The sequence below is a fragment of the Curtobacterium citri genome, from assembly GCF_030362955.1.
In the GTDB taxonomy this organism is placed as follows: Bacteria; Actinomycetota; Actinomycetes; order Actinomycetales; family Microbacteriaceae; genus Curtobacterium; species Curtobacterium citri.
Genome location: NZ_JAUCML010000002.1, coordinates 1 through 56,723 on the forward strand (window position 1 = coordinate 1; position 56,723 = coordinate 56,723).

The following is a 56,723-nucleotide window of genomic DNA, read 5'->3' on the forward strand; positions in this document are numbered from 1 at the left end:
CTCTCGATGCCCGCCGGGACACGTTCCCAGCGGTTGCTGTTCACGGATGAGACGGGGTGACACCGAGGTTCGTCACGTCCCCCGTTCCGCGTCCGGCGATTCCCCAGGAAACAGGCCTCAGGGGTCGATCTTGTCCCCCGATCGCGCCTCGTGCCCGTCGTTGTGGTGCGCAACCGGACAGCGTCGGTGCGTTCGGACCGGAAGGCGCGCGACGACGGACGGGAGGCGCCGCACCGGTCCGGTGCGGCGCCTCCCGTCCGTCAGGGGACTCAGTGCGCGGCGAGCTGCGCCGTGATCAGCGTCGCCACCTGGTCGACGTGCGGTTCCCGGAGGACCGAGCTGTGCTCGGCGTGCACGCGGACCTCGTCGACCTCGCCACGGAGGTAGCGGGCCCACCGCGCCGGACCCGACTCGTTGCCGTCGGCGATGACGAGCGTGACGGGGCCGTCGTACGGGCGGGGCTCGTAGCCGCGCGAGATGAGGAGCGCGTGGTCGAAGAAGGCGCGGAAGTGCCGCTGCCCCTCCCAGCGGAAGACCCCGGCGCCGTGGCCGCGCGCCCGGCGGGCGATGCGCGCGAACGGGGCGTCGAGCTTGCTCCGGAGCAGCGCCGTCCCGGACGCCACCCGTTGCAGCGCGCCGGGGAGCGCTCTCCTGGCCGGGCGCCCGAGGTCGAGCTCGCCGAACTCGACGACGTCGGCCTGCTCGGACGCCTGCTCGGGCAGGAACGTGTCGAGGAGGACGACCCGACGGACCTCGTGGCCGGCGTCGGTGAGCACCGCGGCCATCTCGAGCGCGACCAGGCCACCGAACGAGTGACCGACGAGCGTGTACGGACCCTGCGGCTGCACGACGCGCATGAGCTCGATGTAGCGGCGGGCCATCGCGCCGATGCTCCGGTCGGGCAGTGCGCGGCGCTCGAGCCCGTGCTGCTGGAACGCGAAGAGGGGGCGGTCGCCCAGGTGCCGGGCGAGCGGGACGTACGTCAGCGCGAGCGCCCCCGCGCCGGCCACGCAGAAGAGCGGCTCGACACCGTCGCCACCGCGTGCGGTGAGCGTCACGATGTCCGGGTGGCTCGGGACCGCCGCGGCGCCGAGGCGGATCCGCGCGGTGAAGGTGCGGAGCGTCGGGTGCTCGAGGAGCTCCGAGGACGGCACGTCGACACCGAGCCGGTCGGCGACGGCGGCGAGCATCTCCTCCGCGGACAGCGAGTCGCCGCCGAGTGCCGAGAAGTCGTTGTCGAGGCCGACGGCGGGGAGCTCGAGCGGGCCGACCGAGGGCAGGCCGAGGACCTCGGCCCAGATCTGCCCGACCGCGAGCTGCCACTGGTCGTAGGTGTCCTCGCCGAGCTCCTCGCCGTCCTCGCCGACGGTCGTGCCGAGCGCCGGGGCCTCGGGCAGCGCTGCCCGGTCGACCTTGCCGCGCTCGTTCCGCGGCAGGGCGGGCAGCGGCACGATCGACGTCGGCACCATGTAGTCCGGCAGGAGTTCGCGCAGGGCCTTGCGGATCGCTGCCGGTGACGGCGAGCGGCGTCCGGGTCGGCTCACCACGTACGCGACGAGCCGGGTCGGGGCCGGCGGTGCCTTGACGGCGATCACGACGGCCTCGAGCACGGCGTCGACCGTCCGGAGCGCCGCCTCGACCTCGCTGGGCTCCACGAGGTACCCGCGGACCTTCACGGCGTCGTCGGCGCGACCGAGCAGCGTGAGCACCCCGTGCTCGTCGAAGCGTCCGAGGTCGCCGATCGCCCACGTCGGGGTGCCGTCGGCGGTCGTCCCCGCACGGGTCGCCGTCACCTCGGGCGCACCCCAGTAGCCGCTCGTCATCGCGTCGGAGATGCAGACGACCTCGCCGCTCTCGCCCGGGTCGGCGAGGCTGCCGTCGGGACGGCGGACCTCGATGCGCTTGCCGGTGACGATCCGGCCGGAGGGCACGCTCCGCTCCGGGACGGGGTCGCTCGCGCGGATCTCGTGCACGGCGTACACGGCGGTCTCGCTCGATCCCGTCCAGTTGCAGAACGACGTCTCCGCTCCGAGCAGCGGGCGGATGCCGGCGATGTCCGTGCCGGTCACCGCCTCGCCGACGGTCGCCACGAGGCGCAGGCCGCGCAGTCGGTCGTCCGACGGGTCAAGGGCACCGGTCATCGAGCGGACGAGGTGCGGTGTGGTGTGCAGCGTCGTCAGGCCGGCGTCGTGCACCCACGTGACGAGGCGGTCGACACCGGTCTTCCGGGGGTCGGCGACGTGCAGGGACGCTCCGGCGAGCAGCGCGGACAGGACCAGCGTGAAGCCGGCCGCGAACCCGTGCGGCAGGACCGACGCGATGCGGTCCTCCGGCACGAACCGGAAGGACGCGCGCTGGGCGACGGTGTCGACGACGATCTGCCGGTGCGTCATCGTGACGCCCTTCGGCGCACCGGTCGAGCCGGAGGTGAAGATGATGTCCATCGGGTCGCGCCCGCCGCGGTCGCGGGCCCCGGGGACGACGGCGATGTCGCCGGGGGTCGCGGCGATCACGCGGGCCTCGCCGAGCAGGTCCTCGAAGGGCAGGACCCGACCGTGCGCGGGCACGAGCGTGGCCGCGCGGTCGGCGTGCTCGACGTCCGCGACGACGTCGACGATCCCGGCGAGCGCCATCACGTGCTGCAGACGGGCCTCGGGCAGGAACGGGTCGAGCGCGACGATGACCCGACCGGCGTGGAGCAGTCCGAGGAGCGCGACGACCGACGCGGCCCCGTGCCCGACCATCGTGCCGACGGGGACGGTCTCGCCACCCGCCTCGACGGTGACACCGCGACCGGAGTGGTCGTCGGGCGTCAGGCGCTCGTGGAGCAGCAGGCCGAGCGCGCGGGCGGTGCGGTCGAGCTCGCCGTGCGTGGTCTCGCCGTGCTCGTCGACGAGCGCGAGCGAGTCCGGTGCGCGCTCGGCGACGGCGGCGAGGCCGTCGAGGACGGAGGTCTCGGTGTCCGGTGCGGTGGTCGTGCTGCTCGCAGCCCCTGCCGGTGCCGACACGTCGCGCGCCGTGCTCCCGGCGCTCACGACCCGGGTGGTGCGGTCGTCGGGGTGCGGCGCCGATGCCGCCCCCGTGGTGTCGGTCGAGATGAGCATGCGGGCCCCTGTTCACCGTGCTGCGGACTGTGGTCGGCTGACGCTAACCCGGCGCCGTGCTCCTGCGGACGGGCTGTGCGGGAACCCGCGGAGACCTGCGACTTCCCGCAGGCGGGCGGGGCGGCGGGGTGCGCGGTGCCGCGGGTTCCCGCACCGAGGGGTCGCGGGGGCTCGGAACAACGACGAGCACGTCGCACCACGTGATCACGTGGTGCGACGTGCTCGTCGTTGTTCACAGACGCGTTGCGCCGACCGGTCCACCGGCGAGGGCGGGCTCCGACGCAGCGCGCGTCAGTGGATGCGGACGCAGCGCGCGTCAGTGGATGCGGACGCAGCGCGCGTCAGTGGATGCGGAGCTGCGTCACCATCGGGCAGGCGAAGGGGTCGCGGGCGGCGAGTCCGACGCGGTTGAGGTAGCGGACGACGATGCCGTAGGAGCGCAACAGCGTCGTCTCCGTGTAGGGCACGTCGAGGGTGTCGCAGTGGTCGCGGACGAGCAGTCGGGCCTGCTTGAGCGCGGGCCGCGGCATCGACGGGAAGAGGTGGTGCTCGACCTGGTAGTTCAGGCCGCCCATCAGGAACGACACCCACCAGCCCCCGCGGATGTTGCGGGAGGTGCGGACCTGGCGGGAGAAGAAGTCGACCTTCGCGTCGTGCGCGATCGTCGGCATGCCCTTGTGGTTTGGGGCGAACGAGGCGCCCATCATCACGCCGAACACGGCGAGCTGCACACCGAGGAACGCGCAGGCCATGCCGAACGGCAGGAACCAGAAGACGACCGTCAGGTAGATGCCGAACCGGGCGACGAGCATCGCGGCCTCGAGCAGGCGGTGCTTGCGGTCGGCCTTCGTCCCGTTGCCGGTGACGATCGAGACGACCGCGTACCGGTGCAGGTTGAGGCCCTCGAGGGTGAGGAGCGGGAAGAACAGCCAGCCCTGGAAGCGCATGAAGGTCCGTAAGATCGGCCCGCGGACCGCGGCGGCGTCCTCGGGCAGGAACCGGATGCCGTCCGGGCTGATGTCCGGGTCCTTGCCCACGGTGTTCGGGTTGCCGTGGTGGCGGGTGTGCTTGTTCATCCACCACGAGTAGCTCAGGCCCACCATGAACGTGCCGAGCCACCGACCCGCGTGGTCGTTCCACTTCTGCGAGGCGAACACCTGACGGTGGGAGGCCTCGTGCGACAGGAAGGCGAACTGGGTGAAGATCACGCCGAGCGCTCCGGCGACGATGAGCTGGAACCAGGAGTCGCCGAGGAAGGCGAACGCGACCCACGCCAGCGCGAGGCCGACGACGAGGCTGCCGAACACCGACCAGTAGAACCCGGTGCGGCGACGGAGCAGTCCCTGTTCCTTCACCTGCGCCAGCAACGCCGAGTAGGTCGAGGTGCCGTTGCGGCTGCCGGGGCCGGGTCGGGTGCGGGTGAAGCCGGGGGCGAGCGGGGTCGTGGTCATCGGGGACCGACCTTCCGTGGTGAGCGATCCTTCGACCGGTCCGAGGAGTTCACGCATCCGCGCTTCCGAGAACCGTAGGGTCGCGACCTGGGGAACCGCCTGGCGTTCCGCGGCGAGTCCGGAGAACGCGAGCGGGCCCGTCCGCGGGCGGGCGTGTTGCCCCGGATGACGCCGCGCGGGAATGCCCGACAGGTGATGTGCGATTGTACGGACCCGTGAGCACCGTCGAGCCCTCCCCCACGTCCGTCCCCGAGCCCGCCTCCTGGCACGCCTGGCGCGAGGCCCGTCGACAGCGGGTCACCGCACCGCAGGGCGACCTGGCGCTGGTGCAGACCACGTGGCTGCCGGACGGCGCGGAGCCGGACCTCGAGCAGGTCCTCGTCGGCCAGCCGGCCTCGGTGACCGCCACGGCCGTGCACCGGAAGGACATCGACACGGGCGCACCCGAGCACGGGTACCGCCTGTGGGACGCCGAGTCGCCCGCGAACCGCTCCTACGACGGCACCCCGGTCTTCCCGTACGACCCCGCGTGGCGCATCGAGGCCCGCTTCACCCCGGCCGAGCCCGGCCGCACGATCCCCTACGAGCACCTCCGCGACGCCGCCGGCAGCACGCGCGACCTCGTCGTCCCCGGTGACATCACCGCGACGATCGACGGCCGCGAGTACCGCCTCAGCGCGTTCGACGACGACGGCACGCTGCTGCTCGTGTTCGGCGACCCGACGAACCGCAGCACCGACGACGCCGAGCGCACCTACGGCACCGGACGCTTCCTGTTCGTCGAGCGGCCCGAGGGGACGTCGACCGGCGAGGAGTCCGCGGTCGTCCTCGACTTCAACCACGCATTCGTCCCGCCGTGCGGCTTCAGCGACCAGTACAACTGCCCGCTCCCGCCCGCGCAGAACCGACTGCACGTGCCCGTGCACGCCGGCGAGCGGTACGTCGCACACCGCGGCTGAGCCCGTCCCACCCTCCCCGACCCCCCGCTTCCCCACCAGGAGTCCCGTGAAGTCCCGCACCCTCCCCATCGTCGCCACCGGCGTCGCCCTCGCCCTCGCCCTCGCGGGCTGCTCGTCCGCGAACGGCGGGTCGTCGTCGGGCGCCGACGCGACCGTCGTCGTGGGCTCGCTCTACGAGCCGACGAACCTGTCGAACGTCGACGGCGGCGGCCAGGGCGTCAACGAGGCCTTCCAGGACAACGTGTACGAGGGGCTGTTCCGCCTCGGTGACGACGGCGACGTCACGCCGCTGCTCGCGTCGTCGTACGACACCTCGGAGGACGGGCTCACCTACACGTTCACGCTCCGCAAGGGCGTCCGCTTCCACGGCGGCGGCACCATGACGAGCGCCGACGTGAAGAGCAGCATCGAGCGAGTGACCGCCGAGGACTCGCAGTCCTCGCGCAAGTCGAGCCTCGCCGTCATCAAGGCGATCGACACCCCGGACGACGACACCGTCGTGGTGCACCTGTCGCAGCGGTCGATCTCGTTCGTCTACAACCTGTCGTACGTGTGGATCGTCCCCTCGGCCGAGAAGTCGCTCAAGACCGAGGAGGACGGCACCGGTCCGTACGAGCTCGCCGACCGGAAGCGCGGGTCCTCCCTGACCCTCGACCCGTTCTCCGGCTACTGGGGTGCGAAGCCGAAGAACGGCGGCGTCGAGTTCCAGTACTTCACGAGCGCCTCGACCCTGTCGAACGCCTTGGCCAGCGGCAGCGTCGACGTCGTCACGAGCATCCAGTCGCCGGACGCCCTGTCCCGCTTCACCGCGGACACGAGCAAGTACACCGTCAGCGAGGGGAAGTCCACGACCAAGGAGCTCCTCGCCTTCAACGACGCCGAGGGCCCCTTCACCGACGTGAAGCTCCGCCAGGCGATCTCGGCCGCCGTCGACCGTAAGGCCCTGCTCAAGGCGATCTGGGGCGACTACGGCACGGTCAACGGCTCGATGGTCCCGCCGACCGACCCCTGGTACGAGGACCTGACGAGCGTCAACGCGTACGACCCGGCGAAGGCCAAGCAGCTCCTCGCCGAGGCCGGCAAGGCGGACGGCTTCACCTTCACGCTCGACACCCCGACGTACGACCCGCACCCCGCCGTCGCGCAGTACCTGCAGAGCGCGCTCCGGAAGGTCGGCGTCACCGTGGAGGTCAACTCGATCAGCGCCGACGAGTGGTACACGAAGGTGTACCAGCAGCACGACTTCGAGGCGACGCTGCAGGAGCACGTCAACGACCGTGACGTCGTGTTCTACGGCAACCCGGACTTCTACTTCGGGTACGACAACGCCGACGTGCAGAAGGACATCAGCGACGCCGAGCAGGCGTCCTCGGAGGACCAGCAGACCGCGCTCCTGAAGCAGGCGAACGAGCAGATCGTGCGGGACGCGGCCAGCGACTGGCTGTACCTGTACCCGCAGATCGTCGTGTCCGACAAGGACGTCACGGGATACTGGAAGAACGGGCTGAACTCGCAGTTCCCCGTCTCCGGCATCACGGTCGGGTAAGCCCCGCCCAGCCGAACAGAACCGACAGCACCGATCAGCCCGACAGGATCCCGCTCCCCCGCATGACCCGCTACGTCCTCCGCCGCCTCGGCATCCTCGTGGTGTCCCTGCTCGTGGCACTCGTGGTGGTGTTCGCGCTCCTGCGGATCCTGCCGGGCGACCCGGCGAACGCGCTGCTCGCCGCCAACGCCACCCCGGACCAGGTCGAGGCGGCCCGGCGGGCGGTCGGCTCCGACCTCCCGCTGGCACAGCAGTTCGGCACGTGGCTCGGGCAGATGCTGCGGTTCGACCTCGGCACCTCGTTCACGAGCGGCCTGCCGGTGCTGCCGGACCTGGCGCAGCGGCTCGTCGTCACCGTGCCGCTGACCCTCATCGCCTTCGTCGTGGCCGTCGTGCTGGCGAGCGTGGTGGGCTTCGTCGCCGCGGCCCGGGCCGACCGCTGGTACGGCGTGCTGCTGTCCGGCATCACCCAGCTCGGCGTCGCCGTCCCGGTGTTCTGGATCGGCATCCTGCTCGTGCAGGTCGTGTCGCTGCAGTGGGGACTGCTGCCGTCGAGCGGGTTCCCCCGCGACGACTGGGCGTACCCGGGTGACGCACTCGAGTCCCTCGCCCTGCCGATCATCACCGTCGCGGTCGTCATGACCGCGTCCATTGCCCGCTACGTCCGGAGCGCCGTGCTCGACGTCCTCGGCGCCGACCACATCCGCACGGCCCGGGCCCTCGGGGCGTCGACCGCGTCGGCGTTCCTCCGGCACGGCGTCCGGTCCGCGGTCGTCCCCGTGATCGCCGTGCTCGGCATCGAGCTCGCGTCGACCTTCCTCGGCGCCGTCGTCGTCGAGAGCGTGTTCGCCCTGCCCGGCCTCGGCAGCATGCTCATCACCGGCATCGAGCAGCACGACTACCCGAGCATCCAGGGCGTGCTCCTCGTCTCCACCGTCGCGGTGCTCGTCATCGGCTTCGCCGCCGACGTCGTGCAGCGGATCGTCGACCCGCGCCTGCGCGCGACCGTCTCGGGGAACCGATGAGCGCCCGCCGGCCCGCCCGCCGCTCCGTGTCGCTCGTCGTCGGCGCCGTCTTCGTCGGCATCGTCCTCGCCACCGCCGTGGTGTCCCTGTTCTGGCTGCCGTACTCGCTGTACGACACGACCGGCGGTCGACTGACCCCACCGGGCGCAGCGCACTGGCTCGGCACGGACACCCTCGGCCGCGACCTCGCGTCACAACTGCTGGTGGGCGCGCGGATCGCCCTCGCGACCGGCCTCGGCGCGGTCCTGCTCGGCGGGCTCCTCGGCACGGCGATCGGCCTGGTCGCCGCCTTCGCCCGCCCGTGGCTCGACGACACCCTGTCCGCCGTGCTCGACATCGTCATCGCGTTCCCGACGCTGCTCGTCGCGATGCTGCTCGTGGCCGCCCGGGGCGCATCGCTCGGCACCGCGATCGTCGCGATCGGACTCGTGATGTCCGCCGTCGTCGCGCGCATCGTCCGCATCCTCTCCCGTCGCGTGCTGCGGCAGGACTACGTCACCGCGGCCCGCACGTCCGGCACGTCCTGGGCCGGCATCGTCGTGCAGCACGTGCTGCCGAACGCCTGGCCGACCCTCGCCGTGAACCTCGCGCTGCAGTTCGGGCTCGCCGTCCTCGCCGAGGCGAGCCTGTCGTACCTCGGCCTGGGCGCCCCGCCGCCGAACGCGTCCTGGGGACGCATGCTGCAGGACGCGCAGCAGACCGCGTTCGAGGCCCCCGCGGGCGTCCTCGCGCCCGGCATCGCCCTGGTGGTGCTCGTGATCGGCGCGAACCTGCTGGCGGACGGGCTGCGCGACGTCGCCGACCCGACCCGTCGCGGACGCGGCGCGACCCGGGGACGCGGGTCGCGCCTCCAGGCCGGACCGGCGGCCGCGGCCACCGAGACCGGAGCGACGGACGGGAGGTCCGCATGACCCCGGCAGTCCAGGTCACCGACCTGCGCATCACCAGCGCCGACGGCGCGGTCCTCGTGGACGGCGTCACCTTCGCCGTCGGCGACGGCGAGCGCCTCGGCATCGTCGGCGAGTCCGGCAGCGGCAAGTCGCTGACCGCCCTGGCGGTGCAGGGCCTGCTGCCCGCCGGTCTCACCGCGTCCGGCTCCGTCCGCGTCGGCGACGTCGAGGTGGTCGGCGCGTCCGAGCGCACGCTGCGCGGCGTGCGCGGCACGGCCGTCGCCCCGGTCTTCCAGGAGCCTATGACCGCCCTCGATCCGCTCATGCGCGCCGGCGACCAGATCGCCGAACCGCTGCGTCGGCACCGTGGACTCCGCGGTGCGGAGCTCCGCGCCGCGGTCCGGGAGGCCGTCACCGACGTCGCCCTGCCCGACCCGGACCGCGTGGTCCGGTCGTACCCGTGGGAGCTCTCCGGCGGGCAGCGGCAGCGGGTCGCGATCGCCATGGCGCTCGCCTGCCGGCCCCGTGTGCTCATCGCCGACGAGCCGACCACGGCCCTCGACGTGACCGTGCAGGCGCAGGTGCTCGACCTGCTCGACCGTGCCGTCGCCGACCGTGGCATGGGACTGCTCTTCATCAGCCACGACCTGCCCGTCGTCGCGCGGACCGTCGACCGGGTCCTCGTGCTCGAGCACGGTCGGACCGTCGAGGAGGGCCCCGTGCAGGACGTCGTCCGGTCCCCCGCCCAGCCGTACACGCAGCGGCTCGTCGGGAGCGCCCGGGCGCTGCAGGACGCGCTCGACGCCGGACGGAGGGGTGCCTGATGGACCCGTTGCTCGCACTCGACGCGGTCTCGTACCGGTACCCGGGCCGGAACACCGGCCTCGCACTCGACGACGTGTCGTTCGCCGTGCCGCCCGGCGGGCACGTCGGCATCGTCGGTGAGTCGGGGGCGGGCAAGTCGACCGTCCTCCGGCTCCTGCTCGGGCTGGCCGCGCCGCACACCGGGTCCGTGTCCTTCGACGGCGCACCGCTCGACCTGCGCGACCGGGCCGGCATGCGTCGCTTCCGTGCCGCCGTGCAGCCCGTCTTCCAGGACCCGTACTCGTCGCTCGACCCCCGGCAGCGCGTGGACCGCATCGTCGGCGAGCCGCTCCGGTCGCTCGCCGTGGCGTCCGGGGCCGAGGCGTCCGACCGGATCGAGGCCGCGCTCCGCGACGTCGGGCTCGACGGGGACGCCGGCCGGCGCTACCCGCACGAGTTCTCCGGCGGCCAGCGGCAGCGCATCGCGATCGCCCGGGCCGTCGTGTCCGGGCCGCGGGTGCTAATCGCCGACGAGCCGGTCAGCGCGCTCGACCTGACCACCCGCGTGGCGGTGCTCGAGCTGTTCGAGCGCCTCGCGGCGGAGCACGGGATGACGATCGTGCTCGTGTCACACGACCTGGCGGTCGTGGCACGGATGTGCGCGAGCACGGTGGTGCTGCGCGGCGGCCGGGTCGTCGAGTCGGGAACGACCGGGCGGGTGCTGGCGGAGCCGGAGTCGGCGTACACGCGGGCACTGCTGGACGCGGTGCCGCGGTTGCCGGTCTGACACCGGGTGCGGTGGGGCATCGTCAGGGACCGGGTCCGCCCGCTCCGCACCGTGCGGACCCGGTCCGGCCGCTCCGCACCGTGCGGACCCGGTGCGGAGCGGCCGGCGACCGTCAGGGGCGGAAGACCGCCCGGACGCACCCGTCGGTCTTCTCCTTGAACATCGCGTAGCCGTCGGGCCCGTCGTCGAGCGGCATGACGTGCGTCGCCAGGTGCTCGGTGACGATCTCGTCGCGCGCCATCCGTTCGAGGATCATCGGGATGTACCGCTGCCCGTGCTGCTGCGCGGACCGGAGCGTGAGTCCCTTGTTCATCACGGCCCCGAGCGGGAACTTGTCGACGAACCCGCCGAAGACGCCGAGGACGAAGAGGCTGCCGCCCTTGCGCGCCGCGAACACCGCCTCCCGCACCGCGGTGGGTCGGTCGGTCTGCAGCCGGAGCTGCTGCTTCAGCTGGTCGTACGCGAAGTCCGGTCCGTCCCGGTGCGCCTCCATCCCGACCGCTTCGATGCACACGTCGGGGCCGCGACCTCCCGTGAGCTCCCGGAGCTCGGCGGTCACCTCGCTGGTCTCGTAGTTCATCGTCTCCGCCCCGATGACCTGTTCGACCTGCGTGAGCCGCTCCTGGAAGCGGTCGATCACGATGACCCGCTCGGCACCCAGCAGCAACGATGCACGCGCTGCCATCTGCCCGACGCCACCGGCACCCCACACCGCGACGGTGTCACCGCGCCGGACGCCGCCGAGGTCCGCGCCCATCCACCCGGTCGGCGCGGCGTCCGACGCGAACAGCGCCCGCTCGTCGCTGACCCCCTCGGGGACGGCGAACGCTCCCTGGTCGGCGTACGGCACCCGGATGTACTCGGCGTGGCTGCCGGCCCAGCCCCCCAGCGCGTGGGAGTAGCCGTAGCAGCCACCGGGAGCCTGCCCCCACAGCATCTCCGGGATCCCCGCGTTCGGGTTGCCGTTGTCGCAGAGCGAGTAGAGCTCGTTGCGGCAGTACCAGCACCTCCCACAGCTGATGAACGAGCAGACCACGACACGGTCGCCGACCGCGTGCTTCCGCACCTCCGAGCCGACCTCGACGACCTCACCGATGAACTCGTGTCCGAGCACGTCACCGGCACGCATCGTCGGCACGTACCCGCCGAGCAGGTGCAGGTCCGACCCGCACGTCGTGCTCAGTGTCACCTTGACGATGACGTCCTGGGCATTGAGGATCCCGGGGTCGTCCACGGTCTCCACCGAGAGTTCGTTCACTCCGGTCCAGCACAGCGCCTTCACAGCACACCCTCGCCCTTCGCATCGTCCTCTGCCGCGTCCACCGCGCCGCCGAGCAGCGTGCGCGGTCGTTCGCCGTGCGGCCGCGGCGTCCCGCGCAGGACCTCGCCCGTCTCGAACACCTGCTTGGCGTCACGGAGTGCCGCACGCAGGGCCTTCCCCGGGTCGTCTCCCGAGCCTGTGTCCGCGTCGGCTCGGAGCCGGGCGTGGACCTCGAAGCCCTTGTCGCCCGGTGCGGGTTCGATCCGGACCTCGAGCGAGTCGGCGAGCCGTCGCAACGGCTCCGGGTACCCCCCGCTCCGGAACGCCTCGGCGTCGCCGAGCACGGTGACGGCCTTCCACCCCTCCGGGTGCGGGGCGTCCCCGTCGGAGGCGCGGCCCTTCCTGACCAGCGAGCGGGCGACGAGGCCCGCCGCCAGACCCGCGACACCGAGCCCGACCGCGGCAGCGGCCTTCCCGTCGGCCACGGTCAGGCCGCCTTGCCGGGCTTGAGCACGATCTTGGTCCAGCCGTCGTCCCGGTTGTCGAAGTGCTCGTAGGCGTCGGGAGCCTGGTCGAGCGGCAGCTCGTGGCTCACGATGAACGACGGTGACGCCTTCCCGGCGGCGACGAGGTCTCGGAGCCGACGGTTGTACTTCTTGACGGGTGCCTGTCCGGTGCCCATCGTCTGGCCCTTGAACCAGTGCAGGCCGATGTCGAACGCGACCTGTCCCTGCTTCGCCAGCTCGTCCGCCCCGCCGGGGTCCTGGGGGACGAACACGCCGACGGTGCCGATGCGCCCGGTGAACCGCACGGACTGGACCAGGCGGTTGAGCGTCAGGTTCGGCTGCTCGTCCCCACCCGGATCGTGTGCCTGGTAGCCGACGCACTCGCACCCGTTGTCGGCGCCGAGCCCCATCGTCTGCTCGAGGACGGCCTGGACCGGGTCGACCTTCGAGTCGTCGATCGCGATCGCGCCGATCGACTCCGCCAACCGGAGTCGGTCCGGGTGCCGGTCGACCACCATCACCTTGCTCGCGCCCTTGATGGTCGCCGACAGCGCCGCCATCAGACCGACGGGTCCGGCACCGTAGATCACGGTCTGGTCGCCCGGCTGCACGCCCGCCATCTCGGTCGCGTGGTACCCGGTCGGGAAGATGTCGGCCAGCATGACGTAGTCGGCCGACTTCTCCTCGGCGTCCTCGCCCAGCCGGAGGCAGTTGAAGTCACCCCACGGGACCCGCAGCAGCTCGGCCTGACCGCCGGCCCACGGACCCATGTCGGCGAACCCGTACGCGGCGCCGGCCCACTCCGGGACGGGCTGCGCGGTGAGGCAGTAGTTCGTCAGCCCGCGCTCGCAGTTCTTGCAGTGCCCGCACGCCACGTTGAACGGCAGCACGACGTGGTCGCCGACCCGGACCTCGTCGACGCCGGGGCCGACCTCGATCACCTCGCCCATGTTCTCGTGCCCGAACCACCGCCCGGTCTCGAAGCTGGTCCGACCCTCGTACATGTGGAGGTCGGATCCGCAGATGTTCGTCGTGGTGATGCGCACCAGCACGTCGGTCGGGCGCTCGATCCGCGCATCCGGGACGTCCTGCACCGCGACCTTCCGTGGCCCCTCGTAGACGACTGCTCTCATGGTGTCCTCCTTCCAGGTACGGCCCGTCCGGCGGTGGACGCGGCTCGGTCGGTCACCCGACGGCTCAGTGTCCGGTCGTCGGGAGCGGAGCCGCCATCGGCAGACCTGCCCACGCGAATGCGCGGCCGACGGGCACGCGCCAGCGCCCCGGTGGTAGGCCAGCACGCAACGGACAGCTCGCTCCGTACCCGTCACCGACCGTCCGAGGGGGCCGCCACCCGTGACACCGACACCAGCGCTCCGGCTCGTCGGGCCGGACGACATCGCACCCGAGGAGCGTCCCGACGCCGAGGTCGTCGAAGCGACCCGGGCCTCCTCGGCGGAGGACCGCCTCCTCCGCGGGCTCGGAGCCTCGGCGGCACTCGTCGACGGCGTCCGGGCGGGTGTCGCCCTGCTCTCCCGACGCCGCGTCGTCCCCCTCCCGGGCCTGCGCGTCGACGAACTCCTCGGCCCCGGCTCCGCGGTGGTCGCCGCCGCGGACGACGCGATCCGCGACGGGGCGGACCACGCCTCGTTCCTCTGGCCGCGCGGGTGCCGGCAGTCGCCCGACGGCTACGTCCGGGTGACGGTGCTCGCCTGTGACGGCGCACTCGGTCCGGCGGCCCGGGGCGTGGTCGTCCTGTCGCCCGCCCCGCGGCTGCGCGGCCTGACGCCGCGCGAACTCGAGGTGCTGGGGCACCTGGTCGAGGGCTGCTCGAACCTCGAGATCGCCCGAGCGCTCGCGGTGGCTCCGCGGACCGTCGCCGCGCACGTCGAGCACATCCTCTTCAAGCTCGACGCGACGTCGCGGACGCTGGCAGCCGTCCGCGCCGAGCGCGCCGGCCTCTACGTCCCCGTCGGGTAGCGCGAGCGCCGCGCACCGGGACCGCCGTCAGGACACCAGGAGGCACCGTCATGTCACACCTCTCGATGCAGGCCGGGATCGCCGCGCTCGTCGGGCTCGCGGTGGCGGTGGTCGCCGTGCTCACGGGCGTCCCCGACCTGGCGCCACTCCTGGGGTGGGTGGTGGCGTCGGCGGTGTTCCTCACCTGGGCATGGCGCCGCGCGTGGCCCGCTGACCCCGGCCGGACCCGGGCGCTCGCGCGGCACGAGGACCGGTCCAGGAGGCTCGTCGACGTGCTGATCATCACCTCCACGTTCCTCAGCCTGGTCCTGGTGGTGTTCGCACTCGTCCGCAGCCAGCAGCAGGACCTGGTCGGGTCGGTCGCCGCGATCCTCGCGGTCGTCGGGGTCGTGGCGGCCTGGGCGCTCGTCAACACGGTCTACGCGTTCAAGTACGCACGGATGTACTACCTCGACGACCACCACCGATTCGACTTCGACCAGGACGAGGAGCCGGCCTACAGCGACTTCGCCTTCACGGCGTTCTCGATCGGGATGGCCTACAGCGCGAGCAGCATCACGCAGTCGTCGACCCCGTCGCGCCGCATCGCCATGGGCCACGCGCTCCTGTCCTACTTCTTCGGCACCTTCGTGGTGGCGGTCGCGATCAACCTCATCACCGGGCTCACGCAGGGCGGATGAGGGGTTGCTCCTGCCGGAGACCGGTGACGAGGAGGGTCACCATCCGACGGGCGTCGTGGTCCGGGTCGCCCGGCGCGAACGCCACCAGGTCGCCGACCGCCCGGAGGAGTTGGTAGGGGGTCACCTCCGCGACGACGTCACCGGACCCGCGTGCGGCCGCGAGCAGGTCGGCCAGGACGGGGACGAGACGGTCGACGAACAGGGTGTGCAGCGCCGTGAACCCGGCTGCGTCGCCGTCCCACACGCGCGCCAGCCCGTGCTTCGTCCCGAGGAAGTCCACGAACTCGTGCACCCAGCGCAGGACGGCCGTGAACGGCGTCGGCTCCGACGCGAGCAGCGCGGGTCCGGACGCCGCCAGGCCGTCGATCTGGTGGCGGTAGACGGCCACGACGAGGTCCGACCGCGTCGGGAAGTGCCGGTACAGGGTGGCGACGCCGACCCCCGCGGCCGCTGCCACCTCGCGCACCGGAGCGCCCACGCCGGACCGCGCGAAGACCTCGGCCGCGGCGTCGAGGAGGGCCTGTCCGTTGCGCTGCACGTCTCTGCGTCGGGACGGCTCGGGAACGGGGGAAGGAGCGGGGACGGACGGCGGCACGCTCCGATCCTGCCATGTCCTGCGCCTCGGCGGAACCATGTTCCGTTTCCTCTTGCGAAACGGATCAACGTTCCGTATCGTTCGGCGGGTCCGACCCTTCCGCTCCGTTCGAGAGGCCCCCGTGTCCCGATCAACGCCACCGTCCCCCGTCCTCAGCATCCGCCCCGTCCTGCTCCCCGCGCCCGACCGCGGCACCGACCTCGCGGTGCGGGTCACCGCACCGACGACCGGGACCGACCGCCCCGTGATCGTCCTCGCCCACGGCTTCGGCGGATCCATGACCAGCTACGACCCGCTCGTCGACCACTGGAGCGCGAACGGCTTCGTCGTCGTCCAGCCGACGTTCCTCGACTCGTCGACGCTCGGCCTGACGCCCGCCGACCCGCGGTACCCGGTCATCTGGCAGCACCGGGTCGACGACCTCGTGCACGTGATCGACGAGGTGGACACGCTCGTCGCGTCCCTGCCCGGCCTCCGCGAGCGCGTCGACACCGACCGTCTCGCCGTCGTCGGGCACTCGTGGGGCGGGCAGTCGGTCGGGATGCTGCTCGGTGCCCGCGTCCTCGACGCCGAGGGACGTCCCGGCGCGGACCGCACGGACGACCGCGTGCGAGCGGGTGTGCTCCTGGCCACGACCGGCGTCGCACGGGGCGACCTCGTACCGTTCGCCCAGGAGCACTTCGCCTTCATGGACCCGGACTTCACCGGGCTCACCACCCCGTCCCTCGTCGTCGCCGGCGACCACGACCAGTCGGCGCTCTCGACGCGCGGACCCGACTGGTTCACCGACGTGTACCACCGGAGCCCCGGCGCACGGCACCTCGTGACGCTCCACGGCGGTGAGCACAGTCTCGGCGGCATCCAGGACTACGCGTCGACGGCCACCACCGACGAGAGCCCCGAACGCGTCGACCTCGTCCGTCGCGCGACGACCGCCTTCCTCCGCACCGCCCTCGACGTCGAACCGGACGCGTGGGCCGAGTTCGCGGCGACGACCACCGAACCCGTGGGTTCCCTCGACTCCGCCCCGACGACACCGCTCCGCTCCGGACTCCGCGGTGGGGACCTCACGGAAGGCTCCGCAGCGTGATCGACGACCAGCACCCGGTCCCCACCGGCTTCACCGCATCCTCGACGGCCGACGACGTCCTCCGCGGGGTCGACCTCACCGGACGCGACGTCATCGTGACCGGAGGGCACGGGCGCCTCGGACGCGAGGTCACCCGCTCGCTCGCCGCGGCCGGTGCGTCGGTGGTGGTGGCGGCACGCGACACCGAGCGGGCCGCTGCCGCGGTGGCCGGCATCCACGGGGTCGAGGTCCAGCAGCTCGACCTCACGGAGCCGACCTCGATCGACGCGTTCGCCCGCCGGTGGGTGATGTCCGGCCGCCCCCTGCACGCCCTGGTGAACAACGCCGCCCTGCTGTTCACCGCCGAGCGGCTCGTCGACGCCCGCGGCAACGAGCGGTCCTTCTCGACGTCGCACCTCGGGCACTTCCAGCTCACCCGGGCGCTCCTCCCAGCGCTCCGGCGAGCGCATGGGGCACGCGTGCTGACCGTGACGTCCGGCGCCGCACGGATCGGGCAGATCCACTGGGACGACCTCGCCTTCGCCCGCCGGTACGACGCCGGTGCCGCCTACGCCCAGTCGAAGCGTGCCAACGTGCTCTTCACGGTCGAGCTCGACCGTCGCCACGCCGAGGACGGCATCCGCGCCTTCGCGGCACACCCCGGCGTGGTCATCGGTCCGGGTCCGCACGCTCCGGACCGCATCGCGGCCTACCGCGAGCAGGGCCTCGTCGACGAGCACGGCGAGACGGTCGTCGACCCCGACAACGGGAAGAAGACCGTCGAGCAGGGCGCGGCCACCCTGGTCCTCGGCGCCGCGAGTCCGCTGCTCGACGGGCTGGGCGGCGTCTACCTCAAGGACGGCGACGTCGCGCGGATCGACGACGAGGTACGGCCGCTCACCGCCGACAGCATCCCCGCCGACGCATCCTCCGCGATGCTCGACCCCGACGACGCCCGTCGGCTGTGGGCGGTCAGCGAGCAGCTGACGGGTTGAGGTCGACGGCGGGGCGCGGAGCCCGGCCGGTGGCGTCGATGCCGCGCGATCAGCGCGTGATCTCGTCCACCTACACGGTTCGACCATCGCTCCGCGCCTGTCGTCCAGCGCCGACGGTCGCTCCGATCTGGGCCACGGCACGCGCCTGCCGACGAGTCGTTCGAGAAGGCTCCGCTGCTTCGTCTCGGTCACGAGCGCGAGGCCACCGCAGCCGTCCCGCCGGTGTCTCGTGCCCGCCGGACGGGAGGCGCGTGTCCGGCCCGACCCGCGCCTCCCGTCCGGCGGATGCCGTGGCAGGCTGACCGGCGCGCGGTGCGGGGTGTGCTCGGACCGTCCTGCGGCTCGTTCGGTTCCTCACAGGAACGGCGCCGAGATCGGACCCGGCCTTGTGCCAGCTGCGCAGCCGCGTAGCGTTGCTCCTGCTTGCAAGCGCATCAGGGGGCGTCCCGCTGCAGGAGATCGCCGCATCCTCGAATCGGGAGACGGATCCGACCCTGCGATCAACGAAACGGACCAGCGTGCGGGCGGCTGTGGCAGTCTGCGCGGTCATCGGCGGGATCTGCGGCCTCGGTACCACGGGCGCGGTCGCTGCAGCACCTGCACCGACCGCCACCAGCATGGCGACGCCGACACCGACACCGATGTCCCCACCGACTGCTCCTGCGTCAGCCGCGGCGGCGACCACAGCCCCGTCAGCCGCCCCGACCACGGACCCGACCGGGGCCGCTTCGGCTGCGCCTCCAGACGGGCACTGGGTGGCGCTCGACCCGATCGCAGCATCGCCTTCCGCAGCGCCCAGGCACGTCCTGACGAAGGGCTCGTGCCCTGCGGGTACAACGAACTACCCGGGCGCGAAGCACCCCTACAGCTGCCTGGCGGTGTTCCTGGACGGCGGTCACCACCAGGTCGGTCTCCGCATCGGACGGTCAGGTAGCGAGAACTCTGCGTTCGGCTACCTCCACGCACTCCAGGACCACAACGCCGAGGAGCAGACGATCGAACACGCCGTGCAGATCAACGCCGCCGGGGTCCTCCAGCCGAACAACCGTCGTCTGTACGGAGCTGAGTTCGTCGCCAAGGGCAAGGCGACGGAGGAGTTCGTCGCGTTCGAAGAGCGTGCGCCGTCCTCGGCTTCGCCGGACGAGTACGACCTGGGGATCGTGACTGCGTACTGCACTGCCGCGCCGAGCGGCCCCATCCCGAGGTGCCCGGACTGGGTGAACGACTCGCTGTGACACCTGAACAGGTCCGGCAGCTCGCGACGTTCCTCCCGGAAGACTGGGGACACGTCGGACCGTCGATCGTCCGCCCGAGCTCAGCCCCAGCCGAAGGGTTCGCCGGCGCTCGCGCGTTCAACCCGATCGGTGGCCCTGCGCCATCGGTGGAGACACCGCTTCGGATCCTCAGTGCCACGTCGATCGACACCGATCTGGTGCTTCGCCTGCACCTTCAGGACGCGGAGAGCGCCTCCGTGATCGTGTGGGTCGTGGCCCTGGCGGGCACGTCGGACGATGTGCCGCTCCGTGAGGTCTCGAGCGGTGTCTGGGGCATGCTGCTGCGGCGGGTCTCGGGTGACCTGCTCTCGCAGACGGTCGTGACGAGTACCGGCGTCCGCCTGCTGATCGACTAGCACCGATCGCTCACCCACCCCGGTAGGAGCCCCTACGGCGGCGAGGAGCGACCGATCGACCACCGTGCATGAGCGTGCGGAAGCCGGACGGACCGACGACGGCCGTCACGACCCACACGACCCCGGGGCGGCCCACACCCAGGCGATCGACGGCAGGAGCCTGCCGACGACTCGTTCGAGGAGGCTTCGCTGCTTCGGCTCGGTCATCCGGCGCGAGGACACCGCCGCCGTCCCGACGGCGGTCAGGCCGACGTGTCGAGACCCGTCGCACCGGCCTCGAGGAGCCGGAGCGCGCCGGGGAGGGCGTAGACGGCGCTCACCGTGCCGAGCCTGATGTCGAGGTCCGGTCGGACCGCCTGCTGCTCGAGCCCCCAGACCTTCGTCCCGTGTCGTCGGATCCAGCTCGTCACCCGCCGGACCCACTGCTCGTAGGCCGGCGCGACGGCCTGCATCGCCCGCGCCTGGGAACCGATGCTGTGCGGCCGCAACGCCCGATCGTGCACCTGACCCGGTTGCCAGAGGAGCACCGGGGAGCGATCGGGGTCCACGATCCCCAGGCCGGGCTCCGGGGCCACTCGTTCGAAGGTGATCGCCGCCAGCACCGCCGTCAGTGACCCGTCCTGCACCGCAGGGTCGTCGCGGTGCAGGACGACCGGCGGACCGAACGCTCCGGACAGGACCATGACGGCTCGCTCGGCACAGGCCTCCTCGCGCGTGAGGCTGACGGGCTCCGACTGCACGACGGGCCACGGCCAGATGGTGCTCGTCCGCCCTTCTCCGACGTGGTCGAGGAAAGCGTCGACGTCGTCGTGCGAGGCGTAGAACTCGATCCCGGCGACCACCCGGCCATCCTAGGAGCAGCTCGTGTGCCACCCAGCGACGAGGTCGTCCTGCCGTGTGGGCGTACGTCACGACGGCCGTGATCGCGGAGCAACGAAGCGAGGCCCGCAACCGTCCGGTTGCGGGCCTCGCTTCGTCACGGGGTGCTCGAGCACCCGCTTCGGTCGGGCTGACAGGATTTGAACCTGCGACCCCTTGACCCCCAGTCAAGTGCGCTACCAAGCTGCGCCACAGCCCGTGAGCCCCGAGGGGCTCGGAACCCCGTCGCCGGGGCTCCACCACCCGCGTCCGACCGGAGCGTGAGCAGCCCGTCAAGCATAGCGGACCCGGGACCGTGCTCGTGCCACGGCGCGTCGCCGCCCCACGGCTCAGCGCCGTGGCGGCCGCACGACCTCGCGGTCCTTCGCCAGCCACGGCAGTGCGAACCCGACGAGCAGCCCGCCGAGGCCGTCCGCCGCCAGGTCGCCGATCGTGTCGTCGTACCCGACGTAGATCCGCGAGTCGACGAAATTGTGCCCGAGCCACTCCCCCATCTCCCACACCGAGCCGATGGCCAGGCCGGCGCAGAACACCAGGACGGCGACCGAGACCCGACCGGCGTCGGGCGCGTGCGGCACCAGGCGCAGGTCAGCGGCGACGACCGCGAGCAGCGCCGCGAGCAGTCCGGTCAGCACGACGTGGATCAACTTGTCCCAGAGGAACACCGAGGTGTACCACTCGAGTGCGCTCGACCACCCGGCGACGAGCACGAGCACGCACACCGCCACGTCGAACACGGGTCGGAGTCCGAGCATCCGCGGCAGCACGACGCCGAACAGCGCGAGCGACATCACCGCGAACGAGGTCGCACCCCACCCGACGGTGGCGACGGGCACGCTCACGAGCGTGAGCAGCCGGACGACGTCTGCGGCCAGGAACCGCCGGCGCAGGAACGTGGTCCCCAGGGTCGCGATCACGAGGCCCACCGCACGACGGCGTGGACCGCGGCATGGTCGGACGGCCAGACACCGCCGGGCCGCCGGACCGACACCGCCACCCGGTCCACCACCGCGTCGGTGGTCACGAGCACGCCGTCGATGCGCCGGCCCCCGACACGGGGACGCCCGTAGTGCGGGTACGTCCCGTACGGCTCCCCCACCTGCCGGGAGGCACGGTCCCAGCTGTCGACGACACCCGCCTCCGCCAGTGCTCGCCAGGGCGCCGACCCGGCCGGGCAGTTCCAGTCGGCCATGACGACGGCGGGCAGGCCGCGTTCGCGGACGATCCTTCCGAGCAACTGGGCGCCGCGTGACCGCGCCCAGGGCGAGGCGACGTCGAGGTGCGTGGCGATCGCGGTGAAGTCCCGGCCGGTGGCGCGGTCGTGCACGACGGCACCCACGGCGTGCCGGGGGAACGCGGTCGCCCACGACCGCGAGCCGGGCCGGGAGGGCGTCCGCGAGAGTGCCCAGGTCCGCCGCTCGACCACGTCGAGCCGCTCGCGGTCGAGGAACAGCCCGACCGCCTCGCCACCGCCGCGTGCTCCGCGGCCGACGACCACGGGTTCCCAACGCGACCCCACGGCGGCGGTGAGGTCGGCGGTCTGGGTGGGCAGGGCCTCCTGGACGGCGAGCACGGTGGGTTCCTCGGAGGTGACGAGCGCAGCCACGGCGTCGCGTCGACGCTCCCACGCATCCGGGTGACCGGCGGGGCGCGGCACGCGACGCCGGAGGTTGAGGGTCGTGCAGTGCACCTCGGGTGCGACCACCCCCCCGATGATCGGGCGGTCGTCGTCCGGTGCTGCTGGCATGGTTCCTGTCTACGAGACGACACCCGTTGCGTTCACAGGGACTCGTCCGGCAGGTCCGTAGGGTGGCCCGATGCGTTCCGGCCCTCCCACCCGTGTCCTGCTCGCGCTCTCGGTCTCCGGGCTGCTGCTCGGTGCCGCCGGGTGCACGTCGTCGGAGCCCGCGCCGACCGTGGCGGAGCTCGCGGAGCAGCCGGCCGGGTCGGTGTCCGTCGCCGCGCAGCGCGACCCGTCGGCGCGGTCGGTGGCGACCAGCCGCGCGCTGTTCGCGTCGGCTCCGGGGGCCATCGTCGCGGCTGCTGACGACGCCGGTGCGGTGCGGGAGGCGGCGAGCGCCGCCCGTTCCGCGCACGTGCCCGTCCTGCTCACGGACGGCGACGGTGGCGGCGTCGCCCGTGAGCTGCGCCGGCTCGGCGCGGACTGGTACCAGGCCGAGGGCGACGTGACGGTCGACACCGACGTCCCGGAGCGGGACGCGCCGGACCGGGGTGACGCGCCGGAGACGGGTGGTGCCTCCCGGCCGGCGACCGTGGTGGTGGCGGACCGTGCCCCGGACGCGGCTGCCGTGGCGACGGCGCAGGCGGCCGGTGCCCGCGTGGTCGTCATGCCGGACGGTGTCACGGACCCCGCCGCGGCGCCCGACGTCGTGACGGCCCTGCACGAGCGAGCCGGGCACCCGACGGTCCTGGTCGGGACCGCGTTCGGCGACCTGCCGGACCCGGGGTGGACGGTGCGCGCCGCGGCGAGCGGGTGGCAGCTGCCGCACGGCGGACAGCGGCCCTTCGACGGGCACCGGTACGTCGCGCTGTACGGCGCGCCCGGAGCGCCGGTCCTCGGCGTCCTCGGCGAGCAGGACCCCGCGGCCACGGTCCGTCGCGCGGAGGCCACGGCGGAGCAGTACGACGGCCTCGGCGACGAACCCGTGACGCCCGCGATGGAGGTCATCGCGACCGTCGCGGCCGGCGACGCCGGAGCGGACGGCGACTACTCCACCGAACTCCCGGTGTCGACGCTCGAACCGTACGTCGAGGCGGCGCACGACGCGGGGATGCCGGTGATCCTCGACCTGCAGCCCGGCCGCTCCGACTTCCTGTCGCAGGCGAAGCGGTACGAGTCGCTGCTCAGGAAGCCGGGCGTGTGGCTCGCGCTCGACCCGGAGTGGCGGTTGACCGCGGACCAGGTGCCGCTGCGGCAGATCGGGAGCGTGTCGGCGTCCGAGGTGAACGAGGTGTCGTCGTGGCTCGCCGACCTCGTGCGGAGCGAGGGGCTGCCGCCGAAGGCGCTCGTGCTGCACCAGTTCCGGCTGTCGATGATCCAGGACCGGGCCTCGCTGGCGTCCCACCCGGAGCTCGACCTGCTCGTCCACGTGGACGGCCAGGGATCGCAGCCCGACAAGCAGGCGACGTGGGAGGCCCTGCACCAGGACGCACCGGCGGGCGTGCACTGGGGCTGGAAGAACTTCTACGACGAGGACACGCCCATGCTGTCGCCGGAGCAGACGATGGACCAGGTGTCGCCGACGCCGTCGCTGATCACGTACCAGTAGCGGGTCGCTCGTCCACAGCCTGGAGGGACGGGGCCGGTTCCGTCGGTCGGTGCTGACAGCATGGGGGCATGTCTGGTCTCGGTGTCGGTTCGTCCGTCGGCTCGCCTGTTCCCGCGACGGCTCCGCCGTCCGCCGAGATCGCCGCGGAGGCGCAGGAGGCCCTCGCCGCCCTGACCGGGCGGCCGGACGCGGTCTTCCACCCCGGGCAGCTCGAGGCGATCTCGGCGCTCGTCGAGCACCGGCAGCGCGCGCTCGTCGTGCAGCGGACCGGATGGGGCAAGTCGGCGGTGTACTTCCTCGCGACGCTGCTCCTCCGGCGACGAGGGGGCGGTCCGACGGTGCTCGTCTCCCCGCTGCTCGCCCTCATGCGCGACCAGGTGGCGGCGGCGGCCCGAGCGGGTGTGCGGGCGGTCTCGATCAACTCCGCGAACGCGCACGAGTGGTCGGACACGCAGGCCGCCCTCGCGCGCGACGAGGTCGACGTGCTCCTCGTCTCCCCCGAGCGGCTCAACAACCCGCGGTTCCGCGACGAGCAGCTGCCGACGCTGATCGCGCGGATGGGGATGCTCGTCGTCGACGAGGCGCACTGCATCTCGGACTGGGGCCACGACTTCCGGCCGGACTACCGCCGGCTCGCCGAGCTCATCCGGTCGCTCCCGCACGGGGTCCCCGTCCTCGCCACGACCGCGACGGCGAACGAGCGCGTGGTCGAGGACGTCGCCGAGCAGCTCACGGCCGGTCCGGACGCCCCGGTCTTCACCATCCGTGGCTCGCTGGCCCGGGCGTCCCTGCGGCTCGGCGTGCTGACGCTGCCGGACGCCCGGCAGCGCCTCGGGTGGCTGCTCGCGCACCTCGGCGACCTGCCCGGCAGCGGCATCATCTACACGCTCACGGTGTCCGGGGCCGAGGACATCGCCCGGCTCCTGCGCGAGAACGGCTACGCCGTGCGCGCGTACACGGGACGGACCGACACCGAGGAACGCGAACAGCTCGAGCAGCAGCTCAAGGGCAACGAGCTCAAGGCGCTCGTCGCCACGAGCGCGCTCGGCATGGGCTTCGACAAGCCCGACCTCGGGTTCGTCGTGCACGTCGGTGCGCCCTCGTCGCCGGTCGCGTACTACCAGCAGATCGGTCGCGCCGGCCGTGCCACCGACAACGCCGACGTCCTGCTCCTGCCCGGACGCGAGGACCGTGAGATCTGGCAGTACTTCGCCAGCGCCTCCATGCCGACCGAGGCGCGGGCGTCGGCCGTGCTGTCGGCGCTGTCCACCGACACGGCGATGTCGACCGTCGCGCTCGAGGGACTCGTCGACATCAAGCGGTCGACGCTCGAACTGCTCCTCAAGGTCCTCGACGTCGACGGTGCCGTCCACCGGGTGGCCGGCGGGTGGGTGTCGACCGGGCAGCCGTGGCAGTACGACGCCGCGCGGTACGAGCGGGTCGCCGCCGCGCGTGAGGCCGAGGCGTCCTCGATGCTCACCTACGAATCGACCTCGGCGTGCCGGATGCAGCTCCTGCAGCAGGACCTCGACGACCCGTCCGCCGAGCCCTGCGGCCGCTGCGACAACTGCGCCGGCGTCTGGTACCCGACGTCGATCTCGGACTCGGACACCTCCGGTGCGGCCGCCGCGCTCGACCGGGTCGGCGTCGAGATCGCGCCGCGCGCCCAGTGGCCCTCGGGCATGTCGTCGCTCGGCGTGGCCGTGAAGGGCCGGATCCCCACGGGTGAGCTCGTCGAGCCGGGCCGCGCCGTCGCCCGGCTCACCGACCTCGGATGGGGCGGCCCCCTGCGCGCGCTGTTCGCCGCGTCGACGCCGGACGGCCCCGTCTCGCGCGAGCTCGTCGACGGGTGCATCCGAGCGCTCAAGGACTGGCCGTGGGCGGAGCGGCCGACCGGGGTCGTGGCGATGTCGTCGCGGTCGCGGCCGGAGCTCGTCGGGTCGCTGGCGCAGGCACTGTCGTCGATCGGGCGCCTGCAGTTCCTCGGGACGCTCGGGCGGAACGGCGGGGAGCCCCGAGGGGACGGCGCGACGAACAGCGCCTACCGGTTGGCCGGGGTGTGGGACACGTTCGTGGTCGACCCGGCGCTGGCGGCGGCGCTGGGGTCGCACCAGGGGCCGGTGCTGCTCGTGGACGACCTGGTGGACAGCCGGTGGACGATGACCGTCGCCGGGCGGGAGCTCCGCCGTGCGGGGGCGGCGGCCGTGCTGCCGTTCGCGCTCGCCACGGTCGCCTGACACCGAGCTCCAGCGTCAGGCTCCGGCGGTCGGCCCCGCCGGTCAGGCGGCGGCGATCGCGTCGAGTTCGGCGAGTGCGTCCGACGGCAGGGTGATGCCCGCGCCGGCGACGTTCGCGCGGAGGTGCTCCACCGAGGACGTCCCGGGGATGAGCAGCATGTTCGGCGAGCGCTGCAGCAGCCACGCGAGCGCCACCGACAGCCGCGACTCCCCCAGACGCTCGGCGACGGCGTCGAGTGCGCCGGACTGGATCGGCGAGAACCCGCCCAGCGGGAAGTACGGCACGTAGGCGATGCCCTCGGCCGCGGTGTGGTCCACCATGGCGTCGTCCTCGCGTCGGGCGACGTTGTAGGAGTTCTGCACGCAGACGATCGGCGCGATGATCCGCGCCTCAGCGAGCTGCTCGGCGTCCACCGTCGACAGGCCGAGGTGCCCGATGAGGCCCTGCTGCTGGAGTGCGGCGAGCGCCTCCACCTGCGGCGCGATGCTGCCCGGTTCGGGAGCGTCGACGCCACCCATGCGCAGGTTCACCACGTCGAGCCGTTCGAGACCGAGGGTGCGCAGGTTGTCGTGCACCTGCTCGACGAGTTCGTGCGGCTCGCGAGCGTGCGGCCAGTTCCCCGCGGCGTCGCGTCGGGCGCCGACCTTCGTCACGATGTGCAGCTCGTCCGGGTACGGGTGCAGGGCCTCGCGGATGATCTCGTTGGTGACGTGCGGGCCGTAGAAGTCGGACGTGTCGACGTGGGTGATGCCGAGTTCCACCGCGGTGCGGAGGACCCGGACCGCCTCGTCACGGTCGGCGGGCGGGCCGAACACGCCGGGGCCGGCGAGCTGCATGGCGCCGTAGCCGATCCGGGTCAGGTCGAGGTCGTCAGCGAGGCGGAAGGTGCCGCCGGGGAGGGTCGTCTTGCTCATGCCCACCACGATGCGCCCGCCGGGCACGACGGGACAGGTCCCCCGCGTCCCTGGGACCACGGGGACCAGGAACCGAACGCAGGCGGTCCGTAGCATCGCGGTGTGAGCGACAACAGCCTCGGCGCGTACCTGCGGGCTCGGCGCAGCCTGGTCCGACCGGAGGACGCCGGCATCCGCGTGACCGGGGTGCGTCGCACCCCGGGGCTCCGACGCGAGGAGGTCGCGACGCTCGCGGGCATCAGTGCCGACTACTACCTCCGGCTCGAGCAGGGTCGCGACCGGAACCCGTCGGGTCAGGTGCTCGACGCACTGGCACGGGTGCTCGATCTCGACACGACCGCCACCCGCTACCTGCACTCGCTCGCCGCGCACGAGGCCGGTGGCGCACGACCCCGTCGGGGCGGCTCCGGACGGGCCTCCGCTCGCACCACCGGGGAGCGCGTGCCGTCCGGCACCCTGCAGCTGCTCGACGTGATCGGTCTGCCGGCGTTCGTCGAGGGCCGCGCGTTCGACGTCCTCGCCGCGAACGCCCTCGCGACGGAGCTCGCGCCGGGGATGCGAGCGGGCGAGAACCGTCTGCGTACGATGTTCCTCGACGGCGCCGAGCAGGAGCGCTACCCCGACTGGGAACACCAGATGGCCGGCATGGTCGCGGCCTTCCGGGCCTCAATCGGCACCGACGTCGACGACCCCGGCGTCACGTCGCTCGTCGGCGAGCTGTCCCTCGGCAGTGAGGACTTCCGCCGGCTGTGGGCCCGCCACGACGTGCGGCCGCTCGCCGGCGGGACCGTCCGGATGTGGCACCCCGAGGTCGGCGACCTGGAGCTCCGGCGCGAGAAGCTCGGCGTCGGGGGCACCGACGGGCTGCTCCTCGTGGTGCACCACGCCGAACCGGGCTCCCCCTCGGCGCGCGCCCTCGCGCTCCTCGGGAGCCTCGCCGCCTCAGCCGCCTCAGCCGCCTCAGCCGCCTCAGCCGCCGATGGCGTCGAGCTCCCGAACCGCGTCCGCCGGCAGGGTGAACCCGGCTCCGGCGACGTTCTGGCGCAGGTGGTCCACCGACGACGTCCCGGGGATGAGCAGGATGTTGTCGGACCGCTGCAGCAGCCAGGCGAGCGCCACCGACAGGCGTGACTCCCCCAGCCGCTCAGCGACCGCGTCCAGCGCCGCCGACTGGATCGGCGAGAAGCCGCCGAGCGGGAAGTACGGCACGTAGGCGATGCCCTCGGCCGCGGTGAGGTCCACGAGGTCGTCGTCGGCACGCTGCGCGACGTTGTACATGTTCTGGACGCACACCACCGGCGCGATCCGCAGCGCCTCGACGAGCTGCCCGCCCGTGACCGTCGACAGGCCGAGGTGACGGACGAGCCCCTGCTGCTGCAGGCCGGCCAGTGCCTCGAACTGCGGGGCGATGCTCCCCGGTTCCGGGGCGTCGAACCCGCCGACGCGCAGGTTGACGACGTCGAGCTGCTCGAGGCCGAGCCGCTCCAGGTTCGCGTGCACGTCCTCGACGAGCTGCTCCGGCTTCCGGGCCGGCGGCCACTGCCCCTTGTCGTTGCGTCGGGATCCGACCTTCGTCACGATGTGGACCTGTTCCGGGTACGGGTGCAGGGCCTCGCGGATGATCTCGTTCGTGACGTGCGGGCCGTAGAAGTCCGCGGTGTCGATGTGGGTGATGCCGAGCTCGACGGCCGTGCGGAGGACCCGGACGGCTTCGTCCCGGTCGGCCGGCGGACCGAACACCTGCGGTCCCGCGAGCTGCATCGCGCCGTACCCGAAGCGGGTGACCTCGAGGTCGCCGAGGTCGTAGGTGCCGCCGGGGAGCGTGTTCGTCGTCATGCGTCGACGATGCACCCGTTCGCTCCGGTGTGCCTGGCCGTGGGTGTCCCCTGGTGCCGCCCGGGTGCCGCCCTGGCGCCGCCTGGTGCCGCGGACTCAGCGCGCCGTGCGGGGCTTCGGGAACGTCGCTCGCATGTGGTCGCTCGTCAGGACGTCGCCGATGCCGATCATGAGCAGCGAGAACAGGATCTGCTCGATCACCATCCAGAAGGGGTAGAGCCCGGGGATCGCGGCGACGACGAGCGTCACGACCGGGAAGATCCTGCTGAACAGGCGGAGTCGCTGGTACGCCCAGTAGTAGCCGAGCTGCGCCCGCCACGCGAACACGTAGAGCGTCAGGGTGATGAGCAGCACGACCGTCGCCCGGAACCACACGGCCCACGCCACCGTCTCCCCGGCACGGGTGAGCAGCACGGCGACGACGATCGCGGCGAGGCCGACGGCGGTCTCGGCGACGAGCAGCCACCGGATCCACCGGAAGGAGCGCACGGTGTCGGGGTGCGCGAGCATGTCCTCGCGGATGACGTAGCCGGCCTGCCGACCGCCGGCCAGGCGGTCGAGGTGCAGCCGGCACCACACACGGTCGGCGAGGGCGGGGAGACTCACCCGTCAATCGTGCCGCATCCGGGCGCTACCCGGGCGACGTCAGTCGACGGGGACCAGCAGGGCGACGCCGAGCACCTCGCCGGAGTCGTCGTCCAGCACCGCCACGGTCCGGACGTCCGCCTCGAGCGACGTGGGATCGGTGACGATCGACGTGTCCCCGGCGACGGCGGGCACCGCCGTGAGCGTGTGCGCGGCTGCGAGCGCCGCCGTGTCGAGGGCGACCTGGCGGGACAGCACGATCCGCAGCGAACGGTGCCCTGGCGGCACGGTGAGGCCCTGCAGGCGGACGGCCACCGACGCGTCCCCCACCCGCTCGATTCGCACGGTCCCGCCGACGTCGTCGCCGACCGGGAGGATCGGCCCGGCGACCGGCAGCGTGCGTGCGACCCAGTCCTCGACGTCGCGTGGCGTGGCTCGGACCGGCGGCTCCGGGATCGGCGCTCCGAGGGCGTTCGACACCCCGATCGGCGCCGACGGCTGCGGTCGCGTCAGCGCTCGGTCGCGGTCGACACCAGCGTGTCGGTCGACGAGGGCATCACCCCCGCGGGGTGTGCTGACCGTCCACGCGATCCCGACCCCGCCCACGACGACGGCGAGCACCACCAGGACCGTCGCCGGTCCCCGTGGTGCTCGCCGTCGCACGTCGTCCCCCCGGACCGACTACGTGCGCTTCCGGCGCTCGCGCACCCGCATGTTGACGTTGATCGGGGTCCCCTCGAAGCCCCAGACCTCGCGGAGGCGGCGCGTGATGAAGCGTCGGTACTGCGGGTCGAGGAAGGCCGAGGTGAAGAGCACGAACGTCGGCGGCTGGCTCGACGCCTGGGTACCGAACAGGATGCGTGGCTGCTTGCCGCCGCGGACAGGGTGCGGGTGCTCCTGCACGAGCTCGGCGATGAAGGCGTTGACCTTGCCGGTCGGGATGCGGGTGTCCCACGACTCGAGCGCGGTCTCGAGCGCGGGCACGAGCTTCTCGAGGTGCCGGCCGGTGCGGGCGGAGATGTTGACGCGCGGGGCCCAGGCCACGTGGGCCAGGTCCTGCTCGATCTCGCGCTCCAGGTAACGGCGGCGGTCGTCGTCGAGCAGGTCCCACTTGTTGTAGGCGAGGACGAGCGCGCGACCGGACTCGAGCACCAGGTCGATGATGCGGAGGTCCTGCGTCGAGATCGTCTCGGTGACGTCGAGCACGACGACCGCGACCTCGGCCTTCTCGAGGGCCGCGGTGGTGCGGAGCGACGCGTAGAAGTCTGCGCCCTGCTGCAGGTGCACACGCTTCCGGATGCCCGCGGTGTCGACGAAGCGCCAGACCCGGCCGCCGAGCTCGATCTGCTCGTCCACCGGGTCGCGCGTGGTGCCGGCGAGGTCGTTGACGACCACGCGCTCCTCACCCGCGGCCTTGTTGAGCAGCGAGCTCTTGCCGACGTTCGGGCGTCCGAGGATCGCGACGCGACGGGGACCGCCGACCTCCTGCTTGGCGACGGCCGACGTGTCGGGGAGCGTCGCGATGATGAGGTCCATCAGGTCCGCGACGCCGCGGCCGTGCAGCGCCGAGACCGGGTGCGGCTCACCGAGGCCGAGGTTCCAGAGCTCGAAGGCGTCGAGGTCGCGGCGCTCGTCGTCCGCCTTGTTGGCGACGACGATGACCGGACGGTCGGTGCCGCGGAGCATCTTCACGACGTGCTCGTCCGTGGCGGTGATGCCGACGGTGACGTCGACGACGAAGAGCACGGCGTCGGCGAGGTCGACCGCCACCTCGGCCTGCGCGGCGACCGAGGCGTTGATGCCGCGGGCGTCGGGCTCCCACCCACCGGTGTCCACGAGCGTGAAGCGCTTGTCGTTCCACTCGGCCTTGTAGCTCACGCGGTCGCGCGTGACGCCGGGGACGTCCTGCACGACGGCTTCGCGCCGACCGATGATGCGGTTGACGAGCGCCGACTTGCCGACGTTCGGGCGACCGACGATCGCGAGCACCGGGTAGGCGGGCAGGTAGTGCACGCCGTCCTCGCCGAGGGCACCGGCGTCGAGGAGCGCGACGTCCTCCTCGTCGAGCTCGTACTCGTCGAGGCCGACGCGGAGCGCGTTCGCGCGCTGCTCCGCCTCGGCTTCGTCGAGTCCGGCGAGCCGCTCACCGAGGGCGTCGTCGTACTCCGGGAAGTCGTCGTTGTCGTGGCTGTCCTGCTGGGCCATGGTGGGGTTCCTCGTGTGCGACCGGAGTCGCGGTGTCGGTGGCCGTTCCCGGCCGGGCCGGTCACCCGGCTGTGGTGACCGGGCGACCCGGTCGTGTGACCGGACGGCGCCCGGTCTGCGTCAGTGCGTGGCCGCTCGGGCCAGGTCGACGACCGCCTGGACGGTCTGGTCGAAGTCGAGGTCGGTGGAGTCGAGCGTCGTGACACCGTCTGCGGCGTTCATGAAGTCGACGACCTTCGCGTCCGCTGCATCCCGGCGAGCGAGTGCGGCGGAGGTCTCGGCGGCCGACTGGGTCGTGACCTCAGCAGATCGCCGAGCCATCCTAACCGACTCGTCGGCCGTCAGCAGGATCCGGACCTCGGCGTCGGGGGCGACGACGGTCGTGATGTCGCGCCCCTCGGTGATGATGCCCTGCCCGTCCGCCTTCCGCATGACCTGGCGGAAGAGCTGGACGAGCCGCTCGCGCACCTCGGGCAGCTTCGCGATGTGCGCCACCGCGGCCGTGACCTCCGGCGTCCGGATGGCCTCGGTCACGTCGGTGTCCCCGACCCGGACGAAGTAGTCGTCGGGGTCGGTGCCGATCGCGTAGTCGAAGGTGTCCCAGCTGGCGAGGACCGCCGACGGGTCGTCGAGGTCGACGCCCTGCTGCAGCGCGTGCCACGCGAGGGCACGGTAGGCGGCGCCGGTGTCCTGGTAGCCGAACCCGAGGGCGCGGGCCGCGGCACGCGAGACGCTGGACTTGCCGCTGCCGGCCGGTCCGTCCACCGCGATGACGGTCTTCGCCACGAACGCGCCCTGGGGCAGCCCGGACGGAACGGGTGCGCTCGTCGAACCGGGCTCGCCACCGCCCTGGCCGTCGAGGCCGCCGGCGATGTCGCCGCCGCCGATGGGTCCGGGCTGGCCGCCCGGGGCCGGCAGCCCGGAGTCGGGGCCGTCCGGTCCGCCGGTGACGCCGGACTGTTCGAGCGCGGTGTTCGTGTCGTCGTTCAGGCCCATGCTGCTGCGATCCTCCATCCGCGACCCTCGAGCTCTTCGACGAGTCGCTGTTCCTGCTCGGGCACGACCGCCACCTCGACGATGCCGATCGGTGCGCCCGGTGAGTGCTCGAGGCGCATGTCCTCGAGGTTGATGCCGATCTCCCCGATGAACGCGAGGAGTGCGGCGATCTGGCCCGGGGTGTCGTCGACGAGGACGACTACCTGGGCGAAGCGCTTGGTCGTGCCGTGCTTGCCCGGCAGGCGCTCGACACCGCGGTTGCCGGCGGCGATCGTCTCGGCGATGGTGCGCGGCGAGCCCTGGCCGTCCGGGTCGTCGAGTGCTCGGAGCACCCGGTCGAGGTCGTCGCGCAGGTCGGCGAGCACCGGTCGGATGTTCGCGGCGTTCGCACCGATGATCTGCACCCAGAGCCCCGGATCGCTCGCGGCGATGCGGGTGACGTCGCGGACGCCGCCGCCCGCGAGGTCGAGCGACCCGTCCGGTGCCTCCTGCAGCCGCGCGGCCATGAGGGTGGAGACGAGCTGGGGCGCGTGCGAGACGTAGGCGACCGCGAGGTCGTGCGCACTCGGCTCCATGGGCACCACCGTCGCACCGACGTCGAGGGCGAGGTCCTCGACCACCGCGGCCCGCTGGTAGGAGATGCCGTCGTGCCCCGCGATGACCCACGGGCGCCCGACGAACAGGTCGGCCCGTGCCGCGGTCGGACCGCTGCGCTCGCGACCGGCCATCGGGTGCGACCCGATGTAGCGCGCGACGTCGGCACCGGCGGCACGCAGGCGCTCGAGCGGCCCGGTCTTCACGCTCGCCACGTCCGTCACGACGGCGCGCGGGAAGGCGGCGAGCTCGCGCTCGACCACCGTCGCCACGACGTCCGGGGGCACCGCCACGACCACGAGCTCCGGCTCGTCGCCCGCTGCGGGACGACGACCGGCGCCGTAGTCCACGGCGAGCGCCAGCGCGGCAGGCGACACGTCATCGAGGACCACGTCGACGCCCTTCTCGCGCAGGGCGAGCCCGATGGAGGCCCCGAGGAGCCCGGCCCCGACGACCCGCACGGGTCCGCGGAGCCGCCGGTCGATGTCCGGTTCGGCGAGCGGGGCGGGGGCGTCGGTCACGCGGTCAGCCTACCGAGGCCTCAGTCGGTGGTCTCCTCGTCCCCGGCGCCCTGTGGAGCGACCTGCGCCTCGCGGGCGATGCGCAGGAGTGCACCGAGCTCGACCGTCGACAGCTCACGGACCCGGCCGACCGGCAGCGAGCCGAGCTGCAGCGGTCCGAAGGAACGCCGGACGAGTTCGAGCACCGGGTGGTCGACGGCCTCGAGCATGCGGCGGACGATGCGGTTGCGCCCCGAGTGCAGGGTGACCTCGACGAGCGACTCGCCGCGCGCCGACTCGAGCAACCGCACCTTGTCCGCGGCGATCGGTCCGTCCTCGAGCTCGACGCCGTCGAGGAGTCGCTGCACGGTACCCGGGTTGACGTTGCCCGCGACCTTCGCGATGTACGTCTTCGCGACGCCGAACGACGGGTGGGCCAGCACGTGCGCCAGGTCGCCGTCGTTCGTCAGGAGCAGCAGCCCCGAGGTCTCCGCGTCGAGCCGGCCGACGTTGAAGAGCCGTTCCTCGTACCGGTCGACGAACTCGGACAGGTCGCGCCGGCCCCGCTCGTCCTGCAGGCTCGACACGATCCCGGTCGGCTTGTTGAGGAGCACGTACCGCCGCGAGGTGTCGACCTGCACCGGCACGCCGTCCACCGCGATCGCGTCGGACTCCGGGTCGACCCGACGCCCGAGGGCGTCGACGACCTCGCCGTTGACGGTCACGCGACCCTCGACGATCAGGTTCTCCGCCACCCGGCGGGACGCCACGCCCGCAGCGGCGATGACCTTCTGCAGGCGCTCACCGTCGGCCTGGAGGCTCGGCTCGCCCCCGGTGGGCGCGCTCCCCTCCGTCGCGTCCCAGTCCGGGATGATCGGACGCTCCGGCGTGCCCTCCAGCGGTGCGCCGTGCTCGTCGCGCGCGCCCGCAGGGCGCGGCGTCGTGCGGGCGTCGGCGCCGCGGGGTCCGGCTGCCCGAGCACCTGCTGCTCCCCGAGCACCCGCGCCACCGGGGCGGTCGCCGTTGCGCGCGGTCGTCGTGCCACCGACGTAGCGGCGGCCGTTGTGCCAGACGGTGCTCGGTCGACCGTCCGGGGTCCGGCGGTCCTCGCGCGCCGGGTCGCGGCGGCGGTCATCGCGCCGGTCGTCGCGCCGGTCGTCACGACGGTCGTCACGCCCACGGGAGGCACCGGCACCCCGGTCGTCACGCCCGCGGTACCCACCACGGTCGTCGCGGTCACGGCCGCCGCCCCTGCGGTCGTCGCGCCCGCGGTCGTCGCGGCCGCGGTACCCGCTCGTGGAGCGGTCGTCCTCGCGGCGGACGAACCCGCCGTCCCCGCCGCGGCGGTCGTCGTCGCGACTCACGAAGCGGCCGCGGTCACCACCCGGTCGGTCGTCCCGCCCGCGGTACCCACCGCGGTCGTCGCCGCCCCGGTACCCGCCGGTGCCGCGATCATCACGACCCCGGTACCCGCCCCGGTCGTCGCCGCCACGGGCGCCGGCCGGACGGTCGTCACGGCCGCGGTACCCACCACCGGTCCCACCGGAACGGTCGTCACGGCCGCGGTACCCACCACGGTCGTCGTTGCCCCGGGCACCACCGGAACGGTCGTCGCGCCCGCGGTACCCACCACGGTCGTCGCCGCCCCGGTACCCGCCGCCGGAACGGTCGTCACGCCCGCGGTACCCATCGCGGTCCTCGCCGCCCCGGTACCCGCCGCCGGTCCCACCGGACCGCTCGTCGCGCCCCCGGTACCCACCTCGGTCGTCGCCGCCCCGGTACCCGCCGCCGGAACGATCGTCGCGCCCCCGGTACCCGCCGCCGGCTCCACCGGGCCGCTCGTCGCGTCCCCGGTACCCACCACGGTCGTCGCCACCCCGGGCGCCGCCCGGACGCTCGTCGCGCCCGCGGTACCCACCGCCGGTCCCACCGGACCGCTCGTCGCGCCCCCGGTACCCACCGCGGTCGTCACCGGACCGGCCACCCGCACGAGCGGAGCCGCCGTCGCGGTCGCGGGGCGTGCCTCCCGTCCGGCCACCGTCGCGACCCGACCCGCCGTCGCGACCCGACCCGCCGTCGCGACCCGACCGTCGGGGGCCTCCTCGTCGTTCGTCCTCATACGCGGCCATCGGGGATCCCTTCGTTCTGCTCGAAGCCGCCGACGCCGTCCTCGAGGAGGGGCGAGATGAGCGGCAGCTCGTCGAGCGAGTTGATGCCGAGCTGCTGGAGCAGCAGGTCGGACGTGACGTAGTTGATGGCGCCGGTCTCGGCGTCGGTGAACGACTCCTCGATGAGACCGCGCGCGACGAGGGTTCGGACGACCCCGTCGACGTTCACCGCGCGGATCGACGCGATCTGCGACCGGGTGATCGGTTGCTTGTAGGCGACGACCGCCAGGGTCTCGAGGGCCGCCTGCGACAGCCGTGCCGGGCGCTCCGCCTCGACGAACTGCTCGACGACGACGTCGAGCTCCCGGCGGACGTAGAACCGCCAGCCGCCGCCGACCTCTCGGAGCTCGAAGCCGCGGCGGACGGTCCCGGCCACGCCGTCGAAGTCCGCGACGAGCCGCTCGATCGCCTGGCGCACGGCCGGGACCGGCGCGCCGACCGCGGCGCCGAGTGACACCAGCGACTGGGGCTCGTCGGCGATCATGAGGATCGCCTCGAGCTGGCGGTCGACCGGGAGCTCCGTGCGGGCGTGGCCGGCGTCGCGCAGCTCCTGCTCGATCGCGCGGGCGTCGGCGACCTCGTCCGCTCCCCCGGGTTCGGCGCTCGACGCGGCGGCGCGTGCGTCATCCGTCATAGTCGGCTCCCAGGTTCGCGAGGCTCTCCTCGGACCAGTCCTCGGCGGTCCACCGGAGTGTCAACTCCCCCAGCGGTTCGAGCTGTTCGAACGAGATCGACGCGTTCCGGTACAGCTCGAGGATCGCCAGGAAGCGAGCCACCACGATACCCGTCTCCGAGACACCGGCGACCAGCTCGCGGAACGAGACGTCCTCGTCGGCACGGGTCCGGAGGATCGACACGACGATCGCGGCCTGCTCGCGGATGCTCACGAGCGGCGCGTGCAGGTGGTCGAGTCCGACCGTCGGGATCTCCCGCGGGGCGAACGCGAGCGTCGCGATCGCCGCGAAGTCCTGTACGGACAGGGTCCACACGAGCTCGGGCGTCCGCGCTCGGAAGCGCTCCTCGAGCCGCACCCGGCGGACGTGGCGGCGGGACTCCTGCTGCCACTGCTCCCCGAACCACTCGGCGGCCTGCTTGAACGCCCGGTACTGCAGGAGCCGGGCGAACAGCAGGTCGCGGGCCTCGAGCAGGGCGACGTCCTCGGCGTCGACGAGTTCGCCCTGCGGCAGGAGCCCGGCGATCTTCAGGTCGAGCAGGGTCGCGGCGACGACGAGGAACTCGCTGGCCTCGTCGAGTTCGTCGGCGGACTCCGCCTGGCGCACGTACTGGATGAACTCGCCGGTGACGGCGCCGAGCGACACCTCGGTGATGTCGAGCTCGTGCTTCGTGATCAGCGACAGCAGCAGGTCGAACGGGCCGTCGAAGTTGCGCAGCCGGACCCGGAAGCCGGACGGCGTGGTCGCGTCAGGCGACGGCGCCACGCTCGACGAGCTCCCTGGCGAGCGCCCGGTAGGCGTGCGCCGCGGCGTGCTCGGGTGCCGTCTGCGTGATCGGACGTGCCGAGACGGTGGCGTCCGGGAACTTGACGGTCCGGCCGATGACCGTGTCGAGCACGTGGTCGTCGAAGGTCTCGACGACGCGCTCCATGACCTCGCGGGAGTGCAGGGTGCGCGAGTCGTACATGGTCGCGAGGATGCCGTCGAGCCGCAGGGCGGGGTTCAGGCGGTCGCGCACCTTGTCGATCGTCTCGATGAGGAGCGCGACGCCGCGCAGGGCGAAGAACTCGCACTCGAGCGGGATGAGGACGCCGTGCGCCGCGGTGAGCGCGTTGACGGTGAGCAGGCCGAGCGACGGCTGGCAGTCGACGAGGATGAGGTCGTAGTCGTTCGACACCTTGCGGAGCACGCTCGCGAGGATCTGCTCGCGGGCGACCTCGTTCACGAGGTGCACCTCGGCCGCGGACAGGTCGATGTTCGCGGGGATGACGTCGAGCATCGGCACGTTCGTCGGCTGGATGACCTCGCGCGGGTCCTTGACGGCGCCCATGAGCAGGTCGTAGACCGTGGGGATGTCGTGCGTGCGGACGCCGAGGCCGGCGGACAGGGCGCCCTGCGGGTCGAAGTCGACGGCGAGGACCTTGCGGCCGTACTCGGCGAGCGCGGCGCCGAGGTTGATGGACGTCGTGGTCTTGCCGACGCCGCCCTTCTGGTTGCAGAGCGCGATGATGCGAGCCGGGCCGTGACCGTCGAGTTCCTCGGGCACGGGGAACTGCCGCACGGGCCGACCGGTGGGGCCGACCGGGGTCTCGCCGGTGCCGGGGGTGCTCGTCGGGTTCGTCCTCACCCGGTCATCGTACCGGCGTGCCCTGCCCGGCCCGGGCCGCACCGCCGCGGCGCCGCGTCACCGGACCGTCGGACCACCGGACCGCAGCCGGACCGTCGGACGCGAGTCGTGCCTCCCGTCCGGGCCCGGACCGGCGTCACGCTCGCCGCAGCGCCACCCGCATGCTGTCCACCCGGTCGGCGATCACGGCGTCTGCCGTCCAGCGCTGCTGCAGCCGGCCGACCAGGGCCTGCACGTCCGCCTGGTGGAGTCCGGGGTGCAGCGCCAACCCGACGGTCAGTTCGGCGCCCGCGAAGCGGCCGAGGGGGTCGCCGGGCGACAGCTCGACGCGGGCGACCGCCGGTTCGTCGGCGACGGAGTCGGCGAACGCCTGCCCCACCTCCGGGTCCTCGAAGCAGGGCGTCCACGGCAGGTCCTGCCCGATCGCCCACACCGCGGGCCGGCGCAGGACGAACTCGGTCGGTGCCGTCGGGTCGAGGACGACGAGCTGCGTCTCCTCGCTCGCCGCGGCCATCGCCACGCGGCGTGCGTCCGCCGGCACCGGTCGTGCGGTCGCGTCCCAGGAGCGCATCGCCTCGGCCGAGGTGAACGCGGGCATCACGCTGCGGCCGTCGGGTCCGGCGACCGTGACGATCGACAGCTCCTGCGTCTTGTCGACGAGCTTCCCCTCGGCGGTGTGCCCGACGTCACCGGCCTCGGCGACGAGCGGGATGAGCAGCCGGGCCCCACGCAGCGCCTCGACGACCGCGGCCTGGGACCCGCCCTGCTGCAGGGCCGTGATCGCGGCGACGAGTGCCGGGTCGGCCAGGCCGTCGTCGTCCGCGTAGGCGTCGTCGTGGGCGTCGAACGTCCGTCCCGCCCAGGGGTTCCCCGCCGAGTCGGCGGCACCGCCCGGGGTGTGGGCGTCGTCGGTCGCGCCCGGCTCCGGCGCCTCGGGTCCGGTGCCGCGCCCGTTCGAGATGCCCGCCACCGCGGCTACTCCGACGCGATGTCGAGGGCGGCCGGCAGGGTGAACGCGCCGGAGTACAGGGCCTTGCCGATGATCGCGCCCTCGAGGCCGTGCGGCACGAGCTCGCGCAGGGCACGGAGGTCGTCGAGCGTCGAGATCCCGCCCGAGGCGACGACGGGCTGGTCGGTGCGGTCGCAGACCTCGCGGAGGAGCTCGACGTTCGGCCCCTGCAGCGTGCCGTCCTTCGTGACGTCGGTGACGACGTACCGGGCACACCCGGCGGCCTCGAGCCGGTCGAGCACCTCCCACAGGTCGCCGGCGTCCTCGGTCCACCCGCGGCTCGCCAGGGTGGTGCCGCGGACGTCCAGGCCGACGGCGATCTGCTCGCCGTACTCGCCGATGACGCGCGCCGCCCACTCCGGCTTCTCGAGCGCGGCGGTGCCGAGGTTGACGCGGGCGGCCCCGGTCGCGAGCGCGGCCTCGAGGGAGGCGTCGTCGCGGATGCCGCCGGACAGCTCGACCGAGACGCCCTCGACCTCGTGGACCGCCTTCGCGATCAGCCGGCGGTTGTCGCCGCGGCCGAACGCCGCGTCGAGGTCGACGAGGTGGATCCACTCGGCACCCTGGTCGCGCCAGGTGCGGGCCGCGGCGACCGGGTCGCCGTACGCGGTCTCGCTGCCGGCCTCGCCCTGCGTGAGGCGGACCGCCTGACCGTCGACGACGTCGACGGCGGGCAGCAGGACGAGGGGCGGGGTGGCGGTGAGGTCGGTCATGGTCCTGTCGGTTCTGTTGCTGGTGCGGTCACGCGGGTGGTCGGGAGCGGCCGGGAGGCACGGCTCGGCTCCGGCGGTGCCGTCGCGTCGGACACGGTGCCGGTCCGGTGTCGGTTCGGGGCAGACGGGTCAGAGCGAGTCGACCCAGTTGCGGAGCAGCCGGATGCCCGGCTCGCCGGACTTCTCGGGGTGGAACTGGGTCGCGGTGAGCGGGCCGTTCTCGACCGCCGCGACGAAGCGTTGCCCGTGCTCGGCCCACGTCAGCCGCGGGGCGCGGAACGGGCCGTAGGCGTCGAGCGGGAAGTCGGTGACGCCGTAGGAGTGCACGAAGTAGAAGCGCTCGTCGCGCAGGCCGTCGAACAGCACGGAGTCCTCCGGTGCCTGGACGGTGTTCCACCCCATGTGCGGCAGCACCTCGGCCCGGATCTCCTCGACGGTGCCCGGCCACTGGCCGAGGCCCTCGACGTCCGCGCCGCGCTCCACACCGCGGGCGAACATGACCTGCATGCCGACGCAGATGCCGAGCACCGGTCGCCCGCCGGCCAGGCGGTGGTCGACGATCTCGCCGCCGCGCACCCCCTCGAGCTGGTCGACGACCGCGGCGAACGCGCCCACGCCCGGGACGAGCAGGCCGTCCGCGCGCAGGGCCTCCTGCTTGTCGGCGGTGAGCGTCACGTCGGCACCCGCGCGCTCGAGCGCCTTCGCCGCCGAGTGGACGTTGCCCGACCCGTAGTCGAGGACGACGACGTTCGGCCTGGCGCTCACAGTGCGCCCTTCGTGGACGGGATGCCGTCGACGCGCGGGTCGAGTTCGACGGCGCGGCGCATCGCCCGGGCGAAGGCCTTGAACTCGGCCTCGGCGATGTGGTGCGGGTCGCGACCGCCGAGGACGCGGACGTGCACGGTGATCCCGGCGTTGAACGTGATCGCCTCGAACACGTGCCGGACCATCGACCCGGTGAAGTGGCCGCCGATGCGGTGGAACTCGAAGCCGTCGGGCTCGCCCGAGTGCACGAGGAACGGTCGGCCGGACACGTCGACCACGGCCTGCGCCAGGGCCTCGTCGAGCGGGACGAGCGCATCGCCGTAGCGACCGATGCCCGACCGGTCACCGAGGGCCTGCTTGAGGGCCTGCCCGAGCACGATGCCGGTGTCCTCGACGGTGTGGTGCACGTCGATGTCGGTGTCCCCGGTCGACCGCACCCGGAGGTCGATCAGCGAGTGCTTGCTGAACGCGGTCAGCATGTGGTCGAAGAACGGCACGCTCGTCGAGACGTCGGACGAACCGGTGCCGTCCAGGTCGAGCGACAGCTCGATGCTCGACTCGCTCGTGCTCCGGCTGATCGAGGCGGTGCGGGCGGTCATGCGTCCACCCTAACCGGCGGCTGCACGGCGGCCACGCGGCGCATGGCCTCGAGGAACGCGGTGGTCTCCTCCTCGGTCCCCGCGCTCACCCGGAGGTGGTTCGGGATCCCGAGGTCGCGGACGATGACGTCCTGCTCGAGGAGCGCCTCGAACGCGGCGTTCGGGTCCGCGACACCACCGAAGAGCACGAAGTTCGACCACGTCTCGTAGGTGCGGTACCCCATCGCCCCGAGCTCGGTGACCATCCGGTCACGCTGGCGCTTGATGTCGTCGACCATCGCGAGCATCGCCGGGGCGTGCCGGAGCGCGGCGATCGCGGCGGCCTGGGTGAGCGCGGACAGGTGGTACGGCAGGCGGACGAGTCGGAGGGCGTCGACCACCGCCGGGTCGGCAGCCAGGTAGCCGACGCGGGCACCGGCGAACGCGAAGGCCTTGCTCATCGTGCGGGACACGACCAGTCGCGGTCGTCCCGGCAGCAGGGTGATGGCGCTCGGCGCGTCGGCGGGCATGAACTCCGCGTAGGCCTCGTCGACCATGACGATGCCGTCCGTCGCGTCGTAGGCGGCACGGATCGTCTCGATGTCGAGCGGGGTGCCCGTGGGGTTGTTCGGGCCGCAGAGGAAGACGATGTCCGGACGGTGCTCGGCGATGGCCGCGACCACCGTCTCCGGGGCGATGCGGAACTCGTCGTCGCGCTGCGCCGGGATCCACCGCGTGCCGGTGCCGGCGGCGAGGATCGAGTGCATCGAGTACGTGGGCGGGAAGCCGAGCACCGAGCGGCCAGGACCGCCGAAGGCCTGGAGGAGCTGCTGCAGGACCTCGTTGGACCCGTTCGCCGCCCAGAGCTGCTCCGGGGTCAGCTGCTGGTCCGCCGTGAGGCCGCCGTTCAGGTACGCGGTCAGCGACCGACGCAGCTCGGTGAACTCGCGGTCCGGGTACCGGTTGACGGTGGCCAGGGCCTGCCGGATCGAGGCCACGATGTCCTCGGCGACGTCCTCGGGCACGGGATGCGTGTTCTCGTTGACGTTGAGCTGCACGCGCACGTGCTTCTGCGGAGCGCCGTAGGGGCTCTGCCCACGGAGGTCGTCGCGGATCGGGAGGTCTTCGAGCGAGGTTGCCACCGATCCATCGTAGGCCGGGCCCCGTGTGCGGCGACCGGCCGTCCGGACGGTGGACCGTGCCGGCCAGGGTCCGCCGGGCTGGAGGCTGCGGTCAGTCGCCAGTCGTGTACTTCGCGGGGATGGCGATCTGCTCGCCGGCCTGCAGCGAGGACCCGTCCAGCGCGTTGAGGCTCACGACGTCCTGCACGAAGTCGCGCGGGTCGGCCTGCGGCGCGGTCTCCTCGGCGAGCTGCCAGAGCGTCTCGCCCGGCTGGATCGTCACGGTGTCGAAGTGCACGGGCTCGCCGGCGCGGGAGGAGTCTCCGGCCGAGGCCTGACCGCCGTTGAGCACGGACAGGGCGACGATCACGAAGACCGGGAGCGCGACGAGCGTCGTCAGGACGATGCGGCCGCGGCGCGTGATGCGCAGGCGCGTACGGACGGCGGGCGTCGCGGTGCGCTGGTCAGCGATGGCCATGGTGCTCATGTCGTTCTTGCCTTCCCGTTCGGAGGAACCGAAGTCGTGTACCGAACATAGTTTCGAATCCGACCCCACACAAGTCCCAGGAAGGAATCTGTGGGGAGTTTCTTGCCGACACGCTCGAACAGGTGTTTGTCCGGCCTGCGCCGGTCGGATACTGTTTCGATCGACTGGGACGAGTCAAGCGGAGACCACCGACATTCCTGCCCGACCGCCCGGCACCGACGAAGGGCGACACGACGTGGCGGACGAACTGCGGGTCCAGAAGCCGTTGACGGCGAAGCAGCAGGCGATCCTCGACGCGATCCGCGCGTCGATCGCCAGCCGGGGCTACCCGCCGAGCATGCGCGAGATCGGTGACGCCGCCGGGCTGTCGTCGCTGTCGAGCGTCTCGCACCAGCTCGGGCAGCTCGAGCTGGGCGGGTGGATCCGCCGCGACCCGAACCGCCCCCGTGCGCTCGAGGTCCTCGTCGACGAGCCGACCCCGGACGTCGACACCCCCGACGTCGACGCGACCACCCTCGTGCCGCTGGTCGGGCGCATCGCCGCCGGTGTCCCGATCACGGCCGAGCAGCACGTCGACGAGATCGTGCCGCTCCCCCGTCAGCTCGTCGGGACGGGCGACCTCTTCATGCTCAAGGTCGTGGGCGAGTCGATGATCGACGCCGCGATCTGCGACGGGGACTGGGTGGTCGTCCGCTCGCAGCAGACGGCGGACAACGGGGACATCGTCGCCGCGATGCTCGACGAGGAAGCGACCGTGAAGGTCTTCCGCCAGCGGGACGGCCACACGTGGCTGCTCCCTCGGAACACCGCGTTCGAGCCGATCCTCGGCGACGCGGCCACCGTGCTCGGCAAGGTCGTGGCGGTCCTGCGCTCGATCTGACGCCGGAACAACGCGGAGCAGCCCGCGCCACGGTCTTCCGTGGCGCGGGCTGCTCCGCGTTGTGCGCAGTCACGCCGCACCGTCCGACGGCGGGACGGAAGCAGGAGACCGCACCGCACCACCCAGCGGCCGGACCGGCGCGCCGGAGCCGCCCCGTGCCTCCCGGCCGGGCGTGCGGCGCGACCGCCTGCGGGACTACGCCGTCGCGACCGGCGCGACCACGAACGGGTCGAGCTCGGCGACCTGCCGCTGGAAGACCCGCACCCGCAGTCGCGTGCCGTCCTCGACGTAGTCGGTGGACTCGACCGCGCCCGCGTCGTGCAGCGAGGACACGAGGTCACCGCGGTCGTACGGCACCACGACGGTGAGCTCGACGTCCGGCTCGGGCAGCCGCGCCTCGATCGCGGCGAGCAGCTCGGGCACGCCCTCGCCCGTGCGGGCGGACACGAACACCGCGTCCGGCACGAGACCGACGAGCACGAGGCGCTGCGCCTCGTCGATCAGGTCCGCCTTGTTGAACGCGACGACCTCGGGGATGTCCCGCGCACCGACGTCGCCCATCACGTCGCGGACCGTCGCGAGCTGCGCGGCGGGGTCCGGGTGCGACCCGTCCACCACGTGCACGATGACGTCGGCCTCGCCGACCTCCTCGAGGGTCGACCGGAAGGCCTCGACGAGCTGGTGCGGGAGGTTCCGCACGAAGCCGACGGTGTCGACGAACGTGAACTCGCGGCCGGCGCTGCTCTCCGTGCGGCGCACGGTGGCGTCGAGCGTGGCGAACAGCTGGTTCTGCACGAGCACGCCCGCGCTCGTCAGCCGGTTCAGCAACGACGACTTGCCGGCGTTCGTGTAGCCGGCGATCGCGACGCTCGGCACCTCGTTGCGGTGCCGGTCCGCGCGCTTGGCCTCGCGCGCCGGACGGAAGCCGGCGATCTGCCGACGCAGCTTCGACATGCGCGTGTTGATGCGGCGGCGGTCGAGCTCGATCTTCGTCTCACCGGGACCACGCGAACCCATGCCCGCACCGCCGGAGACCTGACCACCGGCCTGGCGGGACATCGACTCACCCCAACCGCGCAGACGCGGGAGGAGGTACTGGAGCTGCGCGAGTTCGACCTGCGCCTTGCCCTCGCGGGTGGTGGCGTGCTGGCTGAAGATGTCGAGGATCACCGCGGTGCGGTCGATCACCTTGACCTTCACCACGTCCTCCAGCGCGCGGCGCTGCGACGGGGCGAGCTCGGTGTCGGCCACGACAGTGTCGGCCCCGGTGGCCTTGACGACCATCGCGAGCTCCTCGGCCTTGCCCTTGCCGAGGTACGTGGCGGGGTCGGGGTTCGGTCGGCGCTGCAGCAGCCCGTCGAGCACCACGGCGCCCGCGGTCTCGGCGAGTGCGGCCAGCTCGCGCAGGGAGTTCTCGGCGTCCTGCGCGTCGCCCTGGGGGTACACGCCGATGAGGACGACCCGCTCGAGCCGGAGCTGCCGGTACTCGACCTCGGTGACGTCCTCGAGCTCGGTGGAGAGACCGGTGACTCGGCGCAGGGCCGCGCGGTCCTCACGCTCGTACTGGTCGCCGTCGCCGGACCAGCCGTGCTCGTCGACCGATCGTGTCTGGATGGCCTGGGCCGGAGCGAAGATCGCCGACGTCGCCCGGGTCTCGGCATTGCGGAGGACGCGTTCCACGACACCTTCGGCGCTGTCGTCGGATCGTCCGTCGTTCATGGTGGTTTCCGTCATCTTCTCCACAGGGTACCGCCGCCACGCCCGGGACACACGGGTGCACCGGTACGGTTCTTCCATGGCGAACGACCACTACTTCTCCGCCGATCCCTCGTCGGAGGTGCGGGAGCGCCAGGTGCACGTCACGCTCGCGGGCCGACCGCTCACCCTGTCGACCGCCGCCGGCGTCTTCAGCCCGGACGGCCTCGACCGCGGGACGCGGGTCCTGCTCGGCTCGGTGCCGCCGCCGGCGGCCGAGGGCGCGCTGCTCGACGTCGGCTGCGGCTGGGGACCGATCGCGATCACGATGGCGCTGGAGTCGCCCGGCGCCGCCGTGTGGGGTGTCGACGTCAACCAGCGGGTGCTCGGCCTGGCACGGGCGAACGCCGCCGCCGCCGGCACGACCAACGTGACCGTCGCCCTGCCCGACGAGGTCCCGGCGGACCTGCGGTTCCGGACGATCTGGTCGAACCCGCCCATCCGCGTGGGCAAGGACGAGCTGCACGCGATCCTGCTGACCTGGCTCCCTCGGCTCGAGGTCGGTGGGGACGCCTGGCTCGTCGTGTCGAAGGACCTCGGCGGGGACTCCCTGCAGCGGTGGCTGCGGGAGACGCTCGACGACGGCTTCCAGGTCGCACGGGCGACGACGGACAAGGGCTTCCGCGTCATCCGGGTCCACCGCACGGCGCCGTAGCACTGGTACCAGGGCGCACCGACACCGGGGTGCACGGGCACCGGGGTGCACGGGCACCGGGTCCCCGACGCGGCAGCAGCACCGAGACCGGGCCCCGGCGGCGCGGTCTCAGACCGTCAGGTCGCCCGAGAACACCAGCTCCGCCGGCCCGGCGAGCGCCACGTGCTCGCCGTCCTCCGCCGCGAACATCCGCACGGTGACCACCCCGCCCGGCACCCGCACACGCCAGGTGTCCGGCGCCGACGACCCCGCCCAGTACCGCGTCGCCAGCGCGGCCGCGACCGCGCCCGTCCCGCAGGACAGCGTCTCGCCGCTCCCGCGCTCGTGCACGCGCATGGTGATCTCGCCGACCCCGTCCTTGACGAGCGGGTCGCCGGGCAGCACGAACTCGACGTTCGCGCCGGCGGCCGGAGCCGGGTCGAGCACGGGCACGTAGGTCAGGTCGACCTCGGCGAGCTCGTCCTCCGTCGCGACGGCGACGACCACGTGCGGGTTGCCGACGTCGATGCCGATCCCGGGGCGCGCACCGTCGAGCTCCTTCGCCCGGACCATGACGTCGTCCGCGCCGCCGCCCTCGATCCCGAGGTCCCACCGGCCGAGGTCGGCCGAGAAGCCGTTCGTCGTGCGCTGCACGTCGACGAGCCCCTTGCGGCTGCCGACCGTGAGGGTCTCCCCCGGTGCGAGGTCGACGAGCCCGGACTCGGTGAGGTACCGGGCGAAGACGCGGATGCCGTTGCCGCACATCTCGGCGACCGAGCCGTCGGCGTTGTGGTAGTCCATGAACCAGGTCGCGGCGGGCTCGACGGCGACGAGCGGGCGCCCCTCCGGGATCGCGTCGGAGCGCACCGCGCGGATGACCCCGTCGGCGCCGACGCCGAAGCGCCGGTCGGCGATGGCGCGGATGCGCTCCGGGGTCAGGTCGACCGTGGCGTCGGGGTCGGCGAACAGGACGAAGTCGTTGCCCGTCCCCTGGCCCTTGGTGAAGTGCAGCTCGGTCACGGCACGATCCTACGGGCCGCGGCCCGCAGCCCGGCGACGTCGGTCCCGCTGACGTCGAGCACCTCGGCGTCGTACCGCTTGAACCAGGAGACCTGCCGGCGGGCGTACTTCCGCGTGGCGACGGCGGTCGCGTCGACGGCCTCCTCCGACGTCGCCCGGCCGTGCAGGACGTCGAGCGCCTGCGAGTACCCGATCGCGGCCCGTGCGGTGCGCCCCTGTTCGAGCCCGTCGGCCCGCAGGGCGTCCACCTCGTCGACGAGCCCGTCCCGGAACATGCGTGCCGCGCGCGCGTGGAGCGACGCGACGAGCTCGCTCCGCTCGCGGTGCAGGTGCACCACCCGGGCGGCTCGCCAGGGACGCGGCGCGGACGGGAGGCGCGGGGTCACGACCTCGGACCGGCTCGCGATCTCGACGGCGCGGACGAGACGACGCGGGTTGCGCACGTCGACGTCGGCGGCGGCGGCCGGGTCGAGGGCGCGGAGCCGTGCGAGGAGCGCGTTCGGTCCGTGCTCGGCGTGCTCGCGCTCGAGTTCGGCGCGGAGCTCCGGGTCGGTCCCCGGGAACGCGAGGTCGAAGAGGACCGCGGAGACGTACAGACCGCTGCCCCCGACGAGCACCGCCGTGCCGCCGCCCGCGGTGATCCGCTCGACGTCCGCCCGGGCGTCGCGCTGGTACGCGGCGACGCTCGCCTCGTCCGTGACGTCGAGGACGTCGAGCTGGTGGTGCACGATGCCACGGCGTTCGTCCTCCGACAGCTTCGCGGTGCCGATGTCCATGCCGCGGTACAGCTGCATCGCATCGGCGTTGACGATCTCGGCGGGGCGACCGGCGTCCCGGAGGTGCTCCGCGATCGTCAGGGCGACCTCGGACTTGCCCGTGCCGGTCGCACCGACGACGGCGATCAGGTCCGGCAGGTCGTCCGGGGTCGCCGCCGCTGCCGCCTCAGCGCCCGACACGGAGGCTCGGCAGACCGAGCGACACCGGCCGCGGACCCGCACCCGCCGCGGCGGGGGTGGGCACGCCGCAGCTCTCGGCCTCGGCCCGGTCCCACGCGTCGCCCGCGCGGGTGCGGCGGATGCGCAGCGGCCCCTCGTTGTCGGCGATGAGGAAGTGCGGGGCTGCTCGCGTGACCTCGACGGTGACGACGTCGCCGGGACGGGGCACGTCGGACCCCTCCGGGACGGCGAAGTGCACGAGTCGGGAGTCCTCGGCGCGTCCGGACAGCCGGTGCGTCGTGTCGTCCTTCTTGCCCTCGCCGGTCGCGACGAGGACCTCCACGCTCCGACCGACCTGCTTCGCGTGCTCCTCGGCGGTGATCCGGTCCTGCAGCGCGATGAGCCGGTCGTAGCGCTCCTGCACGACCTCCTTCGGCAGCTGGTCGGGCATCGTCGCCGCGGGGGTGCCGGGGCGGATGGAGTACTGGAAGGTGAAGGCCGAGGCGAACCGCGACTGCTCGACGACGCGGAGCGTGTCCGCGAAGTCTTCCTCCGTCTCACCGGGGAAGCCGACGATGATGTCCGTCGAGATGGCGGCGTGCGGGATCCGGGCACGCACGCGGTCGAGGATGCCGAGGAACCGCTCGCTGCGGTAGCTGCGGCGCATGGCCTTGAGGATCCGGTCGGAGCCGGACTGCAGGGGCATGTGCAGCTGCGGCATGACGTTCGGCGTCTCCGCCATCGCGTCGATCACGTCGTCGGTGAAGGCGGCCGGGTGCGGGCTCGTGAAGCGGACGCGCTCGAGCCCCTCGATCTGGCCGGCGGCGCGGAGCAGCTTGCCGAAGGCCTGCCGGTCGCCGAACTCGACGCCGTACGAGTTCACGTTCTGCCCGAGCAGCGTCACCTCGACGGCACCGTCGTCGACGAGCGCCTGGATCTCGGCGAGCACGTCACCCGGACGGCGGTCCTTCTCCTTGCCCCGGAGCGACGGCACGATGCAGAACGTGCACGTGTTGTTGCACCCGACCGAGATGGACACCCACCCGCTGTGCGTCGAGTCGCGCTTCGTCGGCAGCGTCGACGGGAAGACGTCGAGGGCCTCGAGGATCTCGATCTGCGCCTCGTCGTTGTGCCGTGCCCGCTCGAGGAGCGTCGGCAGCGACCCCATGTTGTGCGTGCCGAAGACGACGTCCACCCAGGGCGCCTTCTCGAGGATGACGTTCTTGTCCTTCTGCGCCAGGCACCCGCCGACCGCGATCTGCATGCCGGGGTGCTCGCGCTTGATGCCGGCGAGCTGCCCGAGGTTGCCGTAGAGGCGGTTGTCCGCGTTCTCGCGCACCGCGCACGTGTTGATCACGACGACGTCCGCCTGGCCGCCGTCCGCTGCCACGTACCCCGCCGCCTGGAGCGACCCGCTCAGACGCTCGGAGTCGTGCACGTTCATCTGGCACCCGTGGGTGCGGACCTCGTAGGTGCGGGGGCGGGCTGCGACGGTGGCCATGATCGTCCAGTGTAGGTCGGCTGCAGCCCCCGACGGCGCTACTCGAAGCGGACCCTGCCGCCACCGGACGGCGGCCGGCGGGACGGTCCGTCGAGGGCACGCTGCACGGCAACCCGCACGACGCCCGACCCGTAGCCCTTGCGCATGAGGAACCCGCTGAGCCGGCGTTCGGCGGTCGCACGGTCGAGCCCGCGGAGCTGCCCGGCACGCTTCTGCGCGAGCTCGATCGCCCGCACGAACTCGTCGTCGGCGTCGTCCTCCGCGGCGTCCAGGGCGGCGTCGATGGCCGCCTGGTCGATGCCGCGGCGACGGAGTTCCGCGACCACGCCCTGCCGCCCGAGCCCCTTGCGTTCGTGGAGCCGGTCGACCAGGTCGGTCGCGAGCGCGACGTCGTCGAGCAGGCCGACGCGGACGAGCCGGGCGACCTCGTGCTCCACGACGTCGGCGTCGAGGTCCTGTCCGCCGAGGAGCTTCCGCATCTCGGACTCGCTCACGCCCTTGCGCCCGAGTGCGCGCATGCTCACCCGCTCGGCGTCGGCACGCTGCTCGTCGATCGGCCGCGGCGCGTCGGCCGGGTCGATCTCGTCACCGCTGCCGATGGCGAAGACCGAGGCGCCCGTGGCGTCCGCCGTGTCGGAGTCGTACCCGCGCTGTTCGGCGCGCGCGCTCCGTCCCGAGCCGTCGCCGACGACGGGCGACAGCCACTCGGCCTGGGCGTGCTGCCCGCGCAGCGGCACGACCTCCGGGGCGTCGGCGGGGTCGTCGACCTCGGGCACGGACACGGGGCGGAGTCCGGTGGCCGTGTCGTCGGTCGCCGGATCGTCGTCGGGCGACGACGTCGCCTCGACGTCCTGCGGTCCGTCCGGATCCGTGTCCGGCGCGGGGCGACCACGGCGGGACCGGGCACCGAACAGGTCGGTGACCGGTGCCAGGCCCTCGCCGTGGTCGGGTGCGTCCGTCACGCGCCCTTGCGCTCCGCGAGCTTCGGAGCGATCGACTCGACCGGCGCGTCACCGGCGTCGGCCTTCGCGCCACCGACACCGACACCGACACCGAGCTTCGCGAGGATCTTGCCCTCGATCTCGGCAGCGGTGTCCGGGTTCTGGATGAGGAACGAGCGCGAGTTCTCCTTGCCCTGGCCGAGCTGGTCGCCGTCGTACGTGTACCAGGCGCCCGACTTCTTCACGATGCCGTGGTCGACACCGAAGTCGAGCAGCGAGCCCTCTCGCGAGATGCCCGTGCCGTAGAGGATGTCGAACTCCGCCTGCTTGAAGGGCGGCGCCATCTTGTTCTTGACGACCTTGACGCGGGTGCGGTTACCGACCGCGTCGGTGCCGCTCTTCAGCGTCTCGATGCGTCGGATGTCGAGTCGGACGGAGGCGTAGAACTTCAGCGCCTTACCGCCGGCGGTCGTCTCCGGGCTGCCGAAGAACACACCGATCTTCTCGCGCAGCTGGTTGATGAAGATCATCGTGGTCTGCGTCTGGTTCAGCCCACCCGCGAGCTTGCGGAGCGCCTGCGACATGAGGCGCGCCTGCAGACCCACGTGCGAGTCACCCATCTCGCCCTCGATCTCGGCGCGGGGCACGAGCGCGGCCACCGAGTCGACGACGATCAGGTCGATCGACCCGGAACGGACGAGCATGTCGGCGATCTCGAGCGCCTGCTCACCGGTGTCCGGCTGCGAGACGAGCAGGGCGTCGATGTCGACACCGAGCTTCTTGGCGTACTCCGGGTCGAGCGCGTGCTCGGCGTCGATGAAGGCCGCGATGCCACCGGCGCGCTGCGCGTTGGCGATGGCGTGCAAGGTCAGGGTCGTCTTGCCCGACGACTCCGGGCCGTAGATCTCGATGATGCGCCCGCGGGGCAGCCCGCCGATGCCGAGCGCGACGTCGAGTGCGACCGAACCGGTCGGGATGGTGGCGACGGGGGCGCGCTCGTCGGAGCCGAGGCGCATGACCGTGCCCTTGCCGAACTGCCTGTCGATCTGGGCGAGAGCGGTCTCGAGGGCCTTCTCGCGGTCTGCCGGTGAGGGCATGGGGTGCTCCTTCGTGCTCGGTGTCGGCTGCCTGTAGGCTGTCGCGCTCACACCGGCCGGTGCTGCAGGGCCGGGGGTCGAGCGACAAGGCGTCGGGCTGTTCCCGATGACTCCGAACCTAGGGCGGGCCACCGACATCACTGCCCGTGACCGCGCGACCTGTGGACCGAGGTCAGGACAGCGCCGTTGTGCAGGAACCTAGCACCGATCGAACACGCGTTCGAGCAACACGCCGAACAGACGTTCGGACGCCCCCTGGGGTCGCCGAGCTCAGTCGCGCGGCTCCGCGAGCCCCTTGCCGTGCCGCTTGTCGAGGGGGACGTCCTGCGAGTCGCACAGCGCCTCCCACACCCGACGGGCGTCGATGCCGGCGTCGAGCGCGTCCGCGGCCGAGCGACCACCGAGGTCCTCGAGCACGACGTCGCGCGACACCACGGCGCCGTAGGCCTCCCCGAACACCTGGTCGACGGCTCGCCAGAACTCACTCACGCGCATCGGACCAGCGTAACGACGAACGCCCCCGCCGGCGGACCGGCGAGGGCGTTCGTGTGCAGCGGTGCGTCAGCGCACCGCGAGGTCGTTGTCGAACTCGGCGACGAGGTCGTCGGGCAGCGTGTCGGGGACCGGGGTGAGTCCCTCGACGACCGCGAGACGGTCTCCGACCTCACGCATGATGGTCGAGATCGGGGTGTCGAGTGCGTCGGCCACCGATGCGAGGATCTCGGAGCTGGCCTCCTTCTGACCACGCTCCACCTCGCTGAGGTACCCGAGAGCAACGCTGGCCTTGGACGCGACCTGACGGAGGGTCCGGCCCTTCTGCAAGCGGAAGTCCCGCAGCACGTCGCCGATCTCCTGACGAACGAGAACCATGTGGACTCCTCCTCTCTGTCGTCTCCGCGCCCGCCCCGGTCCCGGTGACCTTGGTCGGGTTCAGCAACAGTAGCGTTGCCGTTCGCAGCATGCTAACCACGGCAACTGCTGTCCTGCTGGAGATTGCGTGGGATGTAACCCAGTGGCAACAGGGCCTATTCCCCGCTGCCGACCTTGGCCGACATCCGTGCCAGGAGTTCGGAGACGGTGGCCTCGCGGATTGCTCCGCGGTCCCCGTCGAGGTGCAGTTCGACGGCCTCGGCGCGCTCGGCGGACGCGATGCCGACGAAGACCGTGCCGACGGGCTTGCCGTCCTGCGGGTCCGGCCCGGCGACACCCGTGGTGCTGATCCCCCACGTCGCCGGTCGACCGTCGACCGCCACGGCGGTGCGGACGCCCGCGGCCATCTGGCGCGCCACCTCCGGGTCGACCGCCCCGTTCGCCGCGAGCAGCTCGGCGGAGACCCCGAGGAGCGTCGTCTTCACCGGTGTGGCGTAGGCGACGACGCCGCCGTGCACGACGGCGCTGGCCCCCGGCACGCCGACGAGCGTCGCGACGACGAGTCCACCGGTCAGCGACTCGGCCACGCCGACGGTCTCGCCCCGCGCGGTCAGTCGCGCGACGAGCGTCCGCGCCACCGCTGCCAGGTCGCCGTCCGTGCCGGAGCCCGTGGCGGTCATGCGCCCGTGCGGTTGTGCTTCCACGCCTGCCACAGGTAGTCGGCACCGCTGAGCACGGTCGCCAGCAGCGCCGCCGTCATGAGGATGCCGTTGACCCAGTGCGCCAGGTCACCGACCACGTTCCACCACGGGAACAGCGCGAGGGTGATCGCCACGGCCTGCAGCACGGTCTTGATCTTGCCGCCGCGGCTCGCCGGGATGACCCGGTCTGACAGCACTGCGAACCGGAAGACGGTGATGCCGATCTCGCGGACCATGATGAGGACCGTGACGACCCAGGGCAGCTCGCCGAGGATCGAGAGGGCGACGAGGGCTCCCCCGATGAGCACCTTGTCGGCGATCGGGTCCACGAGCTTGCCGAAGTCGGTCACCAGGTTCTGGCGGCGGGCGATGATGCCGTCCGCGCTGTCCGTGACGATCGCGACGACGAACACGACCGCGGCCCACACGCGCAGCGACGTGTCCTGGCCGCCGTCGGCGAGCAGCATCACGAAGAAGAGGGGCGCCATGAGGATGCGCACCACCGTGATGACGTTCGCGACGTTCGCCGTCGAGGCCGGGCCCTCCCCCTTGCGGAGGAGCCGTCCGCGCCACGGGAACCGTGCGCCGTGTGTGGTCTCCGAGCTGGTCATGCGCTCACTCCCTGCCCGTCAGGCCCCATGCGTCCTCGTCCGGACCCTCGTCCTCGACCTCAGGGTACCCGCGGGTCATGTCCGCCACCGGGTCCGAGCCGTACCGGTCGTCGTCGGCGCCGGCTGGGCCGGAGGCCACCACGCTCGCAGCCGCACCCGACCCGTCGGCCGGTGCCGGGCCTCCCGACCCGACCGGCGCGGACGCCGCGGCCGGCGGCTCCTCGCCGCGGAGCTTCGCGAGCACACCCGGCAGCTGGTCGGGCGTGACGAGCACGTCGCGGGCCTTCGAGCCCTCGGACGGGCCGACGATGTCGCGGGACTCCATGAGGTCCATGAGGCGTCCGGCCTTCGCGAACCCGACGCGGAGCTTGCGCTGCAGCATCGAGGTGGAGCCGAACTGCGTCGAGACGACCTGCTCGACCGCCGCGAGCAGGAGCTCGAGGTCGTCGCCGATGTCGGCGTCGATCTCCTTGCGCTCGACCACGGCCTGGACGTCCTGGCGGTACTCGGGTCGGGCCTGCCGGGTGACGTGCGCGACGACCTCGGCGACCTCGCTCTCCTGCACCCAGGCGCCCTGCACGCGCACGGCCTTCGACGACCCCATGGGCAGGAAGAGCCCGTCGCCCTGCCCGATGAGCTTGTCGGCACCCGGCTGGTCGAGGATGACCCGGGAGTCCGTGACGCTCGTGACCGCGAAGGCCACGCGCGACGGCACGTTGGCCTTGATGAGGCCGGTGATGACGTCGACCGACGGGCGCTGCGTGGCGAGCACGAGGTGGATGCCGGCGGCGCGCGCGAGCTGGGTGATGCGGACGATCGACTCCTCGACGTCACGCGGCGCGACGAGCATGAGGTCCGCGAGCTCGTCGACGACGACGAGCAGGTACGGGTACGGCTTGAGCTTCCGCTCGCTGCCCGCGGGCAGCACGATCTCGTCGTTCCGGACGGCCTTGTTGAAGTCGTCGACGTGCCGGAAGCCGAACGACGCGAGGTCGTCGTACCGCATGTCCATCTCCTTCACGACCCACTGCAGCGCCTCGGCCGCCTTCTTCGGGTTCGTGATGATGGGGGTGATGAGGTGCGGCACACCCGCGTAGATCGAGAGCTCGACGCGCTTCGGGTCGACGAGGACCATGCGGACCTCGGACGGCTTCGCGCGCATGAGCAGCGAGGTGATCATCGAGTTGATGAAGACCGACTTGCCGGAACCGGTCGAACCGGCGACGAGCAGGTGCGGCATCTTCGCGAGGTTCGCGACGACGAAGCCGCCCTCGACGTCCTTGCCGACGCCGATGGTCATCGGGTGCTTCGACTTCGTGGCGGCGCCGGACCGGAGCACGTCGCCGAGGGAGACGATCTCGCGGTCCGTGTTCGGGATCTCGACGCCGATCGCGCTCTTGCCCGGGATCGGCGACAGGATCCGGACCTCGTTCGAGGCGACGGCGTAGGAGAGGTTCTTCGACAGGGCCGTGACGCGCTCGACCTTGACGCCCGGGCCGAGCTCGATCTCGTACCGGGTCACCGTCGGCCCTCGCGAGAAGCCGGTGACCTTCGCGTCGACCTTGAACTCGGTGAGCACGCCGGTGATCGCGGCGACGATGTCGTCGTTGGCCTGGCTCCGGGCCACCGAGGGCGTCCCGGCGCTGAGCGTCGTGGCCGCGGGCAGGCGGTACGGCGCGGCCGGGTCCTCGTCGGCGGCGTCGGCCGACGGCAGCCCCTCGGGCGCGGGCTCGGGCGCGGTCGGCGAGACCACGGGCCCGGCGCTGCTCGGGACGACGGCGGCCTCGGGGCGTGCGACCGCGGCGGGCTGCTCGGGGACGGGCGTGCCGAAGTCGCGCAGGGCCTGCTCGGCGACGGCGAGGTCCTGCTCGACCTCCGCCGCCCCGTGCACGGTGTCCTGCTCGGCGGAGTCGTTGAGGTTGACCGAGGCGGGCTCGGCCGGGGTGTGGTCGACGAGCCCGGCGGCCGCGCCCGCGTTCGGGGACGCCGCGGCAGCACCCGCGCTCGCACCGGCAGCCGGGGCGGCCGGCGCACCCGCCGCGGGCAGGACGGGGCTGTCGTACGCCGGGTCCTCCTCGCGCCCGGACTTGTTCCGGCGCCACCAGGGGATCGTGTTCTCGGCCTCGTCGCCGTCGGCGGCGGCCCGCTCGTCCTCGAACCCGATGTCCTCGAACAGCGGGAAGTCGGTCTGGTCCTTCGTCCGGCGCTTCGACGTCCGGGCACGCGGGGCCGCCGGCGCCGGGGCGTCCTCGGCGTCGACCTCGGCCGCGTCGACCGGCGCGGGCGCACCGAACAGGTACGCGTAGAGCTCGTGGAGTCGCCGACCGGTCTTGTTCGGCGGCGTCTTCGTGATGATGAACAGCGAGAGCACGAGGAGCAGCACGGCGACCGGCACCGCGACCCACACGGTCGCGACGGCGACGAGCCAGCTGATGACGACCCACCCGAGCACGCCACCCGCGGCGGCGAGGGCGACCATGCCGTCGGCGGCGCTCGGCTGCCCGCCGAACACGTGGCAGAGCGAGGCGATCGAGACGAGCATGAGCCCGAGCCCGATGCCGATCCGGGTGTTGTCGTGCACGGACGCCGGGTGGCGGAAGAGCCAGCCCGCGAAGACGACCATGATCACGGGCAGCGCGAACGCCAGCCGGCCGAACAGCCCGCCGAACGTGTACGCGTCGAGGCCGATCGACACGGGGTTCGTCGGGTTGAGCCACTCCACCACGGCCCCGGCGATGGCGAGCACGAAGAGCAGGAACGGGAAGCCGTCGCGCCGTTCCTCGGGAGCCAGGGTCTCCTTGCCGAGCAACCGGAACAGCGCGCCGACGCCGTGCGCCATCGCGAGCCAGGTGGTCACGAGCGGGTTCTGCTCGCGGAACACCGGGGTTGGTGCGGCCTGCGGCAGCTTCTTCGTCGTGGCCTGCGTGCGCGACGAACCGCGCGCCCCGCTCCCGCGGGACGACGTGGACGCGCGTGCGCGCGTGGTCGACTTGGTGCCTCCGGCCATGGGACAGACCCTAATCCCCGTCCGGGACATTCCGTGGACGCCCCGCCACCGGGAGCGGAACGGCCGGGAGGCACGGCGAGCGTCCGCGGGGAACGCTCGCCGTGCCTCCCGGCCGGCTGCTGCGCGGTGCCTACGCCTCGATGACCACCGGCACGATCATCGGCCGACGCCGGTGCTTCGTGTTCACCCAGCGGCCGACGGTCCGGCGGACCACCTGGCTGAAGGCGTGCGCGTCGCGGGTGCCGTTCGCGGCCGCCTCCGCGATCGCCTTGGCGATCTGCGGACGGACGTCGTCGAAGACCGAGTCGTCCTC

Annotated in this window: 55 protein-coding genes, 1 tRNA gene and 1 pseudogene (1 of these 57 running past the window's edge); 17 read left to right on the forward strand and 40 right to left on the reverse strand. The window is 72.7% G+C overall.

The features are described 5' to 3' along the window. Positions 1-269: 269 nt before the first annotated feature. Both QUG92_RS02480 and QUG92_RS02485 read right to left on the reverse strand, forming a co-directional pair. On the reverse strand, positions 270-3,104 hold the full coding sequence (locus QUG92_RS02480; RefSeq protein WP_289457562.1) for an AMP-binding protein: 2,835 nt from the start codon (positions 3,102-3,104) through the stop codon (positions 270-272). A gap of 341 nt (positions 3,105-3,445) precedes the next feature. Next, positions 3,446-4,555: a fatty acid desaturase family protein gene (locus QUG92_RS02485; RefSeq protein WP_289457563.1), complete on the reverse strand. Its 1,110-nt coding sequence runs from the start codon at positions 4,553-4,555 to the stop codon at positions 3,446-3,448. 215 nt (positions 4,556-4,770) lie between these two features. Between QUG92_RS02485 and QUG92_RS02490 the strand changes: the two genes are divergently transcribed. The 6 genes from QUG92_RS02490 to QUG92_RS02515 all read left to right on the forward strand — a co-directional run bounded on the left by QUG92_RS02490 (position 4,771) and on the right by QUG92_RS02515 (position 10,566). Further along, the gene (locus QUG92_RS02490; RefSeq protein WP_182047507.1) at positions 4,771-5,514 is read left to right on the forward strand and encodes a DUF1684 domain-containing protein; all 744 of its coding nucleotides are present in this window, start codon (positions 4,771-4,773) and stop codon (positions 5,512-5,514) included. Positions 5,515-5,560: 46 nt separating this feature from the next. Further along, a complete protein-coding gene (locus QUG92_RS02495) occupies positions 5,561-7,060 on the forward strand; it encodes an ABC transporter substrate-binding protein (protein WP_289457564.1) in 1,500 nt (499 codons plus the stop codon). Positions 7,061-7,122: 62 nt separating this feature from the next. Continuing rightward, positions 7,123-8,085, forward strand: coding sequence for an ABC transporter permease (locus tag QUG92_RS02500; protein ID WP_289457565.1), 963 nt, complete (start codon positions 7,123-7,125; stop codon positions 8,083-8,085). Continuing rightward, entirely contained in the window at positions 8,082-8,996 is a 915-nt protein-coding gene (locus tag QUG92_RS02505; RefSeq protein WP_289457566.1) for an ABC transporter permease, read from the forward strand. The genes QUG92_RS02500 and QUG92_RS02505 overlap by 4 nt, the downstream gene beginning before the upstream one ends. After that, on the forward strand, positions 8,993-9,799 hold the full coding sequence (locus tag QUG92_RS02510; protein WP_289457567.1) for an ATP-binding cassette domain-containing protein: 807 nt from the start codon (positions 8,993-8,995) through the stop codon (positions 9,797-9,799). The genes QUG92_RS02505 and QUG92_RS02510 overlap by 4 nt, the downstream gene beginning before the upstream one ends. Next, the gene (locus QUG92_RS02515; protein WP_289457568.1) at positions 9,799-10,566 is read left to right on the forward strand and encodes an ABC transporter ATP-binding protein; all 768 of its coding nucleotides are present in this window, start codon (positions 9,799-9,801) and stop codon (positions 10,564-10,566) included. The genes QUG92_RS02510 and QUG92_RS02515 overlap by 1 nt, the downstream gene beginning before the upstream one ends. Positions 10,567-10,678: 112 nt before the next feature. Here QUG92_RS02515 and QUG92_RS02520 read toward each other — a convergent pair whose 3' ends face one another. From QUG92_RS02520 to QUG92_RS02530, 3 genes are read right to left on the reverse strand one after another with little or no spacing between them, the layout of a single operon-like run. Then, the gene (locus tag QUG92_RS02520; RefSeq protein WP_289457569.1) at positions 10,679-11,809 is read right to left on the reverse strand and encodes a zinc-dependent alcohol dehydrogenase; all 1,131 of its coding nucleotides are present in this window, start codon (positions 11,807-11,809) and stop codon (positions 10,679-10,681) included. 35 nt (positions 11,810-11,844) lie between these two features. Next, positions 11,845-12,312 (reverse strand): hypothetical protein, encoded by a 468-nt coding sequence (locus QUG92_RS02525; protein WP_182047500.1) that lies wholly within the window; start codon positions 12,310-12,312, stop codon positions 11,845-11,847. 2 nt (positions 12,313-12,314) lie between these two features. Further along, positions 12,315-13,466 (reverse strand): glutathione-independent formaldehyde dehydrogenase, encoded by a 1,152-nt coding sequence (locus tag QUG92_RS02530; RefSeq protein ID WP_182047499.1) that lies wholly within the window; start codon positions 13,464-13,466, stop codon positions 12,315-12,317. Between the two features lie 220 nt (positions 13,467-13,686). Between QUG92_RS02530 and QUG92_RS02535 the strand changes: the two genes are divergently transcribed. Beyond that, positions 13,687-14,310 carry a helix-turn-helix transcriptional regulator gene (locus QUG92_RS02535; RefSeq protein ID WP_289457570.1) on the forward strand — a complete coding sequence of 208 codons (624 nt, stop codon included), beginning with the start codon at positions 13,687-13,689 and terminating at the stop codon, positions 14,308-14,310. A 50-nt stretch (positions 14,311-14,360) separates the two neighbouring features. Continuing rightward, positions 14,361-14,990, forward strand: a complete 630-nt coding sequence (locus tag QUG92_RS02540; RefSeq protein ID WP_182047498.1) for a DUF1345 domain-containing protein — start codon at positions 14,361-14,363, stop codon at positions 14,988-14,990. Here QUG92_RS02540 and QUG92_RS02545 read toward each other — a convergent pair. Next, positions 14,974-15,528 (reverse strand): TetR/AcrR family transcriptional regulator, encoded by a 555-nt coding sequence (locus tag QUG92_RS02545; protein WP_259346236.1) that lies wholly within the window; start codon positions 15,526-15,528, stop codon positions 14,974-14,976. The genes QUG92_RS02540 and QUG92_RS02545 overlap by 17 nt on opposite strands. Positions 15,529-15,706: 178 nt before the next feature. Here QUG92_RS02545 and QUG92_RS02550 point away from each other — a divergent pair, with 178 nt between their 5' ends. From QUG92_RS02550 to QUG92_RS02565, 4 genes are all read left to right on the forward strand, one after another. Beyond that, the gene (locus QUG92_RS02550; protein WP_289457571.1) at positions 15,707-16,675 is read left to right on the forward strand and encodes an alpha/beta hydrolase family protein; all 969 of its coding nucleotides are present in this window, start codon (positions 15,707-15,709) and stop codon (positions 16,673-16,675) included. Next, the gene (locus QUG92_RS02555) at positions 16,672-17,649 is read left to right on the forward strand and encodes an SDR family NAD(P)-dependent oxidoreductase (RefSeq protein WP_182047495.1); all 978 of its coding nucleotides are present in this window, start codon (positions 16,672-16,674) and stop codon (positions 17,647-17,649) included. The genes QUG92_RS02550 and QUG92_RS02555 overlap by 4 nt, the downstream gene beginning before the upstream one ends. 878 nt (positions 17,650-18,527) lie before the next feature. Beyond that, positions 18,528-18,884 carry a hypothetical protein gene (locus QUG92_RS02560; RefSeq protein WP_289457572.1) on the forward strand — a complete coding sequence of 119 codons (357 nt, stop codon included), beginning with the start codon at positions 18,528-18,530 and terminating at the stop codon, positions 18,882-18,884. Then, the gene (locus QUG92_RS02565; protein WP_182047493.1) at positions 18,854-19,279 is read left to right on the forward strand and encodes a hypothetical protein; all 426 of its coding nucleotides are present in this window, start codon (positions 18,854-18,856) and stop codon (positions 19,277-19,279) included. The genes QUG92_RS02560 and QUG92_RS02565 overlap by 31 nt, the downstream gene beginning before the upstream one ends. A 242-nt stretch (positions 19,280-19,521) precedes the next feature. Here the strand turns inward: QUG92_RS02565 and QUG92_RS02570 are convergent, their stop codons facing one another. The 4 genes from QUG92_RS02570 to QUG92_RS02585 form a co-directional block, all read right to left on the reverse strand. After that, entirely contained in the window at positions 19,522-20,121 is a 600-nt protein-coding gene (locus tag QUG92_RS02570; RefSeq protein ID WP_182047492.1) for a hypothetical protein, read from the reverse strand. Positions 20,122-20,283: 162 nt separating this feature from the next. Next, positions 20,284-20,357 (reverse strand) — tRNA-Pro (locus QUG92_RS02575). Positions 20,358-20,487: 130 nt separating this feature from the next. Continuing rightward, positions 20,488-21,075: a DUF2238 domain-containing protein gene (locus QUG92_RS02580; protein WP_289457573.1), complete on the reverse strand. Its 588-nt coding sequence runs from the start codon at positions 21,073-21,075 to the stop codon at positions 20,488-20,490. After that, positions 21,072-21,905 (reverse strand): endonuclease/exonuclease/phosphatase family protein, encoded by an 834-nt coding sequence (locus tag QUG92_RS02585; RefSeq protein WP_182047490.1) that lies wholly within the window; start codon positions 21,903-21,905, stop codon positions 21,072-21,074. The genes QUG92_RS02580 and QUG92_RS02585 overlap by 4 nt, the downstream gene beginning before the upstream one ends. Before the next feature lie 70 nt (positions 21,906-21,975). On the opposite strand from QUG92_RS02585, the gene QUG92_RS02590 reads away from it, so the two are divergent. Together QUG92_RS02590 and QUG92_RS02595 are read left to right on the forward strand one after the other, a co-directional pair. Beyond that, positions 21,976-23,448 carry a hypothetical protein gene (locus QUG92_RS02590; protein WP_289457574.1) on the forward strand — a complete coding sequence of 491 codons (1,473 nt, stop codon included), beginning with the start codon at positions 21,976-21,978 and terminating at the stop codon, positions 23,446-23,448. 68 nt (positions 23,449-23,516) lie between these two features. Further along, positions 23,517-25,685, forward strand: coding sequence for a RecQ family ATP-dependent DNA helicase (locus tag QUG92_RS02595; protein WP_289457575.1), 2,169 nt, complete (start codon positions 23,517-23,519; stop codon positions 25,683-25,685). 42 nt (positions 25,686-25,727) lie between these two features. Here the strand turns inward: QUG92_RS02595 and QUG92_RS02600 are convergent, their stop codons facing one another. Then, positions 25,728-26,600: an oxidoreductase gene (locus QUG92_RS02600; protein WP_289457576.1), complete on the reverse strand. Its 873-nt coding sequence runs from the start codon at positions 26,598-26,600 to the stop codon at positions 25,728-25,730. Between the two features lie 102 nt (positions 26,601-26,702). On the opposite strand from QUG92_RS02600, the pseudogene QUG92_RS02605 reads away from it, so the two are divergent. Next, positions 26,703-27,515 (forward strand): annotated as a pseudogene (locus QUG92_RS02605) (helix-turn-helix domain-containing protein); the annotation flags it as partial. A 54-nt stretch (positions 27,516-27,569) separates the two neighbouring features. Here the strand turns inward: QUG92_RS02605 and QUG92_RS02610 are convergent. The 17 genes from QUG92_RS02610 to QUG92_RS02690 all read right to left on the reverse strand — a co-directional run bounded on the left by QUG92_RS02610 (position 27,570) and on the right by QUG92_RS02690 (position 42,458). Next, positions 27,570-28,436, reverse strand: coding sequence for an oxidoreductase (locus QUG92_RS02610; protein WP_289457577.1), 867 nt, complete (start codon positions 28,434-28,436; stop codon positions 27,570-27,572). Positions 28,437-28,532: 96 nt separating this feature from the next. After that, positions 28,533-29,042, reverse strand: coding sequence for a hypothetical protein (locus tag QUG92_RS02615; protein ID WP_289457578.1), 510 nt, complete (start codon positions 29,040-29,042; stop codon positions 28,533-28,535). A gap of 39 nt (positions 29,043-29,081) precedes the next feature. Continuing rightward, the gene (locus QUG92_RS02620) at positions 29,082-29,642 is read right to left on the reverse strand and encodes a hypothetical protein (RefSeq protein ID WP_289457579.1); all 561 of its coding nucleotides are present in this window, start codon (positions 29,640-29,642) and stop codon (positions 29,082-29,084) included. 60 nt (positions 29,643-29,702) lie between these two features. Beyond that, entirely contained in the window at positions 29,703-31,226 is a 1,524-nt protein-coding gene (gene der, locus QUG92_RS02625; protein WP_069713021.1) for a ribosome biogenesis GTPase Der, read from the reverse strand. 120 nt (positions 31,227-31,346) lie between these two features. Beyond that, positions 31,347-32,012 carry a (d)CMP kinase gene (gene cmk, locus QUG92_RS02630; protein WP_259346185.1) on the reverse strand — a complete coding sequence of 222 codons (666 nt, stop codon included), beginning with the start codon at positions 32,010-32,012 and terminating at the stop codon, positions 31,347-31,349. A gap of 200 nt (positions 32,013-32,212) precedes the next feature. Further along, positions 32,213-33,337 carry a prephenate dehydrogenase gene (locus QUG92_RS02635; protein ID WP_182047063.1) on the reverse strand — a complete coding sequence of 375 codons (1,125 nt, stop codon included), beginning with the start codon at positions 33,335-33,337 and terminating at the stop codon, positions 32,213-32,215. Positions 33,338-33,357: 20 nt separating this feature from the next. Then, positions 33,358-34,113: a pseudouridine synthase gene (locus QUG92_RS02640; protein WP_259346186.1), complete on the reverse strand. Its 756-nt coding sequence runs from the start codon at positions 34,111-34,113 to the stop codon at positions 33,358-33,360. 563 nt (positions 34,114-34,676) lie between these two features. Beyond that, on the reverse strand, positions 34,677-35,435 hold the full coding sequence (locus QUG92_RS02645; protein WP_289457580.1) for a hypothetical protein: 759 nt from the start codon (positions 35,433-35,435) through the stop codon (positions 34,677-34,679). After that, a complete protein-coding gene (gene scpB / locus QUG92_RS02650) occupies positions 35,432-36,118 on the reverse strand; it encodes an SMC-Scp complex subunit ScpB (protein ID WP_083264044.1) in 687 nt (228 codons plus the stop codon). Before scpB ends, QUG92_RS02645 begins: the two co-directional genes overlap by 4 nt. Beyond that, positions 36,108-36,923, reverse strand: a complete 816-nt coding sequence (locus tag QUG92_RS02655; RefSeq protein WP_182047064.1) for a segregation and condensation protein A — start codon at positions 36,921-36,923, stop codon at positions 36,108-36,110. The genes scpB and QUG92_RS02655 overlap by 11 nt, the downstream gene beginning before the upstream one ends. Continuing rightward, positions 36,907-37,785, reverse strand: a complete 879-nt coding sequence (locus QUG92_RS02660) for a ParA family protein (RefSeq protein ID WP_069713529.1) — start codon at positions 37,783-37,785, stop codon at positions 36,907-36,909. The genes QUG92_RS02655 and QUG92_RS02660 overlap by 17 nt, the downstream gene beginning before the upstream one ends. A 136-nt stretch (positions 37,786-37,921) precedes the next feature. Beyond that, complete coding sequence (locus QUG92_RS02665) at positions 37,922-38,755, reverse strand: SseB family protein (protein WP_289457581.1); 834 nt, start codon at positions 38,753-38,755, stop codon at positions 37,922-37,924. Between the two features lie 5 nt (positions 38,756-38,760). Beyond that, positions 38,761-39,507 carry a bifunctional 1-(5-phosphoribosyl)-5-((5-phosphoribosylamino)methylideneamino)imidazole-4-carboxamide isomerase/phosphoribosylanthranilate isomerase PriA gene (gene priA / locus QUG92_RS02670; RefSeq protein WP_069713530.1) on the reverse strand — a complete coding sequence of 249 codons (747 nt, stop codon included), beginning with the start codon at positions 39,505-39,507 and terminating at the stop codon, positions 38,761-38,763. A 129-nt stretch (positions 39,508-39,636) separates the two neighbouring features. After that, the gene (gene hisH / locus QUG92_RS02675; RefSeq protein ID WP_289457582.1) at positions 39,637-40,272 is read right to left on the reverse strand and encodes an imidazole glycerol phosphate synthase subunit HisH; all 636 of its coding nucleotides are present in this window, start codon (positions 40,270-40,272) and stop codon (positions 39,637-39,639) included. Continuing rightward, entirely contained in the window at positions 40,269-40,871 is a 603-nt protein-coding gene (gene hisB / locus QUG92_RS02680) for an imidazoleglycerol-phosphate dehydratase HisB (protein WP_069713532.1), read from the reverse strand. The genes hisH and hisB overlap by 4 nt, the downstream gene beginning before the upstream one ends. Then, positions 40,868-41,992, reverse strand: coding sequence for a histidinol-phosphate transaminase (locus QUG92_RS02685; protein ID WP_289457583.1), 1,125 nt, complete (start codon positions 41,990-41,992; stop codon positions 40,868-40,870). Before QUG92_RS02685 ends, hisB begins: the two co-directional genes overlap by 4 nt. Before the next feature lie 91 nt (positions 41,993-42,083). Then, positions 42,084-42,458: a LysM peptidoglycan-binding domain-containing protein gene (locus QUG92_RS02690; RefSeq protein WP_289457584.1), complete on the reverse strand. Its 375-nt coding sequence runs from the start codon at positions 42,456-42,458 to the stop codon at positions 42,084-42,086. Between the two features lie 235 nt (positions 42,459-42,693). Here QUG92_RS02690 and lexA point away from each other — a divergent pair, with 235 nt between their 5' ends. Further along, complete coding sequence (gene lexA, locus QUG92_RS02695; RefSeq protein WP_069713535.1) at positions 42,694-43,338, forward strand: transcriptional repressor LexA; 645 nt, start codon at positions 42,694-42,696, stop codon at positions 43,336-43,338. A gap of 195 nt (positions 43,339-43,533) precedes the next feature. On the opposite strand, the gene hflX is transcribed toward lexA, so the two are convergent. Beyond that, a complete protein-coding gene (gene hflX, locus QUG92_RS02700; RefSeq protein ID WP_069713557.1) occupies positions 43,534-45,072 on the reverse strand; it encodes a GTPase HflX in 1,539 nt (512 codons plus the stop codon). 61 nt (positions 45,073-45,133) lie between these two features. Here hflX and QUG92_RS02705 point away from each other — a divergent pair, with 61 nt between their 5' ends. Next, complete coding sequence (locus tag QUG92_RS02705; RefSeq protein ID WP_289457585.1) at positions 45,134-45,748, forward strand: class I SAM-dependent methyltransferase; 615 nt, start codon at positions 45,134-45,136, stop codon at positions 45,746-45,748. Positions 45,749-45,856: 108 nt separating this feature from the next. On the opposite strand, the gene dapF is transcribed toward QUG92_RS02705, so the two are convergent. The 11 genes from dapF to QUG92_RS02760 form a co-directional block, all read right to left on the reverse strand. Continuing rightward, the gene (gene dapF / locus QUG92_RS02710; RefSeq protein WP_069713537.1) at positions 45,857-46,747 is read right to left on the reverse strand and encodes a diaminopimelate epimerase; all 891 of its coding nucleotides are present in this window, start codon (positions 46,745-46,747) and stop codon (positions 45,857-45,859) included. Then, on the reverse strand, positions 46,744-47,703 hold the full coding sequence (gene miaA, locus QUG92_RS02715) for a tRNA (adenosine(37)-N6)-dimethylallyltransferase MiaA (protein WP_289457586.1): 960 nt from the start codon (positions 47,701-47,703) through the stop codon (positions 46,744-46,746). Before miaA ends, dapF begins: the two co-directional genes overlap by 4 nt. Further along, on the reverse strand, positions 47,690-49,183 hold the full coding sequence (gene miaB, locus QUG92_RS02720) for a tRNA (N6-isopentenyl adenosine(37)-C2)-methylthiotransferase MiaB (RefSeq protein WP_289457587.1): 1,494 nt from the start codon (positions 49,181-49,183) through the stop codon (positions 47,690-47,692). The genes miaA and miaB overlap by 14 nt, the downstream gene beginning before the upstream one ends. Positions 49,184-49,221: 38 nt before the next feature. Further along, complete coding sequence (locus QUG92_RS02725; protein ID WP_289457588.1) at positions 49,222-50,145, reverse strand: regulatory protein RecX; 924 nt, start codon at positions 50,143-50,145, stop codon at positions 49,222-49,224. Next, positions 50,142-51,221 carry a recombinase RecA gene (gene recA, locus QUG92_RS02730; protein WP_289457589.1) on the reverse strand — a complete coding sequence of 360 codons (1,080 nt, stop codon included), beginning with the start codon at positions 51,219-51,221 and terminating at the stop codon, positions 50,142-50,144. Before recA ends, QUG92_RS02725 begins: the two co-directional genes overlap by 4 nt. A gap of 270 nt (positions 51,222-51,491) precedes the next feature. Continuing rightward, positions 51,492-51,716, reverse strand: coding sequence for a DUF3046 domain-containing protein (locus QUG92_RS02735; protein ID WP_069713542.1), 225 nt, complete (start codon positions 51,714-51,716; stop codon positions 51,492-51,494). Between the two features lie 66 nt (positions 51,717-51,782). Then, complete coding sequence (locus tag QUG92_RS02740; RefSeq protein ID WP_058742950.1) at positions 51,783-52,091, reverse strand: helix-turn-helix domain-containing protein; 309 nt, start codon at positions 52,089-52,091, stop codon at positions 51,783-51,785. Positions 52,092-52,246: 155 nt separating this feature from the next. Further along, the gene (locus QUG92_RS02745; protein WP_289457590.1) at positions 52,247-52,771 is read right to left on the reverse strand and encodes a CinA family protein; all 525 of its coding nucleotides are present in this window, start codon (positions 52,769-52,771) and stop codon (positions 52,247-52,249) included. Beyond that, complete coding sequence (gene pgsA, locus QUG92_RS02750; RefSeq protein ID WP_182047074.1) at positions 52,768-53,403, reverse strand: CDP-diacylglycerol--glycerol-3-phosphate 3-phosphatidyltransferase; 636 nt, start codon at positions 53,401-53,403, stop codon at positions 52,768-52,770. Before pgsA ends, QUG92_RS02745 begins: the two co-directional genes overlap by 4 nt. 4 nt (positions 53,404-53,407) lie before the next feature. After that, a complete protein-coding gene (locus QUG92_RS02755; RefSeq protein ID WP_289457591.1) occupies positions 53,408-56,410 on the reverse strand; it encodes an FtsK/SpoIIIE family DNA translocase in 3,003 nt (1,000 codons plus the stop codon). 130 nt (positions 56,411-56,540) lie between these two features. Continuing rightward, positions 56,541-56,723, reverse strand: the end of a protein-coding gene (locus QUG92_RS02760) for a ribonuclease J (RefSeq protein WP_182047076.1). 1,494 nt of this gene lie beyond the right edge of the window; 183 of the gene's 1,677 nt are visible here — the last part of the coding sequence; its start codon lies beyond the right edge, outside the window; it ends in the stop codon at positions 56,541-56,543.

Coding starts and splice junctions, on each gene's coding strand:
- QUG92_RS02480 (WP_289457562.1), bottom strand. CDS start 3,104: ATGCTCATCTCGACCGACACCACGGGGGCGGCATCGGCGCCGCACCCC.
- QUG92_RS02485 (WP_289457563.1), bottom strand. CDS start 4,555: ATGACCACGACCCCGCTCGCCCCCGGCTTCACCCGCACCCGACCCGGC.
- QUG92_RS02500 (WP_289457565.1), top strand. CDS start 7,123: ATGACCCGCTACGTCCTCCGCCGCCTCGGCATCCTCGTGGTGTCCCTG.
- QUG92_RS02505 (WP_289457566.1), top strand. CDS start 8,082: ATGAGCGCCCGCCGGCCCGCCCGCCGCTCCGTGTCGCTCGTCGTCGGC.
- QUG92_RS02510 (WP_289457567.1), top strand. CDS start 8,993: ATGACCCCGGCAGTCCAGGTCACCGACCTGCGCATCACCAGCGCCGAC.
- QUG92_RS02515 (WP_289457568.1), top strand. CDS start 9,799: ATGGACCCGTTGCTCGCACTCGACGCGGTCTCGTACCGGTACCCGGGC.
- QUG92_RS02530 (WP_182047499.1), bottom strand. CDS start 13,466: ATGAGAGCAGTCGTCTACGAGGGGCCACGGAAGGTCGCGGTGCAGGAC.
- QUG92_RS02540 (WP_182047498.1), top strand. CDS start 14,361: ATGTCACACCTCTCGATGCAGGCCGGGATCGCCGCGCTCGTCGGGCTC.
- QUG92_RS02585 (WP_182047490.1), bottom strand. CDS start 21,905: ATGCCAGCAGCACCGGACGACGACCGCCCGATCATCGGGGGGGTGGTC.
- QUG92_RS02590 (WP_289457574.1), top strand. CDS start 21,976: ATGCGTTCCGGCCCTCCCACCCGTGTCCTGCTCGCGCTCTCGGTCTCC.
- QUG92_RS02595 (WP_289457575.1), top strand. CDS start 23,517: ATGTCTGGTCTCGGTGTCGGTTCGTCCGTCGGCTCGCCTGTTCCCGCG.
- QUG92_RS02600 (WP_289457576.1), bottom strand. CDS start 26,600: ATGAGCAAGACGACCCTCCCCGGCGGCACCTTCCGCCTCGCTGACGAC.
- QUG92_RS02610 (WP_289457577.1), bottom strand. CDS start 28,436: ATGACGACGAACACGCTCCCCGGCGGCACCTACGACCTCGGCGACCTC.
- der (WP_069713021.1), bottom strand. CDS start 31,226: ATGGCCCAGCAGGACAGCCACGACAACGACGACTTCCCGGAGTACGAC.
- QUG92_RS02645 (WP_289457580.1), bottom strand. CDS start 35,435: ATGAGGACGAACGACGAGGAGGCCCCCGACGGTCGGGTCGCGACGGCG.
- scpB (WP_083264044.1), bottom strand. CDS start 36,118: ATGACGGATGACGCACGCGCCGCCGCGTCGAGCGCCGAACCCGGGGGA.
- priA (WP_069713530.1), bottom strand. CDS start 39,507: ATGACCGACCTCACCGCCACCCCGCCCCTCGTCCTGCTGCCCGCCGTC.
- hisB (WP_069713532.1), bottom strand. CDS start 40,871: ATGACCGCCCGCACCGCCTCGATCAGCCGGAGCACGAGCGAGTCGAGC.
- QUG92_RS02690 (WP_289457584.1), bottom strand. CDS start 42,458: ATGAGCACCATGGCCATCGCTGACCAGCGCACCGCGACGCCCGCCGTC.
- hflX (WP_069713557.1), bottom strand. CDS start 45,072: ATGACGGAAACCACCATGAACGACGGACGATCCGACGACAGCGCCGAA.
- QUG92_RS02705 (WP_289457585.1), top strand. CDS start 45,134: ATGGCGAACGACCACTACTTCTCCGCCGATCCCTCGTCGGAGGTGCGG.
- miaB (WP_289457587.1), bottom strand. CDS start 49,183: ATGGCCACCGTCGCAGCCCGCCCCCGCACCTACGAGGTCCGCACCCAC.
- recA (WP_289457589.1), bottom strand. CDS start 51,221: ATGCCCTCACCGGCAGACCGCGAGAAGGCCCTCGAGACCGCTCTCGCC.
- QUG92_RS02735 (WP_069713542.1), bottom strand. CDS start 51,716: ATGCGCGTGAGTGAGTTCTGGCGAGCCGTCGACCAGGTGTTCGGGGAG.
- QUG92_RS02740 (WP_058742950.1), bottom strand. CDS start 52,091: ATGGTTCTCGTTCGTCAGGAGATCGGCGACGTGCTGCGGGACTTCCGC.
- QUG92_RS02745 (WP_289457590.1), bottom strand. CDS start 52,771: ATGACCGCCACGGGCTCCGGCACGGACGGCGACCTGGCAGCGGTGGCG.
- pgsA (WP_182047074.1), bottom strand. CDS start 53,403: ATGACCAGCTCGGAGACCACACACGGCGCACGGTTCCCGTGGCGCGGA.
- QUG92_RS02755 (WP_289457591.1), bottom strand. CDS start 56,410: ATGGCCGGAGGCACCAAGTCGACCACGCGCGCACGCGCGTCCACGTCG.